The following is a 46,930-nucleotide window of genomic DNA, read 5'->3' as shown; positions in this document are numbered from 1 at the left end:
CCCCTCCTTTCTTTTTTTTTCCCCACACCCGCCGGGCCCCTCACCGCTCGAGCGGTCCGGGCCCTTCCGTATGAACCGGATCAGTCTGCGGCCTTCTTGGCGGCGGAGAACGCGGCGAACGCGGCGATCGCGATGAAGACGTAGGTGAGCGGTCCGGCGTCGGCCTTCCACGCCTCGTTCAGGAAGCCGAAGTGGTCGAAGAACAGCTCGGAGACGGTGACCGGAAGCTCCTTCGCGGCGATCATCGCCTCACCGAGCAGCTGCCCGAAGTAGACGGAGACCAGCGCGAGCACCGCGCTGAGGACCGGGAGCGCGGGGTTGCGGCCGCCGACCTTGCCCGCTGCGAAGCCGATGAGGAAGCCGACGCCCACGGCCGCGTAGCCGATCTGGTGCTTGGTGGTGCCGATGATCGCGCCGTAGACGCCCGCGGCGACGACCATCGCGACGACGGCGGCGAGCAGGCCGAGACCGATGTTGTTACGGACAGGGCCGGCCGGTGCGAACGGCGCGCCGCCGAACTGGCCGGGCTGACCCGGCTGCTGACCGGCGTACGGGTTGCCGCTCGGAACGCCGGGCTGACCCGGCTGCCCGCCCGCGTACGGGTTGCCGCCGGGCTGGGCGTCGTACGGCTGCTGCGACTGGTTCGGCGGCGGCACGGGCTGACTCATGGTGGTATCCCCCCTGGGACGGAAGCGCACGACTGTGCGAGAAGTGACGCCGCAGGCTAGCAGCCGCCTGCGACATCGCCCACCGAAATCCTTGGGGGAACTGGGCTCACAACCGGTGTGCGGCTCCGGCCGGGGTGGCGCCGCGGGTGTCCAGAAGGAGCTGGGCCTTCACGGCGAGGCCCTGGAGGTCGTACGTACGGTGGTGCTGCAGCAGCAGCGTCAGGTCCGCGCTCGCCGCCGCCTCGTACAGCGAGTCCGCGCGCGGGACGGGCCGTTCGCGTACGCGCCAGTCCAGGACGTGCGGGTCGTGGTAGCCGATCTGCGCGCCCATGTCCATCAGCCGCGTCGCGATCTCCCGGGCGGGGGACGCCTCCTGGTCGGCGAGGTCCGGCTTGTAGGTGACGCCGAGGAGCAGGACGCGCGCGCCGCGGACCGACTTGCCGTGTTCGTTGAGCAGGGTGGCGCAGCGCTGGATCACGTAACTCGGCATCCGGTCGTTGATCTCCTGGGCGAGCGAGACCATCCGCAGCGGGTGGCCGGGGGTGCGGCTGTTGTACGGGAGGTATCCCGGGTCGACCGGGGCGCAGTGGCCTCCGACGCCGGGGCCCGGACGGAACGGCTCGAAGCCGAACGGCTTGGTCTCGGCGCACCGGATGACGTCCCAGAGGTCGACCCCGAGGTCGTGGCAGAGCACTGCCATCTCGTTCACCAGGGCGATGTTGACGTGCCGGAAGTTGGTCTCCAGAACCTTGGTCATCTCGGCCTCGCGCGGCCCGCGGGCGCGTACGACCTTGTCGGTGAGCCGGCCGTAGAACGCGGCGGCCGATTCGGTGCAGGCGGGGGTGAGGCCGCCGATGACCTTGGGGGTGTTGGCGTAGACGTGGGCGCGGTTGCCCGGGTCGAGACGGCTGGGGGAGCAGGCGAGGTGGAAGTCGCGTCCGGCGCGCAGTCCTGAGCCCTCTTCGAGGAGGGGGCGCACGAAACTCTCGGTGGTGCCGGGGGGCACGGCCGATTCCAGCAGGACCGTGGTGTGCGGGCGGAGTTTGGCGGCGAGGGCGCGGGTGGCGTCGGCGACGGCGGTGAGGTCGATGGTGCGGTCGGCGCCGAGAGGGGTGGGCGCGCAGATCACGGCGGTACGGACCCGGCCCAGCTCGGCCGGGTCGGTGGTGGGCCGGAAGCCCCCCGAGAGCATCCGTCGGATCTCCGAGGCGGTGAGGGCGCCTTCGACGGGGGTGCGGCCGGCGGAGAGCTCGGCGAACGGGTGTGGGTCGGTGTCGTAGCCGACGGTGCGGATACCGGCGGCGACGGCGGCTTGGGCGAGAGGCAGGCCGAGGTGACCGAGTCCGATGACGGCGAGGTCTGCGGGCATAGAAGTGGCCGTCCTTCCCTAAGACCATGAGAGCAGAAAGCGCAACCGCTGAGGACAGCGCAATGTCAGACTAGGCGTAAATATGACCTATATGTCGCATTGTGCGAGGCTCGTCGCCCGGGTGTTGTCCACAGGCGGTGGCTGAAGTCGCGGACCGCGGACAGAATCGAGAGGTGGCTACGGGCGCCCGACCCCCCGGTCGGACCTCAGCCCCGTGCCGGACCCACCCCGATCTACCGGGAGGCAGCGGTGAGGACAGCGACACTGGGACCCGCGGAGCGCGCCGAGGCGCTCGCCGCGATGGCCGAGCGCGAACTGGACGTGCTGGTCGTGGGGGCGGGCGTGGTCGGCGCCGGAACGGCGCTGGACGCGGCGACACGAGGGCTCTCGACCGGACTGGTCGAGGCGCGCGACTGGGCGTCCGGCACGTCGAGCAGATCGAGCAAGCTGATCCATGGGGGGCTGCGCTATCTGGAGATGTTCGACTTCGCGCTCGTGCGGGAGGCGCTGAAGGAGCGCGGGCTGCTGCTGGAGCGGCTGGCCCCGCATCTGGTGAAGCCGGTGCCGTTCCTCTATCCGTTGCAGCACAAGGGCTGGGAGCGGTTCTACGCCGGTTCGGGCGTCGCGCTGTACGACGCGATGTCGGTGTCGTCGGGGCACGGCCGAGGGCTGCCTGTGCACCGGCACCTCTCCCGCCGCCGGGCTCTGCGGGTCGCGCCCGCGCTGAGGAAGGACGCGCTGGTCGGGGCGTTGCAGTACTACGACGCCCAGATGGACGACGCCCGCTACGTGGCGGCGCTGGTGCGGACGGCCGCCGGATACGGCGCGAAGGTGGCGAACCGGGCCCGGGTGATCGGTTTCCTGCGCGAGGGTGAACGGGTCGTCGGCGCGCGGGTGGAGGACGTCGAGGCGGGCGGGGAGTACGAGGTCAGGGCCAAGCAGGTGGTCAACGCGACCGGGGTGTGGACGGACGACACCCAGGCGCTGATCGGTGAGCGCGGACAGTTCCACGTCCGGGCGTCCAAGGGCATCCATCTGGTCGTCCCGAAGGACCGCATCCACTCCTCGACCGGACTCATCCTGCGGACCGAGAAGTCCGTGCTGTTCGTGATCCCGTGGGGCCGCCACTGGATCATCGGGACGACGGACACCGACTGGGACCTGGACAAGGCGCACCCGGCCGCGTCCAGCGCCGATATCGACTACCTCCTCGAGCACGTCAACTCGGTCCTGGCCACCCCGCTGACCAGGGATGACGTCGAGGGTGTCTATGCCGGGCTGCGGCCGCTGCTGGCCGGCGAGTCGGACGCGACCAGCAAGCTGTCGCGCGAGCACACGGTGGCGCACCCGGCCCCGGGGCTCGTCGTCGTCGCGGGCGGCAAGTACACGACGTACCGGGTGATGGCGAAGGACGCCGTGGACGAGGCGGTGCACGGCCTCGATCAGCGGGTGGCCGACTGTGTCACGGAGGACATCCCGCTGCTGGGCGCGGAGGGGTACCGGGCGCTGTGGAACTCACGGGCGAGGATCGCGGCCCGCACGGGGCTGCATGTTGCCCGGGTGGAGCATCTGCTGAACCGGTTCGGGTCGATGACCGAGGAGATCCTGGAGCTGATCGCCGCCGATCCTTCGCTGGGCGAGCCGCTGCCGGCGGCGGACGACTATCTGAAGGCCGAGATCGTCTACGCCGCCTCGCACGAGGGGGCCCGTCACCTCGACGACGTCCTGACGAGGCGGACCCGGATCTCGATCGAGACCTTCGACCGGGGCACTCGCTCCGCGCGGATATGCGCGGAGCTGATGGCTCCGGTGCTGGGCTGGGACGAGGGGCAGATCGAGCGGGAAGTGGAGCACTACGAGAAGCGGGTGCAGGCGGAGCGGGAGTCGCAGCGTCAGCCGGACGACCTGACGGCGGACGCGGCGCGGCTCGGGGCGCCGGACATCGTGCCGATCTGACGGTCCGATCGTCGGTCCGAGCCGATCGGTGGCCCTTCAGGAGGCAGGGTGACGGTTCTGCCCCGCAGGGCAGAACTCGGCTTCGAGGAGCGCCGGTTCGAGGGTCGCTTCGGTCAGGGTGTCCGTGTTGATGCGGAACGTCAGGGTGTGTCGGCCGTCTCGGGTGGCTGCGGTACGGACGTAGCTGCCCGCGATGTGGCCGTTGTGACCCCAGACGGTCGTCCCGCACGAGAGTTTCTGCGGATAGATGCCCATGCCGTAGGTCCCGTGCGCCGTAACGGTGTTCAGCAGGGTGCTCAGCTGGGCGGGCGGCAGCAGGCGGCCGCCCAGCAGGGCCGCGTAGAAGCGGTTCAGATCGGCGAGTGTGGAGATCAGCTCTCCGGCGGCGCCCGCGGTGCGCGGATCGAGGATGGTGACATCGCGGAGGGTGCCGTCGGCCGGGTCGCGGGAGTAGCCGCGCCCGTGCGGGGCCGGCAGGCCGGTGTGGGCGCCGGGGAGCGAGGTGCCGGTGAGACGGAGGGGTTTGATGATGCGGTGTCTGATCTCGGCGGCGTAGCTGTGTCCGGTGACGCGTTGAACAACCATGCCGAGCAGGACGTAGTTGGTGTTGGAGTAGGAGTAAGCGCCGGTGGCGTTCGTGGGGCGATGGGCCACGGCCGTATGGATCGCGGCGGTGGCGGAGACGGGGCGCGCGCCCGGGGCCGCGGTGTAGTCGTAGAGGCCGCTGGTGTGGGTGAGCAGGGCGCGCAGGGTGATGCGGCGGCCGTCGTTGCCGTGGCCGCGTATCAGCCCGGGCAGATGGCTGTCGACGGTGTCGGACAGCTGCAGCCTGTGCTCCCGGGCGAGTTGGAGGACGACCGTCGCGATGAACGTCTTGGTGATGCTGCCTGCCCGGAAATGGTCCGCCGAGCGGATGCCGGGACCCGTCGAGCGGTAGGTGGCGCGGCGGACGGAGGAGGTGTCCCGGGTGAGAAGTGCCGCGGCCGGGGCGCCGCCCTCGGCGACGAGCCGGGGGAGGTACGCGGCTGCGGGCGTGAGGTGTGGTTCGCTGGGCAGGCTTGTGGTTCCGAGGCCGAACAGCGTGAGCACCACCAGGGTGGCGGGCAGCGCTCTGAGCGACGGCATGGCAGGGAGTCCCTTCCTCCGGCCACATCATGACGGACCCCGGACCCGGGACCATGACCGGTCCCGGGGTGAGGGACAATGAAGGCTCTGCCAGGGCGGGTTGATCGCAGAGGGGACGCATGTCGGAGGCGGAGCAGGCACGGGAGCCCCAACGGGACACGGATGGACGTCTCCTTGCGGGTAGGTACCGGCTCGGGGTGGTGCTCGGCCGGGGCGGTATGGGCACGGTCTGGCGTGCTGTCGACGAGACGCTGGGCCGCACGGTCGCGGTCAAGGAGCTGCGGTTCCCGTCGGCCATCGACGAGGACGAGAAGCGTCGGCTCATCACACGCACACTGCGCGAGGCGAAGGCGATCGCCAGGATCCGCAACAACGGTGCGGTGACGGTCTACGACGTGGTCGACGAGGACGACCGGCCGTGGATCGTGATGGAACTCATCGAGGGCAAGTCGCTCGCCGAGGCGGTGCGCGAGGACGGTGTGCTGACGCCGAAGCGCGCGGCCGAGGTCGGTCTTGCCATCCTCGACGTGCTGCGTTCGGCGCACCGCGAGGGCATTCTGCACCGCGATGTGAAGCCGTCCAACGTGCTGATCGCCGACGACGGCCGGGTCGTGCTGACCGACTTCGGCATCGCCCAGGTCGAGGGTGACCCGTCCGTCACCTCGACGGGCATGCTCGTCGGCGCTCCGTCGTACATCTCGCCGGAGCGCGCCCGCGGACACAAGCCGGGACCGCCCGCGGACCTGTGGTCGCTCGGCGGACTGCTGTACGCGAGCGTCGAGGGCTCCCCGCCGTACGACAAGGGTTCGGCGATCGCCACCCTGACCGCGGTGATGACCGAGCCGCTCGACCCGCCGAAGAACGCGGGCCCGCTGGAGGAGGTCATCTACGGCCTGCTCGCCAGGGACCCGGAGCAGCGGCTCGACGACGCGGGTGCGCGGGCCCTGCTCAACGAGGTGATCCACGCCGCCGACAAGCCGGCCCCCGTGGTGCCCCCGCCGGCCGACTCCACCCAGGTCATGGCGCTTCCCGGAAGTGTCGTCGCTCCCCGCACCAAGGGGGCGTCGAAGTCCGGTGAGGCGGCGGAGGGCGCCCGGGACCGGCTGCGCGGTGCGCTGCGTTCCACGCGGAACGCGAAGGCGGCGCCCGGAGCGGGTGCGGCTGTCGCTGCTCCTGTCTCCGCCGCCGCACCCTCTGCCTCTGCCGATTCCACGGCTCCGGCCCGGCCCAAGGCGTCGGCGGCCTCCGCCTCCGGGGGTGTACCGCCGCAGCGTCCGGGCGGCCCGTCGAGCACGCCGGTCCGCGCGTCCCTCACAGACGTGGTGCCCCGTCGCACCCTGGCGATCATCGCGGCCGTCGTCGCGCTCGTCGTGCTCGGCACCGTCCTCGCGCTCTCGCTCGGCGGGGACGACACGGGCAACCGGAGCAGCGGCTCCGGCAAGGGCGGCACGTCGGCCTCGGCGGGGGCTGCCACGAGCGCCGGCTCCGGCAAGGACCAGGGCCAGGGTCAGGAGCAGCGCGGCGATCAGGGCGAGGACCAGGGCAAGGGCAAGGGCAAGAACGACGACTCGGGCAAGGGGTCGGACGAGTCCAAGGGGTCGGACGCGGGCAAGGCGGGCGCGCTGCCCGACGGCTACAAGATGGTCACCGACAAGCGGTTCCACTTCACGATGGCGATGCCCAAGAACTTCACGCCCTACAAGATCGCAGGCGCCAACTCCGGCCGGATCTACGCCGTGAACGGCGGCTACCCGCGCGTCCAGGTCGACTACAACAACTCTCCCAAGGACGATGCCGCCGCGGCCTGGAACGCGGCCAAGGGCTACATCGCGTCCACCAGCAGCGGTTACCAGCATCTCGGGATCAATACCGTCGAGTTCAACGGCTATCCGACCGTTGCCGACTGGCAGTTCGAGCGCAATGAGAACGGGCAGCGGAGCCACGTGCTCAACCGGGGCTTCAAGGTCGATGCCACGCACGGCTACTCGATCATGATCAGCTGCAAGGCGAGCGAGTGGAACGGCGAGGAGTGCCGGACCGCGCGTGAGACGGCGTTCGCCACGTTCCGGCCCAAGGACTGAGCGGCGGGTTGCGTCGACCCTGCCGCACGGCCGGCACTTGCCACGTATTGTGAGAGCCCGAGGACCGTACGCAGCCATAACCGTAGGCGAATTGCACAGTATGTGACCGCAATTGACGGTTGATGCGGTCTCCGCGACCGGGGGACAGTGCGCACTGGGGAGGCGTCGTGGACGACTATGCGGGTCGGGTGCTTGCCGACCGCTACCGCCTGCCGCTGCCGCCTTCCGATGAGTACGAACTGGTCGAGACCCGGGCGTTCGACACGTACAGCGGACAGGAAGTCCTGGTGCGGCAGGTGCCGTTGCCGGAGGTCGTGGACGCCGAGGTGCTCGACGGGGACGGGCCGCCGCCTGCGGTGCGTCGGGCCGGTGGGCGTACGGTGCGGCGGTCCGCCGACCCCGCGGTCCGGCGCGCGATCGAGGCCGCGCAGGCCGCGGCCCAGGTGCCCGATCACCCGAGGCTCGATCAGGTCTTCGATGTGTTCGCCGAGGACGGATCGCTCTGGATCGTGAGCGAACTGGTCGCGGCCCGTCCGCTGGCCGCGCTGCTCGCCGAGCGGCCGCTGAATCCGTACCGGGCCGCCGAGATCGGCTCCGATGTGCTGACGGCCCTGCGGGTGCTGCATGCACACGGCTGGACCCACCGGAACATCACCGTCCGTACGGTGCTGATCTGCGACGACGGACGCGTCATGCTGACCGGCCTGGCGGCCGGGGCGGCGGAGGAGGCGTTGTGCGGGTATGTGCCGACGCCGCAGCCCGAGGACGGGAACGGGTACGGGCGGCCCGCGCTCGAGTCGGGCCCGACCGGTCCGTTCGCACCGCCCGCGGAGCACGCCGAACGAGCCGGGCCGCCCGAAGCCGTCGAGCTGCCGTCCTCGCGCGGTCCGGCCGGTGAGCTGGAGACCGTACGGTCGCCGCTGCATCCCGACACGGCTGCCCCCGGCGCGGGCGACTCCGCGCAGCTGCGGGCTGCGCGCGCCGGAGCCATCGCCGCCTACCGCGCGGGCGCCCGCGCCGCCGCACGCGTCAGCGAGGACCAGCGACGTGCCGGGACCGGCGAGCCGGAAGAGACGGACCGGACCGGCAGCCTCCCCGTTCAGCGTCCCGGCCCCCCGGACATCGGCCGCCCGCAGCTCACGGGTGGGTGGGGCCCCACCGCGACGGACCCGTACGACGACGAGGGCGACGAGGACGACGACGAGTACGACGCCCCGTACGGCCGTGACGGCGGCGACGCGGGCCACGGTAGTCAGGGGCCGGCCGACCGGCGGATGCACCTGATCGGCTCATGGGGCGACGGCGCCGACTTCGGGCGCCCCGTTCCCGCGGGCGGCTCCAACGAGGACGCCCTGCGCACCGACGCCCGTCGCCACGGCAACTCCGCACCGCAGCAGCAGGAGCGACAGCAGCCCACCTCCGGCCGCTGGGACGACATCGTCGCCGGTGACCACGGAACCCCCGCCTACCGCGGCCCCGCCACCACCCTCGCCGCCGAGCGCGCCCGGCAGGCACGGATCGCGGTCGTCGGCGCCGTCACCGAGCGCTGGGCACCGGAGCAGGCCGGACCGGTGCACGAGAACTGGCAGTTGGCACCGCCCATCGGGCCCGTCACCGACCTCTGGGCGCTCGGCGCCCTGCTCTACCGCGCTGTTCAGGGCCACGCCCCCTACCCCGAGGAGAACGCGGCCGAGCTCGTCCAGATGGTCTGCGGCGAGCCGCCCGCCTTCGCCGAGGAGTGCGGTCCGCTGCGTCCGGTCGTCGAGTCGCTGCTGCGCCAGGACCCCACCGAACGCCCGGACTTCGAGGAGCTGCGCGGCTGGCTGCGTTCCCTCGTGCGGTCGGCGCCCGAGCCCGAGGCCGGTCTCGACGTCGTGCCGCTGCCGTCCGTCGACGGCACCCGGCTGCCCGTCGTACGCCGCCGGGGCGAGCTGGTCCGCAAGCGCCGCGGCCGCATGGGCAGCGCCTTTGCGCACGGCCGCCACCGCCAGACGAGGGAACGGCCCGAGCGGTACGAGAAGCCCCGCGAGCCCAAGGGCCCCAAGGCGCTGCGCACTCCGCCCCGCCCCCGGCAGGGCGAAGGACGTGCGCCGCAGCGGCTCGGACGGCTGCTGCTCGTGCTGATCCTGCTGGGCCTGGCCGCCGCCATCGCGTACGCCGTGATGTTCATGCCCAAGGCGGACAGCGGTGCCGGGCAGGGCTCCCCCTCCGGTTCCAAGGGCTCGACCGCGGCGGCCTCGGACACCGGCTCACCCGACTCCTCCGACGGGAAGCCACCGGCACAGTCCGAGCCGCCGTCATCGTCCCGGTCGCCCGGTGCGGAGCAGCCGCAGACCAGCCGCTCGGCCGTCGCGCTCGCACCCGGTTACACCCTGCGCAAGGACGTCGAGGGCTTCGAGGTCGGCGTACTCAAGGGCTGGCAGCGCAGTGCCGGCGGCGCCGACCGGCGGGTCAGGTACGGCAGCGACGGGTTCAGCCTGCTGGTCGTGCCGGGCCGCGACACCGTAAAGGCGAATGGCGGCGACCCGCTTGTCTACCAGAGCGACAAGGAACGGGAGTTGCAGCCCTTCCGGGACTCCAGCTGGTCATCGGCGACCGGGCTGCGCCGTATCGACGTCGGCCGACAGGCCATGGCGGAAGGCCAGTTCACCTGGCAGGACGAGACCGGGCGCGAGGTGTACGTCCGCAACCTCGCGATGATCGTCGACGGCCGCTACCACGTCATCCAGGTGACTGGGCCGGAGAACGAGCGGGACAAGGTGACCGCCGTCTATGAACAGGCCATCGCCTCCTACCGCGTGAATTCCTGAGGCACCGGCAGCGGAAGAGCGCCCGCGCGACAAGCATCACAGTGCGGTTTCTTGAGTGGTGCGAGGTTCCGTGGTTGTACTCCCCTCCGTAACCTGGCATCCGAAGAAACGGGGCGGGGAATCGTGGAACGATCACAAGGAACGGACGCGGGACCGATACTGGCCGGAAGATACCGGCTCGGTGAAGTCCTGGGGCGCGGCGGTATGGGCAAGGTGTGGCGCGCCCATGACGAAGTGCTGCATCGCACGGTCGCTGTCAAGGAGTTGACCGCCGGGCTGTACGTCGCCGAGGCCGACCGGGTCGTGCTCCATGCCCGGACCCAGAAGGAGGCCCGCGCCGCGGCGCGCATCACCCATCCCGGTGTGGTCACCGTCCACGACGTGATCGAGTACGACAACAGGCCCTGGATCGTCATGCAGTACGTCGACGGACCGTCACTTGCCGATGCCGCCAAGGAGAGTGGCGAGATCGCGCCGTGCGAAGCGGCCAGGATCGGCCTCCATGTCCTGAGCGCGCTGCGCGCCGCGCACAGCGCCGGTGTGCTGCACCGGGACGTGAAGCCCGGCAACGTACTCCTCGCCCGTGACGGCTCGGTGCTGCTCACCGACTTCGGTATCGCTGCGATAGAGGGTGACTCGACCATCACCAGGACCGGTGAACTCGTCGGGTCCATCGACTATCTGGCGCCCGAGCGGGTACGCGGCGGCGATCCCGGTCCCGCATCCGACCTCTGGTCGCTCGGCGCCACCCTCTACTCCGCGGTCGAGGGACGCTCGCCGTTCCGCCGTACGTCCCCGATCTCCACCATGCAGGCCGTCGTCGCCGAGGAACCGCCGCCGCCCGCCCGGGCCGGCGCGCTCGGCCCGGTGATCACCGCGCTGCTCCGCAAGGATCCGGCGGACCGGCCCTCGGCGGCCGAGACGGAACGGATGCTGCTGGACGCGATGGAGGGGCGGGAGCCCCGGGCGGCGCAGGCGTACGTACCGACGCAACGGGTGCCTGAGGAAGCCCTGCGGGCGGCGGACCCAGGTGCCACGGGGCGCACGGCCGGTACCGGGACGGAGGTCCTCGACCCCGAACCGCAGTTCGGGGCCGCCCGGGTGACCCGCCGCAGCCGCGGCCGGTGGCGTACGACAATCCTGGTCATCGCGCTCGCCGCGCTGGTCGGCGGTGGCGCCGGTCTTGCCGCGATGAAGTTCGGCGAGAGTTCCGGGACGGGCGGCACGGAGGGCCGAACGGTCCATGCGACCGACACTCCGCCGAGCACCCCGCCCCACGACCCGGGGCCCCGCCCCTCCGCCAAGGCGGTGCCCGACGGCTGGCACCTGGTCACCGATCCCGAAGGGTTCGGCCTGGTCGTCCCCGACGGCTGGAAACGCCGGGTGGACGGCCAGAACGTCGACTACACCCCGGACGACGGCGAGCACTACATCCGGATCAGCGTCGACCCGGAGCCCGACTTCGACAACCCGTACATGCACATGGTGGACCTGGAGAAGACGCTCACCAAGCGGCTGCCGGGCTATGAGCGCAAGACCCTCCACTCCAACCTCTACCGCGATCGTCCCGGCTCCCTCTGGGAGTTCACCTGGACCGAGTCCAAGGATCACCCCGGGCCGCGCCACGCGATCGACCAGATGTACTTCGGCGAGGACGGCGGCCCGGAGTACGCGCTGTACATGTCGGGTCCGGCGGAGGACTGGGAGACGACGCGGGACCAGTTCGACACGATGCTGCGAGGCTGGCGTGCCCCGGGTGACGCCGGCTGACGGCGCCTGCGCGCGCGGCGTGACGAGCGCACGTAAAACCAGGGGAAGCAGGGCGAGTGCCTGCCCAAACCATACATGCGTAGGGACGGGGCACAGCGGGGGCACTTCTCCATGGGACCTACCTCAGGCGCTCAGGTCGAACCCTCCGGCCTTGATGGCATCGGCCAGCGTGGTCCACTGGGCGGGCGTCACGGTGACGATGATGTCGGGCCGCTCGCGCCATGACTGCGATCAGCGCTGCGGCGAAGCGATCAGCGAGGACTCGAACTGTGGAACCGGCGTCGCCGCCACCGGAAAAGCGGGGTGCACAGCACAGACCACGCAAATGTCACGGTCAGGAACTTGAAGGCGTTGCGCGGAACCATGTCAGTCCAACCGGTGATCACCGCGAAGAAGGCAGTGGAAGCCACCATCCAGACGCTGAACAGCAGCCAGTTGATCAGCAGCTCTTGCCACCACGGGCGGGTACTCAGCCATTCCCTCATGGCGGCCATCATGCACGATCAGCCGCAAGGCGACTCCAGTGAATGGGAGCCACTCGGGCAGCGGGAATGGGAGCCATTCGCGCGATTGTGAACTACTGCCGGGGGTGGGCGGATCGGGCGGTCGGTAGTGAGGGTGGGCTGTCGCTCGATCGAGTGTCGTTGGCGGATCGACGCCGAGACGGGGACCCTACCGGGATACTTGAAGCGATGACCACGGCAGCAGAGTGATGAGCGCATGTGGGTCTCGGCGTGGGCTTAACCGGCGCGGCTGTCGCCATCGCGGTGCTGTACTGGCTGTGGGTTCGCATCGGCTGCCGCTGCCGGGCACGGGATGATTCCGCCGAGGCGGAACACCTGGGCTGGGCTACCGATCAGCTCTCAGGTCCTCGAAGTGAGCGCTGCGATCGGGCGCAGGGTTGAAACCGTGCCAGATAGGCGAGGGTCGAGCCGCTCCTGGTGCTCAGATGCAGGCCGGACGCGTCGGCGAGACGGTGCAGAGGGCCGAAGGGGATCCAGTGCCGGTCGAAGAACTCGCCCACGACCAGCCGTCCTGCGGGGGTGAGCACCCGTACTGCCTCATCGAGCACCCGTTGTGGTTCCGGGATCTCGCCCAGTGCGGTCACCAGATACATGGCGTCGAATGTGTCGTCGTCGAAGGGCAGCTCGCGGGCATCCGCATGGGTGGGCACGATGTTGGGTACTGCGCGCTGCCCCGCGCGGTGCATCACGTGGCGGAGCATCTCGGGTTGGATGTCGAGGATGTCGAGCTGCCCGTGGGGCCCGAGTTGCGGTGCGATGTGCAGCGACTGCAGTCCGGTGCCGGGCCCCACTTCGAGGATCCGCTCGCCCGGGCTCGGGGTGAGCACCGCGTCGAGCCGGGCGGATGTGAGGAACGGCAACGGCAGGTCCAGCAGGCTGCGTTGGGCGTAGGGGTACGGCGCCTTGTCGCCGAACCACCAGGCGCCTGCGGCGGCAGCGGCACTGAGGGCGCAGGCCCAGCGCAGGCGCGGTGCGGTCAGGACAGCAGAGCCCATGGTGTTCTCCAGTTCTGTGGTATCCGTGGTTGCAGCCCGGGTCGGTGTGGCGGGTTTCATGGGGTGCGGGGCAGCGCTCGAACCGCCAGGCGGACGCATACCGCTGCGAGCGGAAGTTCTGCGAACAACGCCATGACCAGCGCCGCGCGCAGTTCGCTCCCGCTGGCCGCGGTCATCGTGTCGAACCAGGCGTCGACGGTGAGCAGGGCGGCCGTCGCGGCGGCGGCCGGTGCCAGTCGCCGATCCCCGCGGGTGGCCAGCAGCCCTGTGGTGATCAGGCCGACCGCCTCCACCGCGTCCAGACCCACCCAGGCGGCGGACCAGTGCGAGGCACGGAAGGTGGTCGGCAGGCTGGTGGCCAACACGACGAGCCACGGCAGCAGCGCCACCCCGCAGCCGGCCAGGACAAGACCCCGCCGGCGGCCTGGAAGGCGGTCCGGACGACGGCGCTGCGGGCTGGGGAGCGATCCTGTGCGCGGGCCGTGCGGCCTGCGTATGCCGCGCTCGGCGTCCGGCTCCGGGAACAGTTCGATGATTTCCTGCATGCCCTTCAGCCTGAGCCGCACAGCGATCACAGTCAGTAATGCCGGGTGCCGTTCTCAGGGTGGTGCCAGCTTCACCATCGATCCGGATACACGGTGCATGGCATAGCCCTCACCTGGCGTTTTACCGTCGAGCCATGACGATTCCCCGGGCGCTGCGGCGCAGAGTTGTTCGGGTCCGGCGGGACACCGGTTTCTTGGCGGCCGGGATTCCGCTGCACCTTGCGCTGGTGCCGTTGTGGAGCTGGATGGCGAGTGTCGCGAATTCGAGGGCGTGGCCGGTGCTCCCGCTCCCGTTTGTGCTGATCTTGCTCGGTGTGCTTGCGCTCACCGCTGTGCAGCGACGCCGTTACCGGGTGCTGCTGGGAGTGGAGATCCTCCGGCTGCCGGCCGCGCGCGAGCAAGGGTGGCTGAGGCGCGCTCTGCGGTGGCTATTCGTGGCCCAGACCTGGCGGCAGGCCGGATACCACCTGCTTGTCGGTCCGCTCCTGGCTGTGGTGGAGCTGGGGGTGCTCGCTGCGTGGGTCGCGGGCCTTGCTGGCGTCACCGTCAACGGGTGGGCCTGGATGTTGCCGGTCCAGGTTCGCCTGGACTATGTCGACTACGCGACCCAAGCGGTGTACTACACCGCGGCCGGCGTGCTGCTGCTGTGCGCCGCACCCTGGCTGACCGGGCCGGTGACCCGCGCCGAGACCCGGATCGCGCTCGCGCTGCTCGGGGCCAGCCGCTCCCAGCAGCTTCAGCAGCGTGTCGAGCACCTATCCGAGAGCCGCACCGACCTGATCGACGCCGTCGATACCGAACGCCGCCGCATCGAACGCGACCTGCACGACGGCACCCAGCAGCGCCTAGTCTCCCTCGCGGTCAACCTGGGCCTGGCCATGGCCACCCTCACCAACCTGCCGGACGAGGCACGCACCGTGATCGACGAGGCGCACCGCGAGGCGAAGGAGGCCATCGCCGAACTCAACGACCTGGTGCGCGGCCTGCACCCGGCCGTCCTCGAAGACCGCGGGGTGGACGCGGCGCTGTCCGGGCTGGCCGCCCGGGTACCGATCCCGGTACGGCTGCGAGTCGACCTCGAGGAGCGAGCGGCGCCCGTTGTGGAGTCGGTCGCCTACTTCGTGGTCTCCGAGGCGCTCACCAACGTCACCAAGCACGCCCGCGCCACCCGCGTGGACGTCACTGTCAAACAGATCGGGAGAATGCTGCGCGTGAACATCACCGACGACGGGATCGGCGGCGCCGACACCTCCACCGGCAGCGGACTGAGCGGGCTGGCCAAACGGGTCGGTTCCATCGACGGCACCTTCCACATCAGCAGCCCGGTCGGGGGCCCGACCACCATCGCCGTGGAGCTGCCATGCGAGCCGTGATCGCCGAGGACTCACTGCTGCTGCGCGTCGGGCTCGTCAAGGTCCTGGAAATGGCCGGCTTCGAGATCGCCGCCGAAGTCGGCGACGCCGAAGCCCTGCTTGCGGCCGTCGAGGAACACCGGCCCGAGCTGGCCCTGGTCGATGTCCGCATGCCACCCGGCTTCACCGACGAAGGCGTGCGCGCCGCGCTGGTGATCCGTAAGCAATGGCCGCAGACCGCGGTGGTACTGCTCTCGCAGTACGTCGAGGAGCGGTATGCGGCAGACCTGCTGACGGCCAACACCAGCGGCGTCGGCTACCTGCTCAAGCAACGCGTCGCCGACGTGGAGGAGTTCGTGGCTTCCGTTCGGCGGGTTGCAGCCGGGGGCACGGCACTGGATCCACAGGTGGTCGCCCAGCTGCTCGTGCGCCGCCGCAGTGACCCGCTCGATCGGCTGACGCCACGCGAACGGGAGGTACTCGCCCTGATGGCCGAGGGACGCTCCAACACCGGGATCGCCGAGGCCCTGGTCGTCAGCGACAGCGCAGTGGCCAAGCACATCAACAACATCCTCGCCAAACTCGACCTGCCCGCAGCTGACGCCGACCACCGGCGCGTTCTCGCCGTCCTGAGATTCCTCGGCGCTTCCCCGACCTAACCGACCCGCCGCCCGCATTCCTACCGCCGTTCGGCCCAACAGACCGGCAAGCCAACAAACGACGTCTCGCGGACACCGAGCCACGTGGAAAGCGGTCCCGCGGGTGGCTCTCATTCTCATTGCCCCGGTGGCTCCGAAACACCCTGTCGAAAACACCGGCGGACACCCAAGTATCAACAGCGGACAGGGATTCGGTCGTGAGGGCACCGGCCACATTGGCGGCCACGGCGACGGCCACGCTCAGCGCAACATCACGGCCCGACCGGACAGCCCAAATCATGAATTGGTCAATGGCCACGGGAACGGCTGGAGCAACGGCCATGGGCACGCCATGAGACAGCGCTAGAGCGTGTCTGACGGGTCGTGTCATGCAGACCGTTTTCACCCCCAGAGCTGCTATCGCTCCGCCGTCCGTCCCGCCCTCCCAGTCGGCCGCGAAGGCCTTGGGCGGGCCGGGTCAGTGGCCGCGCTCCCGACAGCCATGTCACCCGAATGGCGCAACATGACGTGCCGCCCACATGGGTGAGGATCAAGCTGGCTAGTGCCCCAATCGAGGAAATCCGTGAAAGGGGAACCGAATGCGCATTCGACGAATCCTCGCCGCCGTCATCGCCACGGCAGCCCTCGCCGGACTCGGCCTCGCAGGCGCCGCCACCGCCACTGCCGCCACCGCACAGGGCGCCCCATCCTACGTCACCCCTTCTCAGTGCGCGGAGGGCGGCGGAACGCCCCGGATCGACTTGCCGGGCAACCCCTGCGTAGGCGGTACGTACGACGGGCAGTCGGTCGACTAAACCCCACAAGGCGTCCCGCAGCCACGCGCTGCGGGGCGCTCCCGCGCGAGCGTAGCCGGGAGATCGCAGGGACTGTGCCGACCCGTCGGACACGCCCTAGCTCACGCTCGACCGCGAAGCTAATGACCATGGCCGCAGCAAGGGCGAGATAGCGGACAGCGTTGGTAATCACGGGTTCGTCTCTCCAGCGGGTATCACCTAGGAACGTTCCTAGGTGGTTGGTTCGATAGCGCGCGACGCACATAGGCACGGGCCACGCGAGGAACGGCGAAATGCGCCAGCGGGAGCGACAGTGCGAGGAATAGCAGGATCATCGGTCACGCTCGCGCAACATATCGCCGAAGAAATCTAGAAACCGACGGTTGAGGCATCAGGCACACTGCGCCGTATGAACTTGGTGACCGCGCACGACTACGCCTGGATCCGCACCTCGCCGCTCTTCGGCCACGCGATGGAGAGCGGATACACCCTGACACTGATTCGGGGGCGGAGTCCGCGCGAGGTGCTGCGCGCGATGGAGGCGGAACCGCGCGGCACTGGGGAGGGAACGGCCGGGCTGATCGAGGCGGACGACGCCCACCGCGCCGAGGCGGACTACGACTACTGGGACGAGTCCTACGTTGCGGGCGCCTTCAGCACTCCGGGCGAGAACGGCGACTGGACACTCGTCCTCGGCTTCGACGGTGGCCTGGGGATCGAGGGCGTGTGCGTGGAGACGCTGTCGAAGGGCGGCCGGGTCGTGGCGCACTCGAGCAACGGCGGCAAGCCCATCCACCTCTTCCACTGGTTCGAGGACGGTGAGCTCCGTACGACGTTCGAGGGCCCCTCGGCGCGCGACGGCAACAGCCCCGATGAACTGGTTCCCCTGTTGCGGGAAGTCGGCTTCCCTCTGACTCCCGAGGGAGAGCACGACGCGAGCGCCCCGGACGTCGACGGGAAGGCGGCGGTCCTCGCTCTGGCCGAGAGGCTCACCGGCATACGCATCACCGAATCCCTCCTCCAGGACGCTACGTACGAACTGGGACTCGTTCCCGAACAGCCTGCCGAGGAGTGGACCGGCCTAGTCATCGACATCACCGATGCCCACGGGGAGCGTCTGTACAAGGAATGGACCTACGAGGAGATCGCGGCGGCTTCAGACCGCGCACGGGCGGAGGCGAACGCGCCGGTCGTGATCACCCACAACGAGCCTCTGGCCATGGATCGTTCGGAGCACGAGACAGGTGAGTAGCGAACGGGCGCGTGGAGGGTGCCCCCGGGGCGGTGCGCCGGCCTCGTTCAACTTTGCGAGCAGGACCCGGTGCAGCCGATCGAAGACACCTGCCTTCTGCCATCGGTCCAGACGTCGCCAGCAGGTCTGTCCCGAACTGAACCCCAGCTCCAGGGGCAGGAGTTGCCAGGCTATGTCGTTGTAGAGGACGAACAGGATGCCCTGGAGGCAGAGCCGGTCCGACACCGGCTGCGGCCCCGGCGACCGCTCCGGCCACGGCGGCAGCAACGGCTCGATCAACGCCCACAACTCATCGTCCACGATCCACGGTCGAGTACCCACACCCTCGCGAACGGCCGAATCATCACACCAGTCACGGCCAACCAGGACGTTTCAGCAAGATCGTGTTACGAGCTCTAAGGCCGGTCAGCGAAGCGCCGTGCTTGGTCAGTTTCTCGGCGCAGTCCCGGACGATGGCCGCCGCTTCCGGGCCGATTTCGAGATACGTCCCGCCGTTGCGCTTGGTCAGCTTGTAGCCGTACGGCGCGGCCCCACCAAGCCAGCGGCCCACACTGCGCAGGTGGATTTTCGACGCGGTAATACGCGCCTTGATCATGTCCCGCTCGTATTCGGCGAACGCCGAGAGGACGTGGACAACGAGATTGCTCGTCTCCGGGCTCAGCGTGCCGTCTGCGGTGACCAGGGTTGCGCCGGATTCCTCAGCGGCGCGGAGCAGTCGGGAGAACTCCAGGACGCTGCGCGCGTACCGGTCCAGCTTGGCGGCCAGCACGTAGTCAGCGGACGACAGCGCGGCCAGCACGCGAGCCATGCCGGGGCGGTCCTCCAGCTTGCTCGCGCCGGAAACGTCTACGTCGGCGTCGGTAACGAACAGCACACGCCACCCGCGCTGAGCTGCGTATGCCTCGCAGGCTTCCGTCTGGGAAGCGACCAAGGTTGAAGCGTCGGAATCGCGCGAGAGTCGCACGTAGATGATCACCGTTTTGGGCCGCATGTCTTACTCCAGCGAGTGCGTTAAGTGCTAGTCGCGGCACTCGGGGGGATGCGGTGGCCGAGAACCCATCCGCGGAAGACCGGCCGGAGGATCGTGCGGACGCTCGGGCACACGAGGATCCCGCGTCCGCTGAGGACTGCGTGCCGCTGCCGCGCAGGTGTTTTGCGAACGGCCGGCCGGTCCGGCTCGGTAGATAGCCCCTGATCAGCAAATATGCCGCCAGTGAACACTGGCTCGTTTTGTGGGGACTGTGAAAACCTGTTACCGGTGGGTATCCAAAGTGTGCGGCTGGACATACTCTCGCCCCATGACGGACTCGCAGGCCTCTGTTGCCCACCCTGGTTCGAACCCTGTGGCCGCCGCCCCCGCGGGCGCGCGCACAGCCGCCGATGTGGTGACGCCCGAGGTGGTCGCCCAGCTGACCCGTGGCGTCGTCGGCTCCGGCCGGACCGCGAACCACACCCCCTTCACGGGGGAGAAGCTCGCCGACCTGCCGGAGTCCACCCCCGAGGACGTCGCCGAAGCATTTTCCCGGGCCCGCGCCGCCCAGCCCGCCTGGGCCGCCACCCCCGTCCGGGCCAGGGCCTCAGTCCTGCTCCGCTTCCACGACCTCGTACTCCAGCGCCAGGCCGAGGTCCTCGACCTCATCCAGCTGGAGACCGGCAAGGCCCGCCTGCACGCCCACGAGGAGGTACAGGCGGTCGCCATCGTCGCCCGGCACTACGGGCGCAAGGCGTCCTCGTATCTGAAGCCGAAGCGGCACACCGGTGCCGTACCGACGCTGACCAAGGCCACCGAGCTGCGCCAGCCGCGCGGCGTCGTCGGCCAGATCGCGCCGTGGAACTACCCGCTCGAACTGTCCGTCGGCGACGCGCTGCCCGCGTTCGTCGCCGGCAACGCCCTGGTGATGAAGCCCGACACGGAGACCGCCCTCACCGCGCTCTGGGCCCGTGACCTGCTGATCGAGGCCGGGCTGCCCGCCGAGGTGTTCCAGGTCGTTCTCGGTGACGGACCGGTCGTCGGTCCCGAGGTCGTCAAGCACGCCGACTACGTCTCGTTCACCGGATCCACCCGTACCGGCCGCGAGGTCGCCCAGGGAGCCGCCGCCCGCCTGGTCGGCGTCTCGCTGGAGCTCGGCGGCAAGAACGCCATGCTGGTCCTGAAGGACGCCGACGTGGAGAAGGCCGCCGCGGGCGCCGTCCGCGCCTGCTTCTCCTCCGCCGGACAGCTCTGCATCTCCATCGAGCGGCTGTACGTCCACGAGTCGGTCGCCGACGACTTCGTGGCGAGGTTCGCCGCGCGTACCAAGGCCATGCGGCTCGGCGGCTCCCTCGCGTACGGCGCCGACATGGGTTCGCTCGTCAGTGAACGCCAGCTGGAGACCGTCACGCAGCATGTCGCGGAGGCCGTCGAGAAGGGCGCCACACTCGTCGCGGGCGGGGTCGCCCGCCCCGACATCGGCCCGCTGTTCTACGAGCCGACCATCCTCGACGGCGTCGAGGCGCCCATGGCCGTCTGCACCCAGGAGACCTTCGGCCCGGTCGTCTCCATCTACCGCTTCTCCGACGAGGACGAGGCCATCGCCCTCGCCAACGCCACCCCGTACGGCCTGAACTCCAGCGTCTGGACCAAGGACTCCAGGCGCGGCCACCGGGTCGCCGCCCGGCTGCGGACCGGCACGGTCAACATCAACGAGGGGTACGCCTCCGCCTACGGCAGTGTGCAGTCCCCGATGGGCGGCATGAAGGATTCCGGTCTCGGCCGGCGGCACGGCTCCGAGGGCATCCTCAAGTACACCGAGGCCCAGACCGTCGCCCAGCAGAGGCTGATCCCGCTCGCCCCGTCCTTCGGGATGGACGACGAGAAGTACGCGGCGTTCATGAGCCGCAGCCTGAAGGTGATGAAGGCGTTCCGCCTGCGCTGAGCCCGTAACACCGCAGCACGTTCTGTCCGTTTCGCACCGAGGAGAGCCATGTCCCAGGACAGCCCTGCCCAGAATCAGGCCGGACCGGCGGGTGAGACCGAGGACGACGCGGCGTACGACTACGACGTCCTCGTCGTCGGTTCGGGCTTCGGCGGCGCGGTGTCCGCCCTGCGGCTGAGCGAGAAGGGGTACCGGGTCGGGGTCCTGGAGGCGGGCCGTCGCTTCACCCCCGGCACCCTCCCCAAGAACTCCTGGGACATCAAGAACTACCTGTGGGCCCCCGCCCTCGGGCTCTTCGGCATCCAGCGCGTGCATCTGCTCGGCAAGGTGATGGTGCTCGCCGGGGCGGGCGTCGGCGGCGGCTCCCTCAACTACGCCAACACGCTGTACGTCCCGCCGGCCCCGTTCTTCGAGGACCGCCAGTGGGCTTCCATCACCGACTGGCAGGACGAGCTGACGCCGTACTACGACCAGGCCAAGCGGATGCTCGGGGTGCGGCTCAACCCCACGACGACCCCGTCCGACGTCCATCTGAAGGCGGCCGCGCAGGCCATGGGCGTCGGCGACACCTTCCATCTCGCCCCGGTCGGTGTATTCTTCGGCGACGGCAACGACGCCGACGGCACGGCGAAGGCGAAGCCCGGCGGAACGGTCGCCGACCCGTACTTCGGCGGCGCGGGCCCCGCCCGCAAGGCCTGCACCGAGTGCGGCGAATGCATGACGGGCTGCCGCCACGGCGCGAAGAACACCCTCAACGAGAACTACCTCCACCTCGCCGAGAAGGCCGGCGCGGTCATCCACCCGATGACCTCCGTCGTCGCGATCACGGACGACGCGGAGGGCGGATACCACGTCACGACCGTCCCGACGGACCGCCGGAAGAAGGACGGGCCGACGCGGCTGCGCGCCCGCAAGGTGGTGGTCGCGGCGGGCACGTACGGCACCCAGACCCTGCTCCACACCATGAAGGACGAGGGGCTGCTGCCCCGGCTCTCCGCCAGGCTCGGCGAGCTGACCCGTACCAACTCCGAGGCGCTCGTCGGCTCCCAGACCAGCGACCGCCGCTACCGCAGGAAGCACGGCACCGCGAAGGCCGACTTCACCCAGGGCGTCGCCATCACATCCTCGATCCACCCCGACGAGAACACCCACATCGAGCCGGTCCGCTACGGCAAGGGTTCCAACGCCATGGGCTCCCTGTCGATCCTCCAGGTTCCGTACGGCAGCCGCCGGGTGCTGGGCTGGCTCGGCAACATGGCCAAGCACCCGACCCTCGCTGTCCGGTCGCTCTCCAACCGTCGCTGGTCGGAGCGGACCATCATCGGTCTCGTCATGCAGTCGCTGGACAACTCCCTGACGACATACCGCAAGCCCAGCGGTATCGGAAAGGGACTGCTCACCGCCCGGCAGGGGCACGGGGCGCCCAACCCCACCCAGATAGAGGAGGCGACGCGCAGCGCCTCGTTGCTCGCCGACGAGATCAACGGCTTCGCCGGGTCGAACGTCGGCGAACTGATGGGCACCCCGCTCACCGCGCACTTCCTCGGTGGCTGCCCGATCGGTGCGAGCGCGGAGGACGGGGTCATCGACCCGTACCACCGGCTGTACGGGCACCCGGGCATCTCGGTCGTGGACGGCTCGGCGGTCTCCGCGAACCTCGGCGTCAACCCGTCGCTGACCATCACCGCGCAGGCGGAGCGGGCCATGTCGTTCTGGCCCAACAAGGGGGAGGCGGACCCGCGCCCGGCGCAGGGCGAGGCGTACGAACGGCTGGCGGCGGTCGAGCCGAGGGCACCGGCGGTGCCGAAGGAGGCGTTCGGCGCGCTGAAGCTGCCGTTCCTGGGTCTGCCGACGGTCCCGCCGAAGAAGAAGCAGTAGGGCCTCGCTTTCGGACCGGGCCGGATCCGGACAGCGGAAAGGGGCTGCACCCCCCTCCGAGAGCAGCCCCTCACGCCTACCGGTGACCTCGCCCGTTACGCGGCGGCGTCACCGTTCCTGCGGCGCCGCACGACGAACATCGCACCGGCACCGAGCACTACGGCCGCGCCGCCCGCGAGGGCGAACATCGGCACTGCGGAGGACGAACCGGTCTCGGCGAGCGTGCCGGAGACCTGGCCCGTGGTGTTGGAGGACGGCTTCTCGGCCGGGACCGGGGCGGTGCCGCCGGTCTGCGGCGTCGAACCGCTGCCGCCGGACTTCACGATCTGGAACTTGTACGCGACGTCGCTGACGCCCATGCAGTCCTTGTCGCCGACGTACAGACCGGCGCCGAGGGTGAAGCCGGCGCCGACCGGGGCGGTCGACTTCACGTTGATGCGGAGCGGGATGTCGATCTCGTAGCCCGCGCGGATCTCGTCGGACTGGCCGACGTAACCCACCGCGCGGCCGTCCTCGCTGAGGTCTTCCCACGTGTTGGTGTCCATGTCGAGCGCCTGGAGGCTGACCTGCTTCGACTTGAACAGGTCGTTGCCGTCCTTGTCGGAGGAGGCGCCCGCGAAGTAGTCGATCTCGCGCACGGTCGTCTTCGACGAGTTGTAGACGTTCATCTTGAACTTGTGCCAACCACTGCCGCGGGCGATCTTGCCGGGCAGGCCGTTGATCGAGATGTCCAGGTCGGACTTCTCGCACTCGGTCGGCTCCTGCGAGTCCTCGGACTCGGACGGCGTGCCGGACGGGGTGACGCCGGTGTCCGCGGAGGGCGTGCCGGACGTCTTCGCGGCAGGCTTGTCCGTCTCCTCCGCGGTCTTGCCGGTCTCCTCGGCGGGAGAGGAGGTGTTCTCGGCGGGAGAGGAGGTGTTCTCGGCGGGAGCTGTGGTGGTGACCTCGTCGGACGGCGAACTGCTGGGCGTGGCCTCGGTGCTCTCGGTCGGCTCCGGGGTCGTCGACTCGACGGTGGTGACGGTGTCGTCGGCGAACGCGACCGGGGCGGCCAGGATGGCTGCGGGTGCTATGACTGCGGTGGCGGCGGCCACCGCCATGGCGCGGCGAAGCTTCATGGAGACCTCAGAAGTACGGTGTACCGCTGTGGTCGCGGTACGCGGTTGGGGACGGGCCTTCCGCGGTGGGGTCACGGGTGGGGCCGTTGTTCTGCATGCATGACCAGCCACCCGCCGCAATGGTTGTCCCGGTGTTGACAGAATCTTTATGTGACATGTGCCACATGGCGCTCCGTCGTCACCCGTGACCTGCGGAAATTCGCCGCCGTTCCATGACCAAGGGCCCCGCGGTCCGGTGTGAACCGGCCTGCGGGGCCCTTGTCGATCAGCACCGACGTCAGGGCAGCGCCGGTGCCGAGGGGCGGCGCCGGGGGGTGGCGCCGCGGGAAGGTGGTGCGTCGGGTCGGCGCCCCCGGCGCACGGGGGCGCGGACGAGGTGTCGACCCACGTCGCGGGTGGTGCGATATGGGAGGACTTGCCCCTTGCATCGTGCTGGATCGGCTGCGTCCCGCGCAACCGTTTCGACCGGATACGGTCGGCTCCGGGCGTCCCCGGAGCCGACCGCTCTTGGGGTGACCGGGCCGCTGTCCCCTGCGGACCGGTCACGCACGCTGGGGCGCGGTCCCACGGCGTACCTGCAGTACGCCACACGCTCCAGCGGAGCCACGCGTGGTTTCTTCCTGAGCCGCCCCTGGCTGGCACGGACACCGGGACCAACGAAGCCGGCGAGGCGCCGGTCACGCGCCGTACGGGTGAGAGTCGGTCCGAACTCAGATACGCCTGCGGAGCCACCGGAGCCCCCGTCGGCCGCCGCGCACCCGGCCCGCGGGTGGGTTGCGCGCGGCCGGCCCGCGGGGAGTCACACGCGGCCGCGGCACAGCTCCAGCAGCGTCATCGCGAGCGAGGTGCCGGGCTTGCCGAGCGCCTTCCGGTACTGGCCGAGGATCTCCATCTCGCGGGAGAGGTTGACCCGGCGGCCGCCGGAGGTGATCCGCGCCTCTTGAATGACTGCCGAGACGGCCATCCGTTCCTGGACGAGCCCGATGATCCGGTCGTCGAGGGCGTCGATGCGCTCGCGGGCGTCACCGATCAGCCGGGCGGCCTCATCGGTGTTCGCACCGGTCTTCTCGATGAGGGTCTTCGCGGCGGCGGTGCTGTTGCTCATGGTGTGACTCCTGGGGGATGTGGTCCCCGGAGCGGTCGGGCCCCGAACGCAGAACGCCCCGGGCCTGTCGGCCCGGGGCGCCTGGAACGTTGCTTGTCAGTTGCTCAAGCAGCACGACCATGGCAGCCGGCGGGCCGGATGCCATAGGTAAAGACGAAGGTCGTGTGCTGACGCATGGCGCCAGTATGGACCCGCGCCGGGCGATGGGCCAACGCGCGGCCCGGATGCTGAGACGCCGCCGACGGCACGGCCGTGTGCACCGCTCCGGCCGACGCCCGGAGGGTCTTGGCTCGTATCCCGGAAGACGCAGAAATCCGTCTCCCTCGCAACCCCGGTAGAATCGGCAGAACCGACCCCCCTCTCAACGCCGGAAGGCCGCCCCCGTGCCAGCAGCACCCCCCGCCGCCCCCGACACCACACCCGACGTGGTCCTTGTCGTCGACTTCGGCGCGCAGTACGCACAGCTCATCGCCCGCCGCGTCCGTGAGGCCCGGGTCTACAGCGAGATCGTCCCGTCCACGATGCCGGTGGCCGAGATGCTGGCCAAGAACCCCCGGGCGATCATCCTGTCCGGCGGCCCGTCCTCGGTGTACGCGGATGGCGCGCCCAGTCTCGACCGCTCGCTGTTCGAGGCCGGGGTCCCGATCTTCGGTATGTGCTACGGCTTCCAACTGATGGCCACCACGCTCGGCGGCACCGTCGACGACAACGGTGCCCGTGAGTACGGCCGCACCCCGCTGACGGTCTCCAAGACCGGCTCCACGCTCTTCGAGGGCACGCCCGCCGAGCAGTCCGTCTGGATGTCGCACGGCGACGCCTGCTCCGCCGCCCCCGAGGGCTTCACCGTCACCGCGTCCACGGACGTCGTACCGGTCGCCGCCTTCGAGAACGACGAGAAGAAGCTCTACGGCGTCCAGTACCACCCCGAGGTCCTGCACTCCACGTACGGCCAGCAGGTCCTGGAGCACTTCCTCTACCGCGGCGCGGGCATCGAGCCGACCTGGACCACGACGAACGTCGTCGAGGAGCAGATCGCGCTGATCCGTGAGCAGGTCGGCACCAAGCGCGCCATCTGCGGACTCTCCGGCGGTGTGGACTCCGCGGTCGCCGCAGCCCTCGTTCAGAAGGCCATCGGCTCCCAGCTGACCTGCGTATACGTGGACCACGGTCTGATGCGCAAGGGCGAGACCGAGCAGGTCGAGAAAGACTTCGTGGCCGCCACCGGTGTCCAGCTGAAGGTCGTCGACGCCGAGGAGCGGTTCCTGAAGGCGCTGGCCGGGGTCTCCGATCCCGAGCAGAAGCGGAAGATCATCGGCCGCGAGTTCATCCGCGTCTTCGAGCAGGCCCAGGCCGAGCTCGTCGCCGAGGCGGGCGCGGCCGGCGAGGACGTCGCGTTCCTCGTGCAGGGCACGCTCTACCCGGACGTCGTCGAGTCCGGCGGCGGCACCGGCACCGCCAACATCAAGTCCCACCACAACGTGGGCGGCCTCCCCGACGACATCGAGTTCCAGCTCGTCGAGCCGCTGCGGCAGCTGTTCAAGGACGAGGTCCGGATGGTCGGCCAGGAGCTCGGCCTGCCGGAGGAGATCGTCCAGCGCCAGCCGTTCCCCGGCCCCGGTCTCGGTATCCGGATCGTCGGCGAGGTCACCAAGGACCGGCTCGACCTGCTGCGCGAGGCCGACGCCATCGCCCGCGAGGAGCTGACCGCGGCCGGACTCGACCGCGACATCTGGCAGTGCCCGGTGGTCCTCCTGGCCGACGTCCGCTCGGTCGGCGTCCAGGGCGACGGCCGCACCTACGGTCACCCGATCGTGCTGCGCCCCGTCTCCTCCGAGGACGCGATGACGGCCGACTGGTCGCGTCTGCCGTACGAGGTCCTGGCGAAGATCTCCACCCGCATCACCAACGAGGTCGCCGACGTCAACCGCGTCGTCCTCGACGTGACGAGCAAGCCGCCGGGCACCATCGAGTGGGAGTGACCCCCACCGCGGGGCCGATGCCGATGCCGTCGCTCGTTCATCCGGGCGGCGGCATCGCCGTGTCCGGGGCCGCCGCTCCGGCGAATAGATGCGTGATCGCTCTGGCCACCTGCGGTGACCGGCGGTAGCTTCCGTCCGAATGCCCTGGGAGCCCCGAGGAGTCGTCATGCCCGAGCCCACGCCGATCCCCGTCGAACAACTGCAGTTCGCGATGCCGCCCGTCCACGAGTCGGTCGGCGAGGAACGCGCGCACCGCAAGGAGCGGCTGGCCGGGGCGTTGCGGCTGTTCGGTGAGTACGGGTACGAGGACGGGGTTTCCGGTCACCTCACCGCGCGGGACCCGGAGTTCGCCGACTGCTTCTGGGTCAACCCGTTCGGCGCCCCCTTCGACGGGATGAGCCGGGAGGATCTGATCCTGGTCAACGGCGACGGGCAGGTCGTCGAGGGGCGCCACCACGTCAATCAGGCGGCGTTCGCCGTCCACGCCCAGGTGCACCGGGCGCGCCCGGACGTCGTCGCCGTCGCGCACACCCACTCCCTGCACGGCCGGGCGCTGTCCACGCTCGGCGAATTCATCGAGCCGATCACCCAGGAATCCTGCGCGTTCTACGAGGATCACGCGGTCTACCAGGCCTACACGGGGGTCGTGGTCGACGAGGACGAGGGGCACCGGATCGCGGCCGCGCTCGGAACCCGCAAGGCGATCATTCTGCGCAACCACGGGCTGCTGACGGTCGGTGACTCGGTGGACGCGGCCGCCTGGTGGTTCCTCACCATGGAGCGCTCCTGCCAGGTGCAGCTGACCGCGCGAGCGGCCGGCAAGCCGGTGCTGATCGAGCACCGGGACGCCGTCGCCACCCGCGAACAGCTCGGCAGCGACCTGGTGGCCTGGATCAATTACCAGCCGCTGTGGAAGCGGATCGCTCGAACGTTCTGACGATCTGCGCGTCCGGACCTCCCCGATGCGGCACCTGACCGTCCCGTACGGCACAATTCGCAGCAATAGGTGGTCAGTTGGCAGTACTGGGGCGGGAAAGGGCGGCGTTCTCCGTGGCGTTGGACGAGGCACGACAAGGCGCGCACGGCGGTGGCTGTACGTGCGGCGACTGCCCGCACGGAGCGCGCGAGGGGCACCGGCGCGCGGTGGCCGCCTTCCTGGCCAAACGGGACGGACTCGCCGCGGGCCAGGGCCTGCCGACCGGCGTCGCCCAGTCCGCGTCCGCGACCCGTCAGTGGGTCTCCGACGAGCTGACCGAGTCGGCCCGCACGGTCGCCGAACGCAGCCGGGAGGAGGGCGACGCCTGGCTCCACCGGGTCTGGCAGCGCACCCTGGCCGTCGTCTGGGGGAGCGTCGCCGTGCTCGTCATCGGCGAGTCGGTCACCGCGATCGGCGCGGGCTGGTCGACCGCCCGTACCGCCGGTCTGCTCGCCGGGGTCGTCACCGCGGCACTGCTGACCGGCGCCGCCCGCTTCCACCGGGCCCGCGGCGGCGTTCTCGCCCCGCTGATCGGCGAGGACAACCGGCTCTCCACCTCCCGTGCGGTCGCCGTCGCCTGGGTGCTGCTCGCCGTCTTCTCCGTACTCGTCCTCGCGCTGCAGCTGGCAGGGGCCTCCGGCCACGCGGAGCGCGACGCGCTGATCGACGGTCTGGAACTGGCGCGTGGCGCCGGGGTGCTGACCGTGCTGGCGCTGGTGTGCGCCGTCGCCGTGCTCGTGCGCCGGGTGGTGACCGTACGCGTCCTCGCGCAGCGCCTGCAGAAGCTGCGGGGGGACCGGCCGCGCGCCGCCGATCTGCTCACCGACGACTCCGGGCGCGGCAGTTTCACGGATGTGCAGTACGTGCTGGTGAGCGCTGTAGCCGTCCTCTTCTCCGCGGTCCGGCTGGCCCGCCGGCCCGAGCAGCTTCCCGATCTGCCCTGGGGGCTGGCCCTGCTGGTGGCGGTCTCCGCGGCGACGTACTTCGCGGGGAAGCACGCGGAGGGCGGGCGCCCGGTCGTGCTGTCCGTCGTACGGGCCCGGGAGGCCGGTGACCTGGACGCGCCGATCCGTACCGGCGACGACATCGAGATCCGCGGCGCGGGCTTCGTGCCGCCCGGCGCCGGGGCCCCGGACCGGCTGGCCCGCATGGTGGTCCGGATCGGCCGGGTCCATGTCCATGTCCCGCTGATCCCGGTCACCGGAGGCTTCGCCAACCCGACCGACACCGTGCTCACCGTGCCGGTCCCGGTGGAGGTGGAACCTGGGCGGGTGGACGTCCAGGTCGTGACAGCCGCCGGGGTGGAGACGAACCGGGTCGAGATCGACGTCACGGACTAGATGCGACAGACCGTCCTCCCCCGGCCGCCGCTCGGGTTTGATCGAACCGCGGGGCAGCTGAGCAGCCCGTTCGCCGCGTACGTATGGTCTGGTGACGGGTCGACGGAAGGGCGGGGTCTTATGCGTGGGTATGGCGCGAATTCGCGAGGTCTGGGCGAGGTGGTAAGCATCCGGGAGCTGGCGCGGGAGCATGCCCTGCTGCCGCTGCGGATCTTTCTCGGTGTCACCTTTCTCTATGCCGGGCTCGACAAACTGACGGACAGTGCCTTCTTCCGCGCCACCGGCCCCGGCTCCATCGGCGAGACGATGCACGCGGCGCGCGACTCCGCCGCGATCCCGGCCCTCGTCGATCTCGCACTGAAGAGCCCGGGAGCCTTCGGGTACGCCATCGCCCTCGGTGAGATCGCCGTGGGCATCGGCACGCTGATCGGGCTCCGGGCCCGGCTCGCCGCACTCGGCGGGGCGCTGATCTCACTGAGCCTGTGGCTGACCGTGAGCTGGCAGGTCAAGCCGTACTACTTCGGCAACGACCTGGCCTACCTCATGGCCTGGCTGCCGCTGGTGCTCTGCGGCGCCGCGTCGTTCTCCGTGGACGCTTTCCTTGCGTCGCGACGGCGACGGATACGGTAGCCGATCCACGTCGTGGTCGCGGCGAGCCAGAGGCCGCCGAAGAACACCGGGAAGAAGAAGACCCAGGGGGCGTCCCAGGTGCCCGCCGCGTCCGCCGCGTAACCGGCGGCGAGGGCGAGCATCGCGATCCCCGCGACCGCCCGGCCCGGCCGGATCTCATGACGCAGCACGAATGACCTCCACCTGTCCGATACCGACTTCCAGATCCAGCTCGACCGTGCCCGCCGGGGTGACGCCCGCGGGCGGGGCGATCGTGCGGTGTTCCTTCCGCGACGGGCTGATGTCCACATTGCCCGGCGGATCGCCCGGCAGCCGGATGTCGCCGATCCCGGCGTCCGCCCGCACCTGGAGCGTCGCCGCCTTCGGTACGACGACGACCGCCCGGCCCGCGCCCACCCCCAGCCGCGTCCGGACCGTGTCCCCCTCCGGGACCGGCACCTTCGACAGGTCGAGTCTGCCGACACCGCTGCCCAGCTCGTACCGCGGCTGGACCGCGGCGACCGACGCCGGGCGCCATTCCTCCCGTACCCAATGGGTGCTGATGTCCTTCGGCAGCGCGGCCGCGCCCGCCAGCAGCGCCGCCGTGATCATTGCCAGCAGGACGGTGCCGAACCCGGTCCTGCCGAGAAAGGTGCTGACCAGCATCCCCGCACCGAACACGGCGAGCGCCGCGGCCAGGCCGAACTGCAGGCTCGTACCGAGCGGATGCGTGTGCCAGCTGAGCCCCGCGCCCAGACCGCCCGCGATCAGGGCGAGCAGAAAGACCAGGCCGCCGATCGAGCGTGGCCCCCGGTTGGCCCGGGTCGGCTCGGGTGCGCGGTACGGGGAGTCCGCCGCCCTGCGGGGTACCGGCGGACCGTCGGCCACCGCACCCGCCGGGCCCCACAGATACCCCGGTCCCACCGGCCCGGACGTGCCGTCCTTGACGATCGGATCCCGCCACCAGGACGGGCTGCCCGGCGACGGCGGCGCTTTCACCTCCGGCGGGGCGTCCGCCACCGCCTGCGCGGCGGCCGTCGGGTGCAGCGGGTCGTCGGGCGCGGCGGTCCTGCGGTGCTGCGTCCACACGCTGAAACCGACGATCGCGAGCGTCAGCTCTATCGCGGACAACGCCAGCGTGCCCCCGTTGCCCAGCATGGACAGGAAGAGCCCGCAGCCGATCAGCGCGAACAGCGCCGCGATCAGCGACGCCCCCTCGACCCGGCCGGACAGCAGCCTGCGTACCTCGTTCTCCTCCTCGCCCTCCAGCGGGAGCAGCAGCCACGCGAAGCCGTAGAAGATCAGGCCGACTCCACCGGCCACCGACAGCACACCGATCACGATCCGGAAGATCACTGGGTCCACGTCGCAGTACCGGCCGAGTCCGCCGCACACCCCGGCCACCACTTTCTGCCGCGAGCTGCGCTGCAGCTGCGGTCTCGGTGCGGGCGGGGGTGCGACGCCGGGCGCGGCGTCCTGGGGAACGGTCATGGCTCCATGGTGACGGGCGGCCGACGCCGACGGGACCCGGGCCGACCCTGGCCGATCCCTGATATTGGTTCCCCCGGACCCTGAAGGGCGCCGTCGCGGCATGCGGCGGGTGCGACCTGCCCGTCTCAGGGTCGAAGTGGGGGCAGACCCTGATACCGCCGCGCACACCCGCCATGTGACGATCGGGGCATGCCGACCGCCACACCCCGAGCCGCAAGCTCCCTCAGCGCCGACCCGGAGGAGCCGCCGCTGCGCAAGCTGTACCGCAGCGCCGACGGACGGCTGCTCGGCGGCGTCGCGCGCGGTCTCGCCGGACATGCCGGGCTGCCCGTCGTCTGGGTGCGGTTCGTCTTCCTCGGACTGTTCTTCGCGGACGGCCTCGGGGCTCTGCTCTATGCCGTGTTCTGGATCGTCGTCCCGCTCGGCGTCGGCGGTGTCGAGGCTCCGCGCTCCGTCTTCGAGACGGCTCCCGACGGCCGGCGCAGGATCCGCAAGCCCGACAAGGGGCAGGTGTTCGCTCTCCTCGCGCTCCTCATCGGTGCCGTCATCTTCGTCGGCAACGTCGACATGGGCAGCGAGGCCGACCGTTACATCTGGCCGACGCTGCTGATCGGCGCTGGCTCCGTCCTGGTGTGGCGGCAGGCCGACAACGCCCGCCGGGCCCGCTGGATGGAGGTCGGAGGTCGCCGCCGGGTCCTGCATCTGGCCCGGGCGCTGGCCGGGGTCGCCCTGGTCGGCCTGGGACTCGCCGTGTTCATCGTGGTACGCGGCTCCGCGGCCCAGCTCGGCAATGTCCTGACCGCGGCGATCGCCGTCCTCACAGGCATCGCGCTACTGGCCGGTCCCTACCTCGTACGCATGACCCAGGACCTCTCCGAGGAACGCACGATGCGCATCAGGGCCCAGGAGCGCGCCGAGGTCGCCGCCCATGTCCATGACTCGGTGCTGCACACCCTCACCCTGATCCAGCGCAACGCGGAGGACGCGGGCGAGGTCCGCAGACTGGCCCGCGCGCAGGAGCGCGAACTGCGCAACTGGCTGTACAACCCCGAGGGCACCGGCAAGGACGAGGACGACGAACCCGAGACCCTCGCCGAGGCGGTCAAGCGCGCCGCCGCCGAGGTCGAGGACAAGCACGGGGTTCCGCTGGAGGTCGTCGTCGTCGGCGACTGCCCGCTGGACGAGAAGCTGGCCGCGCAGATGCAGGCCGCACGCGAGGCGATGGTCAATGCCGCCAAGTACGGTGGCGAGGGCGGCGCCGTGCAGGTCTACGCCGAGGTCGAGGGCCGCACGGTCTTCGTCTCGGTGCGCGACCGGGGCCCGGGATTCGATCTGGACTCCGTACCGGGGGACAGAATGGGCGTACGAGAATCAATCATCGGCCGGATGCAGCGCAACGGCGGTACGGCGCGGCTGCGTTCGGTGCCCGGCGGGGGCACGGAAGTCGAGCTGGAGATGGAGAGGGCGAGCGAATGACGGAGACCACCGAAACGGCCGGGGGCCCGGAGCGCCGGGTACGGGTCGTGCTCGTCGACGACCACCGGATGTTCCGCACCGGAGTCCAGGCCGAGATCGGCCGCACCGAGGAGACCGGTGTCGAGGTCGTCGGCGAGGCCGCCGACGTCGACCAGGCGGTCACCGTCATCACGGCGACCCGCCCCGAGGTCGTCCTCCTCGACGTGCACCTGCCGGGCGGCGGCGGCGTCGAGGTGCTGCGCCGCTGCGCCCCGCTGATGGGCACGGTCGAGAACTCGGTGCGGTTCCTTGCGCTGTCCGTCTCCGACGCCGCCGAGGATGTCATCGGTGTCATCCGCGGCGGCGCCCGCGGCTACGTCACCAAGACGATCACTGGCACCGACCTGGTCGATTCGGTCTTCCGGGTGCAGGAAGGCGACGCGGTGTTCTCGCCCCGGCTGGCCGGCTTCGTCCTCGACGCGTTCGCCTCGACGGACGCACCCCCGGTCGACGAGGACCTGGACCGGCTGACACAGCGCGAGCGCGAGGTGCTGAGGCTGATCGCGCGCGGCTATGCGTACAAGGAGATCGCCAAGCAGCTCTTCATTTCGGTGAAGACGGTCGAGTCGCATGTCTCGGCGGTGCTGCGGAAGCTCCAGCTGTCGAACCGGCACGAGCTGACGCGGTGGGCGACGGCCCGACGGCTGGTCTGACGGCCTCCCCCACTCCCTGCCGTGGGGGAGGCCGTGAGTCAGCTGTTCTCCCGTTCGGGGTCGACGGAGATGTTGAGTTTCTCGCCGACCCTTCGGTAGCCGATGCCCGCGTAGATCCGTTCCACAGCGGCGTCGGCCGGCTCCAGCCACACCACCCGGCAGCCCCGCGCGAACGCGGCCGCGGTCAGATGGGCGGATAGTGCGGCACCGATGCCGCGGCGGCGGAAGGCGTCGGCGACGGCGAGACCGGTCAGTTCGGTGAGGCCGTCGACCGGGACCGAGCAGCCGCCCGCGCCCGCCGGGGTGCCGTCGAGGGTGGCGAGCGCCGCCACTCCGCCGCCCGTCACCGCGTCGCGCAGCCACGCGGCTTGGCCGCCCTCGGGCTCCCCGGTCCCGCCGTACCCGTGGTGCTGTACGCGGGCGGCGGCGTCGAACTCGGCGTCGGTGGCCGGTTCGGCCAGCACGAGGGTGTCGACGGGCTTCGGCGGCAGGAGGCCGCCGGGTGTGCACGCCAGGATCGGCGGGCGGTCCTCGACGGTGAACCCGGCGGCGAGAAGGGCGGGTTCGACCGCGGATGCCCAGCCAGGCAGATACTCCAGGCGCGGCATCCGGTCCCGTTCGCGAAATGCGGCGATCAGCTCCTGCACGTCGGTCGCGGTCGGTTCGGCGTCCCGGTCCGGGATCTGGTAATTGGCGTACTTCAGCGACCAGTTCGGGTTGTGGCGGACGGTGAACGGGCCGACCCGGAGGTGGCCGGGGGAGCGGAGGGCGAGTGTCTGGGCGTAGGTCTGGACGTCGGTGTCCATGGGCATACGGGGTTCCCCTTCGACCGGTCCGGCGGGACTTTGGACTCAGAGGGGCTCACCAAATGGGCGCCCGGCTCGCGGCGTCTGGCACGCACGCTCGCCGCGTTGCCGAAAGGCCCTAGTAGCTCTTTCCTCAAGCTCTCGGCTCCGTTCGAGCAGGGGAGACCCCATCCGAGGACCTTCCGACGCCTTGCGAGCGCACGCACCAGACGCCGCGAGCTGATCGGACTCCCATTTGGTGAGCCCCTCTCAGGACTGCGAACTGTGCAGCAAGGGAGCCTATGCGACCCGGGTCGCTCCCGCGAAGGGCATGTTGTCGATCGGCGCGATGCGGACCGGCGCTCCGGGGTGCGGCGCGTGGATCATCTGTCCATCGCCGATGTAGAGACCGACATGGCTGATCCCGGAGTAGAAGAACACCAGGTCGCCGGGGGCGAGTTCAGAGCGGGAGATGTTCCGGCCGGCGTTGATCTGGGTGTATGTGGTGCGGGGGAGCGAGACGCCGGCGGAGCGCCAGGCGGCCTGGGTGAGCCCGGAGCAGTCGAACGAGGACGGTCCGGTCGCGCCCCAGACGTACGGCTTGCCGAGCGCCCCGTAGGCGAACGCGATGGCCTCCGCGGCGCGGGCGTTGGGGGCCTGGGCGGTGCCTAAGCGCGGGGCGCTGCGATTCGCGCGGGCGGCGGCGCGGGCGGTGTCCGAGCGTTCGAACTCGGCGCGCTCCGCGGGTGAGAGGGTGTCGAGGAGCTTCTGGGCCTCCGCCAGTCTGGCCCTGACCGTCGCCCGGTGCTTCTTCAGGTCGGCCCGGCGGGCGGTGAGGTCCGCCAGCTCGTCCTTCGCCTCCGCGCGCAGCTGGGCGATCTCGGTGACCTGCCGTTGCACATGGGAGACCTCGGCTGCCTGGCGGTCGACGGCCCGGTCCACGTACGAGGCCCGTTGCAGATACTGGTCGGGGTCCGAGGACAGCGCCAGCTGCACGGCGGGGTCGAGGCCGCCGGTGCGGTACTCCGCGGCGGCGAGCGAACCGAGTGCGTCGCGGGAGGCGTTGAGGCGTTCGGTCCTGCGTGCGGCCTCGTCGCGCAGTGCGTTCAGGGACTTGGCGGCGGCGGTCGCCTTCTCCTTCGCGCCGTTGTACTGCTCGGTGGCGACCTCGGCGTCGTGGTACAGCCGGTCCACCGCGGCCTTGATCCGGGCGGGGGTGGGCTGTGGTTCGGCGTGCGCGGAGCCCGGCAGGGCGGCGGCGGTCGCCGCCGCGGCGAAGGCGAGGGTGGCTGCGGTGCGGGCGGCGGAGCCGGGGTGCGGACGCTGCCTGGGTTTCCGATGCGCTGCCACGGGGGCGGGGCTCCTTGCGTCGACTGCCCGTCGGGGCCTACCGGCGGGCCGCTGAGGTCCGGCGGCGGGACGCCAACAGGGGGAGCGGCCCGCCGCCGGATTTCTCGGCGGGGTGACCGGGCTGCCGTCCGGGTGCGGAGCGGTGGTGAAGCCGGCCACCTGGACAGGGACGCTAAGCCCGGGGCGCTGGGAAGAGTCGCAATGACGGTTATTGCCTGAATTTGGCGATGAGGTGTCGTTGAGTGACTGGAAAATTACACCAGAGTCGGGCACTCGGTGCAGATGCAAGCGAAATACCAAGGAGCCCCCACCTCGCCGAAGAGGGGTGATATGGCCCCGGCTAGGCTGCTGCCTCATGGACGTACTCATCAATGTCTTCGTCGCGCTGCACATCATCGGTATCGCCTCCCTCCTGGGCGGCTTCCTGACCCAGATGAAGGCGATGGGCGCGGGCACGGCACGCTTCGTCCCGGCGATGCTGCACGGCGCGCTGACCATGCTGGTCACCGGCGTCGCGCTGGTCGGGCTCAACCAGGCCGACGGCCACTCGGTCAACAACATCAAGATCGGCGTGAAGCTGGCGGTCCTGGTGGTGATCCTCGCGCTGGTCTACATCAAGCGGGACGAGGAGAAGGCCGAGAAGGGCGTGTTCGCGGCGGTCGGCGGACTGACGGTCGCCAATATCTTCATCGCGATGCTCTGGACCTGAGCCGGACCACGCACATGCGCGAGTGAGCCCCTGCCGGGTCCGGCAGGGGCTCACTCGCGCATGAGGGCCCGCCGCTACGCCGGGCGCACGCTGCCGTAGATCGGCATGTAGTAGATCGACTCCTCGCGGACGTTCGCCCCCGGCTTCGGGGCGTGGATCATCATGCCGTCGCCCTTGTAGATACCGACGTGGCTGATGTCGTCGTAGAAGAAGACGAGGTCGCCCGGCTGAAGGTCGGCCGTGGCTATCCGGGTGCCGACCTCCACCTGGTCCCAGGTGGTGCGGGGGATGTCGACGCCCGCCGCCTTCCAGGCGGCCTGGGTCAGCCCCGAGCAGTCGTAGGAGGAGGGGCCCGTGGCTCCCCAGACATACGGCTTGCCGATCTGGGCGCGGGCGAAGGCGAGAACCTTCTCGGCCTTCGAGGTGGCGCTGGTGTCCGAGCCGGTCCCGGTTCCCGCGCCCGTCCCCGTGCCCGTGCCGCCGGTGGAGCCGGCCTCCTTCGCCGCCGCCTCGGCCTTGCGGTCCGCCTCGGCCTTGGCGGCGGCCTGCCGGCGGGCGAGTTCCTCCGCCTTGCGCTTGGCCTCCGCCTCCTTCTCGCGCTCCAGCGCCGCCAGCCGCGCTTTCTCCTCGGCCGTCAGCTTCGACAGCATCGCGCGCGCCTCGCCCAGCTTCTTCTGGACGGATTGTTTGCTGGTCCGGAGCGTGGCCTGGGACTCGGTGAGCGTCTCCAGGCTCTGCACCGCCTCGGTGCGCTTCTTCGCCGCCGCTGCCTGCTGCGTACGGAAGTCCGTGACCGCCTTCTGCTGCTGGGCGGTCATCCGGTTCATCAGCTGGTTCTGGTCGAAGTACGACTGCGGGTCGTCGGCCAGGAAGAAGGTGGCGGTCGGGGCGATGGAGCCGGTGCGGTACTGCGCGGCCGCGTAGTTGCCGAGGGTCCTGCGCGCCTCGTTCAGCTTGTCGGCGCGCTCGGCCACGTCCTCCAGCAGGGCGTCCACCTTGCCGCGCTGCGTGGCGGAGGCCTCCTTCGCCCTGTTGTACTGCTGGGTCGCGGTGCCCGCCTGCCGGTAGAGGTCGTCGACCTTCTTCTGTACGTCCTCGATGCTGGGCTTGGGTGCGCCCGGAGCGGCCATGGCGCTCTGGGTCGACAGCAGGGTCACCCCTGCCAGTGCGGCCGTCGTGAGCCCGACGGCGGGGGTGGTGGTGCGTGCCCGGCTGCGCGGTTTGCGGTGCGATGCCAAAGCCGGCGTCTCCTTCCGTGGACCGCCTACCGGGTTAGCTGTCGGGTTCGGGCGGAACGGAAGGCTGCCCTACGGTCCGAGTGGGGATTTGGACCGATTCACCCCGGTTTTTCCTATGGGTCCCCGGTTCCGAACTCCCCTGTGGGCAGCGCGGATTCGGCGTGGGAGCCCGCTCGGCGTGGTTCGCCTCAAGGGGGTACGGGCCGCCCGAGGGAGCACGCTAGCCAACCGTGTTGCCGCTGTGAAGGTTGATGTTCGATATGCCCGATACGTTTTCGTGACCTTGGTGTAGAGGGGCCGGAAGGCGTGGTCCGGGCCCTGATTTCCTTACGGGGCGTGGGTGGCTGCTCCCCGTACGTAGGCGCCTTCCGGTCGCGCTTCTCCATGCGGCCGCAGAGTGTCGGTGCGTCGCCCTAGACTCGTGAGGCGATGAGCAGCCTCTTTGACGACAGTTTCCTGGCCGGCCTCCAGCACCCGGAGGAAGAACCCCCGCCGCCCCCCGAGGACTCCGCACCCGAAGCGGTGCCGGAGGACCTCTTCGCGGGCGTGTTCGACGCGCCCCCGCCGCCTCGGGACGCGTACTACCGGGACGGCGCCCACCGCCCCGCCATCGACTCCGCTGCCCTGCTCGACGGGCTGAACACCGAGCAGCGCGCCGCGGTCGTGCACGCCGGATCGCCGCTGCTCATCGTCGCCGGCGCGGGCTCCGGCAAGACCCGGGTGCTCACCCACCGCATCGCCCACCTGCTGGCCGAGCGCGGCGTGCACCCCGGCCAGATCCTGGCGATCACCTTCACCAACAAGGCCGCGGGCGAGATGAAGGAGCGCGTCGAGCAGCTCGTCGGACCGCGCGCCAACGCCATGTGGGTCATGACGTTCCACAGCGCGTGCGTCCGGATTTTGCGCCGCGAGTCGAAGCGGCTCGGCTTCACCTCGTCGTTCTCGATCTACGACGCGGCCGACTCCAAGCGGCTGATGGCCCTGGTCTGCCGCGATCTGGACCTCGACCCGAAGCGCTTCCCACCGAAGTCGTTCACGGCCAAGGTCTCGAACCTGAAGAACGAGCTGATCGACGAGGAGACCTTCGCCGGCCAGGCTGCGGACGGCTTCGAGAAGACGCTCGCCCAGGCGTACGCGATGTACCAGTCCCGGCTGCGCGAGGCCAACGCACTGGACTTCGACGACATCATCATGACGACGGTCCATCTGCTCCAGGCGTTCCCCGACGTCGCCGAGCACTACCGCCGCCGCTTCCGGCACGTCCTCGTCGACGAGTACCAGGACACCAACCACGCGCAGTACACGCTCGTACGCGAACTGGTCGGCCCGGCCGGAGAGGCCGACGCCCCCGCCGAGCTCTGCGTCGTGGGTGACGCCGACCAGTCGATCTACGCCTTCCGCGGCGCGACGATCCGCAACATCCTCCAGTTCGAGGAGGACTACCCGAACGCGACGACGATCCTGCTGGAGCAGAACTACCGCTCCACGCAGACGATCCTCTCCGCCGCCAACGCGGTCATCGAGCGCAACGAGAGCCGCCGCCCCAAGAACCTCTGGACGAAGGCGGGCGAGGGCGCCCGGATCACCGGCTACGTCGCGGACACCGAGCACGACGAGGCGCAGTTCGTCGCCGACGAGATCGACCGGCTGACCGACGCGGGCGACGCGAAGGCCGGCGACGTCGCGATCTTCTACCGGACGAACGCGCAGTCCCGTGTCTTCGAAGAGATCTTCATCCGCGTCGGCCTGCCCTACAAGGTCGTCGGCGGCGTGCGCTTCTACGAGCGCAAGGAGGTCCGGGACATCCTGGCCTACCTCCGGGTCCTCGCCAACCCCGAGGACACCGTTCCGCTGCGCCGCATCCTCAACGTGCCCAAGCGCGGTATCGGCGACCGCGCCGAGGCGATGATCGACGCCCTGTCGCTGCGTGAGAAGATCACGTTCCCGCAGGCACTGCGCCGCGTCGACGAGGCGTACGGCATGGCGGCCCGCTCGGCCAACGCCGTCAAGCGGTTCAACACGCTGATGGAGGAACTGCGTACGATCGTCGAGTCCGGCGCGGGCCCCGCCGTGGTGCTGGAGGCGGTGCTGGAGCGGACCGGCTATCTCGCCGAGCTCCAGGCGTCCACCGACCCGCAGGACGAGACCCGCATCGAGAACCTTCAGGAACTCGCCGCCGTCGCGCTCGAATTCGAGCAGGAGCGGGGGGAGTCCGCCGGAGAAGAAGGTGCGGGCACGGGCACACTCGCCGAGTTCCTGGAGAAGGTCGCGCTCGTCGCCGACTCCGACCAGATCCCCGACGAGGACGAGGACGGCTCCGGCGTCATCACGCTGATGACGCTGCACACGGCCAAGGGGCTCGAATTCCCGGTGGTCTTCCTGACCGGCATGGAGGACGGCGTCTTCCCGCACATGCGCGCCCTGGGACAGGTCAAGGAGCTGGAGGAGGAGCGGCGCCTCGCGTACGTCGGCATCACCCGTGCCCGTGAGCGGCTCTACCTGACGCGGGCGGCGATGCGCAGTGCGTGGGGTCAGCCCTCGTACAACCCGCCGTCGCGGTTCCTGGAGGAGATCCCGGACCAGCACCTGGAGTGGAAGCGGACCGGGCCGATGGCGGCCCCGGCCGGACCGACGTCGGGGAGCACGTCGTCGCTGTCCTCGTCGCGCGCCCGCTCGGGCCCCTCGGGCTTCGCGACCCGGCGCACCTCGGACAAGCCGACGGTCACGCTGGTGGTCGGGGACCGGGTCACGCACGACCAGTTCGGGCTCGGCACGGTGACGGCGGTCGAGGGGATCGGCGACCAGGCGAAGGCGACGGTCGACTTCGGGGACGAGCGGCCGAAGAAGCTGCTGCTGCGGTACGCGCCGGTGCAGAAGCTCTAGGGCCTCTCGTCCGGCTTGATCCAAACGGAAGACCCCAGGAGTCCGCCCCGGAGCCGGCGGGGCGGGCGCGAGTGCCCGCCCCCTGCCGACGGATAGGGCCTGCGCCGTGGCGGGCTCTGCTGCTCAGGTTGGGTCGAGGCCGTGGCTCCGGAGCCAGGGCAGCGGGTCTATGGCCGCTCCGCCACCGGGTCGGACCTCGAAGTGCAGGTGCGGGCCGGTGGAGTTGCCGGAGTCGCCGGAGTACGCGATGACGTCACCCGCCTTGACCGGGCCCGAGCGGATCCTGGTGCTGCTGAGGTGGCAGTACCAGGTCTCGGTGCCGTCGGCCGTGGTGACGATGGCCATGTTCCCGTAGGCGCTGTTCCACTGGGTGCGTACGGTGCCGTCGGTCGCGGCCATCACCGGAGTGCCGTACGAGACGGGGAAGTCGATGCCCGTGTGCACGGACATCCAGTTGACGCCCGCCTGGCCGAAGTAGGCGCTGAGGCCGTGCTCCTTGACCGGCAGGAGGAACTTGGGCCGCAGCGCCTCTTTCCGGGCGGCCTCCTCCTCGCGCTTCTTCTTCTCGGCGGCCTGCCGTTCCCTCAGGTCGATGCGCTCCTGGGTGCGGCTGGCGCGGTCGGCGAAGTTCTCGGCGTTGGCTCTGACGTTGGCGATCTGGGTGTCCAGCTTGTTGTTGGCGGCGGCCGGCTTGACGCTGCCGGGGTCGGCGGCCGCCATCGACATGGTGTCGTCCTTGGTGTCCCCGCCGCTGCCGAGTCCGCCGACGGAGGCGGCGGCGATACCGGCGACGCTCATCACGCAGGCGGAGGGCACGGCGACGGTGAGAAGAGCGGAACGCTTGGCGGGGGTACGACGCCGGCCGCGGCTGCCACCGCCGCCGCGGGTGACGGAACGGCTCGCAGGGCGGGGGATGCCGACGGGGTGGTCCACCGCCCGGTCTGCCCGGTCTGCCTGGTCTGCCGCGTCGTCCGAAACGGCGCCGAGGTCCGGGTCCACGTCGACGACGCCGAACTCGGAGGTCGCGGTGATGTCCGCGGGCTCCGTGGTCGCGGCCGGCGGGTAGGGCTCGTACGGAGCGTAGGAACCCTGGTCCTCGTACACCTCGTACGCGGCCTGTTCGGGTTCGTACGACTCGTGCGCGGTGTGCGCGGTTTGCTGTTCGTGCTCGGGCGCGGCGCCGGTGTTCCAGGCAGTGGCGTCGTACGCGCCGGTGTCGTAGGCGGCCGTCCCGGCCGTCGCCCATTGGCCGTTCTGGTGCCAGCCGTTGGTGTCCCACTCGCCCGAGGTGTCCGGAGCGCCGCCCTGCACGGGGATGTCCGGGGCTTCCGGCATCCAGGTCGCGGTGGTGTCGTACTGCTGCGGGTGCTGGGTCCCGTACGCGGCATAGGGGGCGTACGCGGCGGTCTGATGTGCGCCGGTGTCCCACTGGGCGGAGTCGTACTGGCCGCTGTACCCGGCCTGTCCGATGTCGTAGCCGCTGCGGTAGCCGGTGGTGTCGTACGTGCCGTCGTAGCTGCCCGGGAGGGAGCCGAAGAGCGGGTCGCTGTCGTAGCTGCCCGTGGAGTGGCTGCCGTAACCGACATGCCCGGCGTGGGGGTGCTGGTCGTTCACCAACTTCTCTCTCGCCTCGGCAGCAGGACCTGGGTCTGGGGACCCGGTGGGGGAATCCCAGGGGAAAGCAGTGGCCGCGACTGTACCCGGCAGTACGCGACGGCGACAATCTTCGTCAGGTCCTGGGCTCGCAGGAAACGGGCAATCGGCCGTCTTTCGGGGGCTGTGCACAGACCCTTGGCTCTATGTTCGAAACATGTTCTATTCGATGGGCCTCGGGCGGCGGAGAGTTGCTGTCCGCTGTCGCCGAACCTTGAGCACATGCCATCGAACCGTGACGGATGCTCGTTCGTGACATCGAAGGCTGAGACCGACCGGCACATGGGGGGTGGGAGAAGAAGCGGGGCCGGGTGCGTGCAGCTGCAAGGCGGGGGAGGCCGTTAGGGCTCACCGCAGCCTCAGGGCAGGTGCGGCCGGACCGGTCACGCCACCGACGTGGCTCCTGGGTTTCCTGCTGGTCCGGTGGCTCCTTTTTCGGCGGTCCCCGGGGGTCCTGCGACTTGGGCGGCCCCTGAGGCTTCCGTGGTCCTTGGGCCTTCCGCGTCTACGGCCATTGATGCGCGGGATTCCAGCGCCTGGCGGACCGCGGCGGCGACGGCCGGGTGCACGGGGAGCGCGAGATGGCCGATACCGCAGACGCGTACATTCAGCGCGTCGAGATCCGGATGGTCGATGCGGGCTGCCTCGGCCGGGACGATCACCCGGTCCAGTTCACTCCAGAAGCTCACGAACCGGGTGCGGCAGCCGGGTGCCGGCCTGCGCAGTTCCTCGATCGGTGCGGAGCCCGTACGGATCTGGCGCACGATGGGGTGAGCACTCGCCAGCGGGGCGACAGCCGTGCCCCCGTGCGGTGTGCCGAGGGTGACCAGGGTGCGGACCCGCTGGTCACCGCCCAGCCGCTGTACGTAATACCGGGCGATCAGGCCACCGAGGCTGTGGCCGACGATGTCGACCTCTTGGTGACCGGTGCGGGCGCAGATCTCCTCGACGTGCCGGCCGAGAAGTTCGGCGGCCGTGCGGATGTCACAGGTCAGCGGTGAGTAGTTGAGGGACTCCAGATGGTGCCAGCCGTGCCGGGCGAGGGAACGGCGCAGCAGGACGAAGACGGAGCGGTTGTCGATGAACCCGTGCAGGAGCACGACGGGCGGCCGCTCGACGCTCTCGGTGGGCAGGGCCCGGGCTCCGGCCGGTGCGGTGGGCGGCTGTTCGGCCGGGGGCGTCGCGTCACGCCGCTCCCCGGTCATGCCCGAGGGGTAGACGAGTACGTGCCCGACGAGCACGACCAGCTCCAGCGCGGTGGCTCTCAGCAGTGCCGATGACAGCCAGGTGCGGCGCAGACACGGCTGGCGCAGCAGTAGCGGATGAAAAGGCAGGACCTTCATGGCCGACCTCCTGCTTCGGCGCACGGGAGGCGGCTCAAGTCCCCGTATGCCCTCATGGGGCGCCGTGGCAGAGGCGCGGGTGGCTGGTCGGACCACCATGTCGACGGGCCGTACCACCGTGCCGTGCGGCTGACGGCGCGGTGGTACGGCGACCTCGTTGCGGCTCCCCTTGCCTCCGTGGCCCGCGCGGCAGGTGTGCCGCGTGATGCGGGAACGGGGCCTGGCGAACATGTCCCAGGTGTGATTTCCCCCTCCCGGCCCACCGCGAAACGGCGGGTTGCGGGATGCTGTCGATAACGTTCGTTCACATCCCCGGCCCTTTCCGGCACGGGAGACGCATGTGGAGGCAGTGATGGGTGTGACCGGTCCGATCCGTGTGGTGGTGGCCAAGCCGGGCCTGGACGGCCATGATCGCGGGGCCAAGGTGATCGCGCGGGCGCTGCGCGACGCAGGTATGGAGGTCATCTACACCGGCCTCCACCAGACGCCCGAGCAGATCGTGGACACCGCGATCCAGGAGGACGCCGACGCGATCGGCCTCTCGATCCTCTCCGGTGCGCACAACACGCTCTTCGCCAAGGTGATCGAGCTCCTGAAGGAGCGCGAGGCGGAGGACATCAAGGTCTTCGGCGGCGGCATCATCCCCGAGGCGGACATTGCGCCGCTGAAGGAGCAGGGCGTCGCGGCGATCTTCACCCCGGGTGCGACGACGGGCTCGATCGTCGACTGGGTGAACGCCAACGTCCGTCAGTCCGCAGACGCCTGACCCGGGCGGGCCGGGGGCCCGTCCGCCCGGTGCCCTGTGTCCTCAATCGCCTGCCCGGTGCGAGACCGAGTCCGTCGAAGGGGTCCCCCATGCCCTGGAGACCATGGGGAGATTGAGGACACGGCACGGCGCGGGCCGCGCAACCCGCCGCCGGCACCACCGCACCCCCTACATCGCCTCCGGCATCAGCTCCACCTCCATCGCCGCGCGCAGCCGCAGGGTGGAGACCAGACGCCGGAACGCCTCCGACCAGTAGCCGGCGGCTCCCGGCGACGCGCCCTCCGGCTCGTCCGGTGTCGCCGTGAGGACCTCCAGGCGGTCCGCCTCCGCCGGGTTCAGACAACGCTCGGCGAGGCCCATCACGCCGCTGAAGCTCCACGGATAACTCCCCGCGTCGCGGGCGATGTCGAGTGCGTCGACGACGGATCTGCCCAGCGGCTCCGCCCAGGGAATCGTGCAGACCCCCAGGAGTTGGAACGCGTCGGACAGCCCGTGCGCGGCAATGAAGTCGGCCACCCACGCGGCCCGTTCCGCATCGGGCAGTGTGGCGAGGAGTTTGGAGCGCTCGGCGAGGGACGCCGTGCCGGGGCCGTTCGACGGGGGTACAGAGGGGGTGCCCAGCAGCGCGCGGGCCCACTCCGGGGCCCGCTGCCGCACCGCCGCCCGGCACCACGCCGCGTGCAGTTCCTCACCCCAGCCGTCGGCGACGGGCAGTGCGACGATCTCCCGCGCCGTACGCCCGCCGAACCGCGCCGGCCAGGTGGACAGCGGGGCCGACTCCACCAACTGGCCCAGCCACCACGACCGTTCGCCCCGGCCGGACGGCGGCGCCGCGACCACGCCGTCGCGCTGCATGTCCGCATCGCATTCATGCGGTGCCTCCACGGCGATGGACGCGGAACTGGCCGTCAGGTCCGGGTTCACGCACGACGCCGCACGGGCCGCCATCCGCCCGGCCAGCGCCGACTCCGGCAGCGCGGACAGCAGCTCGGCGGCCGTCGCGCGGACATTGCGGCTGCGGTCGGAGAGCGCCTGCTCCAGGAACGGTTCGTCCGCACCGGACAGCCCGGTACGCAGCGAGTCCACGAACATCAGCCGGTCCTCGGCACGCTCCGTCGGCCACGTGCTGGTCAGCAGTGCGAGAGCGCTCCCCGGATCATGCGCGCGAACGGCCCCGAGCAGGGCGACGCGCTCGGCGAACAAGCCCTCCTCCCACAGCCTGCGCACCGCCTTTGGGTCCGTCACCTCGGGCCGCTGCGCGCCGCCGGCCGAGCCGCGCAGCGCGAACTTCCACTCGGGGTTCAGCCGGGCCAGCCACAGCCCGCGTGGCCCGGCGAACGCCAGGGCCGGCGGCCGCAGGTCGGTACGGGCGCGGGCTGCGTCCAACAGCGCCGGGAGCAGCGCCGCCGGAGCCCGGTAGCCGTGCAGACCGGCTGTGGCCAGCCACTGCGGGATCAGCTCGGTGAGATCCGGCGCGGCACCGCGGCGGCCGCCCGGACCGCCCGGCGCCGACCGGTCGGCGAGCAGCTGGGCGAGTCTGCGCCGCGCGGCCGGCGGCAGGGGCGGCCGGGGATCGGCGGGCGCCGTCCCCGGCGGCGCGGCCGCGGGCGCGGGCAGCAGTCCGGCTCTGTGCTGCACGGTCTGGAGCGCCGCCGCGTCCAGGAGCGCGACCGGCCCCCCATCGCCGCCCGCCGTTGACGGTCGGCGATCGGTGCCGAGCAATGCCGAGGTGACGAGCTCTTCCCACGGGGTGGTTGTACTGGGCATCGGTCCTCCTTCAGGGGCACTAGATGAGCGGTACGGTCTCGGCCGCACCGCTGTCGGAGCCATCGGCCCAGGCGGCGAGCGGGTCGAAGCCGCGGTGGCCGCATTCGCCGAACACCGTGACGGGCGCGCCGCCGGACAGCGCGACGAGTTTCCACAGGCCCGGCCGGGACAGCGCCGACGGGACGACGGGCAGGGCCGTACCGCCTGTGGCGTCCGCCAGTTGCCAGCCGTCGCCCGACGGCACCGGTATGACCTCGCGCAGCGTCGTCGGCCAGGACTCCAGCCAGGGGTCGTCCCGCAGGGCGCGCCCGTACGCGGCGGCCGCGGCCGCGGTCGTGGAGCCCCGAGGGGGAGTGCCGGACGGTACCGGCGCACCGAACTGCGCGCCCAGCTCCGCCCGTAGCTGCCCGGCCCCCTGATACGGCGTGAGTTCGGCGTCGAGCGTGACGCCCACCGGCAGGGCCTGCCCGGGGGAGCGCCCGACCGCTCCGAAGGACAGCAGCAGCGCGGTGCGGCCCGAGTCCTTTCCGTACAGCCAGATCCGACGCGTGACGATCCTGCCGTCCGGGGTGTCGTACTGGGCGAGGACCAGCCACCGGTCACGGACCGGGAGGCCGTCGGCGGGGGTTGTCAGCCCCACCCGCGTACGGACCGTCGCGGCCAGCGGCTCCGGCAGCCGGTCGATGCCCAGCCAGGCGGTGTCCAGCAGATGCAGCAGCGCGCACTCCTGCAGCAACCGCGCCGGCCAGCCGGGGCCGGACGCCGGGATCGCCCCCAACTCACGGACCCGGCCGGCAAGTCCCGGCGCCTGTGCGTCGACCATGCGGGCCGCAGTCTCCTCCCACAGCCCGTACCCCGACTGGTCGGCCGCCGCCAGACCGCCGCGCACCAGGTCCATCAGCCGCTGCTCCAGCTCCTGTGCACCGCCGGTGATCCGCCCGGCCCGCCGCTCGGCGCGCCGCCGGGCGGCCTCCGGGT

General features: G+C 70.6%; 36 protein-coding genes, 1 pseudogene and 1 riboswitch. Of the genes and pseudogenes, 19 read left to right on the top strand and 18 right to left on the bottom strand.

Annotation, left to right across the window (positions count from 1 at the left end):
• Window positions 1-80: 80 nt before the first annotated feature.
• On the bottom strand, window positions 81-668 hold the full coding sequence (locus AB0915_RS21065) for a hypothetical protein (RefSeq protein WP_366692531.1): 588 nt from the start codon (window positions 666-668) through the stop codon (window positions 81-83).
• 106 nt (window positions 669-774) lie between these two features.
• Window positions 775-2,037 carry a nucleotide sugar dehydrogenase gene (locus AB0915_RS21060; RefSeq protein WP_366692530.1) on the bottom strand — a complete coding sequence of 421 codons (1,263 nt, stop codon included), beginning with the start codon at window positions 2,035-2,037 and terminating at the stop codon, window positions 775-777.
• 249 nt (window positions 2,038-2,286) lie between these two features.
• Here AB0915_RS21060 and AB0915_RS21055 point away from each other — a divergent pair, with 249 nt between their 5' ends.
• Window positions 2,287-3,993: a glycerol-3-phosphate dehydrogenase/oxidase gene (locus AB0915_RS21055; protein WP_366692529.1), complete on the top strand. Its 1,707-nt coding sequence runs from the start codon at window positions 2,287-2,289 to the stop codon at window positions 3,991-3,993.
• A gap of 36 nt (window positions 3,994-4,029) precedes the next feature.
• Here the strand turns inward: AB0915_RS21055 and AB0915_RS21050 are convergent, their stop codons facing one another.
• Window positions 4,030-5,118: a serine hydrolase domain-containing protein gene (locus AB0915_RS21050; protein WP_366692528.1), complete on the bottom strand. Its 1,089-nt coding sequence runs from the start codon at window positions 5,116-5,118 to the stop codon at window positions 4,030-4,032.
• A gap of 119 nt (window positions 5,119-5,237) precedes the next feature.
• Here AB0915_RS21050 and AB0915_RS21045 point away from each other — a divergent pair, with 119 nt between their 5' ends.
• The 3 genes from AB0915_RS21045 to AB0915_RS21035 all read left to right on the top strand — a co-directional run bounded on the left by AB0915_RS21045 (window position 5,238) and on the right by AB0915_RS21035 (window position 11,779).
• The gene (locus AB0915_RS21045) at window positions 5,238-7,199 is read left to right on the top strand and encodes a serine/threonine-protein kinase (RefSeq protein WP_366692527.1); all 1,962 of its coding nucleotides are present in this window, start codon (window positions 5,238-5,240) and stop codon (window positions 7,197-7,199) included.
• 167 nt (window positions 7,200-7,366) lie between these two features.
• Complete coding sequence (locus AB0915_RS21040) at window positions 7,367-10,009, top strand: protein kinase (RefSeq protein WP_366692526.1); 2,643 nt, start codon at window positions 7,367-7,369, stop codon at window positions 10,007-10,009.
• Window positions 10,010-10,132: 123 nt separating this feature from the next.
• Entirely contained in the window at window positions 10,133-11,779 is a 1,647-nt protein-coding gene (locus tag AB0915_RS21035) for a protein kinase (protein ID WP_366692525.1), read from the top strand.
• Window positions 11,780-12,030: 251 nt separating this feature from the next.
• Here AB0915_RS21035 and AB0915_RS21030 read toward each other — a convergent pair whose 3' ends face one another.
• From AB0915_RS21030 to AB0915_RS21020, 3 genes are all read right to left on the bottom strand, one after another.
• Entirely contained in the window at window positions 12,031-12,264 is a 234-nt protein-coding gene (locus tag AB0915_RS21030; RefSeq protein WP_366692524.1) for a hypothetical protein, read from the bottom strand.
• Window positions 12,265-12,635: 371 nt separating this feature from the next.
• Window positions 12,636-13,298: a methyltransferase domain-containing protein gene (locus AB0915_RS21025; RefSeq protein WP_359410436.1), complete on the bottom strand. Its 663-nt coding sequence runs from the start codon at window positions 13,296-13,298 to the stop codon at window positions 12,636-12,638.
• Between the two features lie 56 nt (window positions 13,299-13,354).
• A complete protein-coding gene (locus tag AB0915_RS21020; RefSeq protein ID WP_366692523.1) occupies window positions 13,355-13,843 on the bottom strand; it encodes a hypothetical protein in 489 nt (162 codons plus the stop codon).
• Window positions 13,844-13,977: 134 nt separating this feature from the next.
• Between AB0915_RS21020 and AB0915_RS21015 the strand changes: the two genes are divergently transcribed.
• From AB0915_RS21015 to AB0915_RS21000, 4 genes are all read left to right on the top strand, one after another.
• Window positions 13,978-15,216 carry a sensor histidine kinase gene (locus AB0915_RS21015; RefSeq protein WP_366692522.1) on the top strand — a complete coding sequence of 413 codons (1,239 nt, stop codon included), beginning with the start codon at window positions 13,978-13,980 and terminating at the stop codon, window positions 15,214-15,216.
• Entirely contained in the window at window positions 15,204-15,854 is a 651-nt protein-coding gene (locus AB0915_RS21010) for a response regulator transcription factor (protein WP_366692521.1), read from the top strand. The genes AB0915_RS21015 and AB0915_RS21010 overlap by 13 nt, the downstream gene beginning before the upstream one ends.
• 578 nt (window positions 15,855-16,432) lie before the next feature.
• Window positions 16,433-16,648: a hypothetical protein gene (locus AB0915_RS21005; RefSeq protein ID WP_366692520.1), complete on the top strand. Its 216-nt coding sequence runs from the start codon at window positions 16,433-16,435 to the stop codon at window positions 16,646-16,648.
• 388 nt (window positions 16,649-17,036) lie between these two features.
• Complete coding sequence (locus AB0915_RS21000) at window positions 17,037-17,879, top strand: DUF6461 domain-containing protein (protein WP_366692519.1); 843 nt, start codon at window positions 17,037-17,039, stop codon at window positions 17,877-17,879.
• Between the two features lie 39 nt (window positions 17,880-17,918).
• Here AB0915_RS21000 and AB0915_RS20995 read toward each other — a convergent pair.
• Both AB0915_RS20995 and AB0915_RS20990 read right to left on the bottom strand, forming a co-directional pair.
• Window positions 17,919-18,200: pseudogene (locus AB0915_RS20995) on the bottom strand (transposase); the annotation flags it as partial.
• 31 nt (window positions 18,201-18,231) lie between these two features.
• Window positions 18,232-18,870 carry a recombinase family protein gene (locus AB0915_RS20990; RefSeq protein ID WP_366692518.1) on the bottom strand — a complete coding sequence of 213 codons (639 nt, stop codon included), beginning with the start codon at window positions 18,868-18,870 and terminating at the stop codon, window positions 18,232-18,234.
• Window positions 18,871-19,177: 307 nt separating this feature from the next.
• Here AB0915_RS20990 and AB0915_RS20985 point away from each other — a divergent pair, with 307 nt between their 5' ends.
• Both AB0915_RS20985 and AB0915_RS20980 read left to right on the top strand, forming a co-directional pair.
• Window positions 19,178-20,794: a succinic semialdehyde dehydrogenase gene (locus AB0915_RS20985; protein WP_366692517.1), complete on the top strand. Its 1,617-nt coding sequence runs from the start codon at window positions 19,178-19,180 to the stop codon at window positions 20,792-20,794.
• A 48-nt stretch (window positions 20,795-20,842) separates the two neighbouring features.
• Window positions 20,843-22,672: a GMC family oxidoreductase gene (locus AB0915_RS20980; protein WP_366692516.1), complete on the top strand. Its 1,830-nt coding sequence runs from the start codon at window positions 20,843-20,845 to the stop codon at window positions 22,670-22,672.
• A gap of 95 nt (window positions 22,673-22,767) precedes the next feature.
• On the opposite strand, the gene AB0915_RS20975 is transcribed toward AB0915_RS20980, so the two are convergent.
• Together AB0915_RS20975 and AB0915_RS20970 are read right to left on the bottom strand one after the other, a co-directional pair.
• Window positions 22,768-23,790, bottom strand: coding sequence for an LAETG motif-containing sortase-dependent surface protein (locus tag AB0915_RS20975; RefSeq protein WP_366692515.1), 1,023 nt, complete (start codon window positions 23,788-23,790; stop codon window positions 22,768-22,770).
• Window positions 23,791-24,589: 799 nt separating this feature from the next.
• Complete coding sequence (locus tag AB0915_RS20970) at window positions 24,590-24,895, bottom strand: chorismate mutase (RefSeq protein ID WP_358860534.1); 306 nt, start codon at window positions 24,893-24,895, stop codon at window positions 24,590-24,592.
• Window positions 24,896-25,278: 383 nt separating this feature from the next.
• Here AB0915_RS20970 and guaA point away from each other — a divergent pair, with 383 nt between their 5' ends.
• The 4 genes from guaA to AB0915_RS20950 all read left to right on the top strand — a co-directional run bounded on the left by guaA (window position 25,279) and on the right by AB0915_RS20950 (window position 29,820).
• Window positions 25,279-26,874, top strand: coding sequence for a glutamine-hydrolyzing GMP synthase (gene guaA / locus AB0915_RS20965; protein ID WP_366692514.1), 1,596 nt, complete (start codon window positions 25,279-25,281; stop codon window positions 26,872-26,874).
• Window positions 26,875-27,040: 166 nt separating this feature from the next.
• Window positions 27,041-27,811 carry a class II aldolase/adducin family protein gene (locus tag AB0915_RS20960; protein ID WP_366692513.1) on the top strand — a complete coding sequence of 257 codons (771 nt, stop codon included), beginning with the start codon at window positions 27,041-27,043 and terminating at the stop codon, window positions 27,809-27,811.
• Between the two features lie 113 nt (window positions 27,812-27,924).
• Window positions 27,925-29,190 (top strand): hypothetical protein, encoded by a 1,266-nt coding sequence (locus AB0915_RS20955; protein ID WP_366692532.1) that lies wholly within the window; start codon window positions 27,925-27,927, stop codon window positions 29,188-29,190.
• A 120-nt stretch (window positions 29,191-29,310) separates the two neighbouring features.
• The gene (locus AB0915_RS20950) at window positions 29,311-29,820 is read left to right on the top strand and encodes a DoxX family protein (protein ID WP_366692512.1); all 510 of its coding nucleotides are present in this window, start codon (window positions 29,311-29,313) and stop codon (window positions 29,818-29,820) included.
• 156 nt (window positions 29,821-29,976) lie between these two features.
• Here AB0915_RS20950 and AB0915_RS20945 read toward each other — a convergent pair whose 3' ends face one another.
• On the bottom strand, window positions 29,977-31,290 hold the full coding sequence (locus AB0915_RS20945; RefSeq protein ID WP_366692511.1) for a PspC domain-containing protein: 1,314 nt from the start codon (window positions 31,288-31,290) through the stop codon (window positions 29,977-29,979).
• Window positions 31,291-31,479: 189 nt separating this feature from the next.
• On the opposite strand from AB0915_RS20945, the gene AB0915_RS20940 reads away from it, so the two are divergent.
• Together AB0915_RS20940 and AB0915_RS20935 are read left to right on the top strand one after the other, a co-directional pair.
• The gene (locus tag AB0915_RS20940; RefSeq protein WP_366692510.1) at window positions 31,480-32,766 is read left to right on the top strand and encodes a PspC domain-containing protein; all 1,287 of its coding nucleotides are present in this window, start codon (window positions 31,480-31,482) and stop codon (window positions 32,764-32,766) included.
• The gene (locus AB0915_RS20935; protein WP_366692509.1) at window positions 32,763-33,458 is read left to right on the top strand and encodes a response regulator transcription factor; all 696 of its coding nucleotides are present in this window, start codon (window positions 32,763-32,765) and stop codon (window positions 33,456-33,458) included. The genes AB0915_RS20940 and AB0915_RS20935 overlap by 4 nt, the downstream gene beginning before the upstream one ends.
• A 38-nt stretch (window positions 33,459-33,496) precedes the next feature.
• Here the strand turns inward: AB0915_RS20935 and AB0915_RS20930 are convergent, their stop codons facing one another.
• The gene (locus AB0915_RS20930; RefSeq protein ID WP_366692508.1) at window positions 33,497-34,270 is read right to left on the bottom strand and encodes a GNAT family N-acetyltransferase; all 774 of its coding nucleotides are present in this window, start codon (window positions 34,268-34,270) and stop codon (window positions 33,497-33,499) included.
• A gap of 273 nt (window positions 34,271-34,543) precedes the next feature.
• A complete protein-coding gene (locus AB0915_RS20925) occupies window positions 34,544-35,593 on the bottom strand; it encodes a C40 family peptidase (protein WP_366692507.1) in 1,050 nt (349 codons plus the stop codon).
• A 355-nt stretch (window positions 35,594-35,948) separates the two neighbouring features.
• Here AB0915_RS20925 and AB0915_RS20920 point away from each other — a divergent pair, with 355 nt between their 5' ends.
• Complete coding sequence (locus tag AB0915_RS20920) at window positions 35,949-36,302, top strand: hypothetical protein (protein WP_366133314.1); 354 nt, start codon at window positions 35,949-35,951, stop codon at window positions 36,300-36,302.
• Between the two features lie 74 nt (window positions 36,303-36,376).
• Here the strand turns inward: AB0915_RS20920 and AB0915_RS20915 are convergent, their stop codons facing one another.
• The gene (locus AB0915_RS20915) at window positions 36,377-37,540 is read right to left on the bottom strand and encodes an NlpC/P60 family protein (RefSeq protein ID WP_366692506.1); all 1,164 of its coding nucleotides are present in this window, start codon (window positions 37,538-37,540) and stop codon (window positions 36,377-36,379) included.
• A 7-nt stretch (window positions 37,541-37,547) separates the two neighbouring features.
• Window positions 37,548-37,712, bottom strand: a riboswitch (cyclic di-AMP (ydaO/yuaA leader).
• Window positions 37,713-37,969: 257 nt separating this feature from the next.
• Here AB0915_RS20915 and pcrA point away from each other — a divergent pair.
• On the top strand, window positions 37,970-40,423 hold the full coding sequence (pcrA, locus tag AB0915_RS20910) for a DNA helicase PcrA (RefSeq protein WP_366692505.1): 2,454 nt from the start codon (window positions 37,970-37,972) through the stop codon (window positions 40,421-40,423).
• Window positions 40,424-40,546: 123 nt separating this feature from the next.
• Here pcrA and AB0915_RS20905 read toward each other — a convergent pair whose 3' ends face one another.
• The gene (locus AB0915_RS20905) at window positions 40,547-42,037 is read right to left on the bottom strand and encodes a peptidoglycan DD-metalloendopeptidase family protein (RefSeq protein ID WP_366692504.1); all 1,491 of its coding nucleotides are present in this window, start codon (window positions 42,035-42,037) and stop codon (window positions 40,547-40,549) included.
• Between the two features lie 422 nt (window positions 42,038-42,459).
• Window positions 42,460-43,419: an alpha/beta fold hydrolase gene (locus tag AB0915_RS20900; protein WP_366692503.1), complete on the bottom strand. Its 960-nt coding sequence runs from the start codon at window positions 43,417-43,419 to the stop codon at window positions 42,460-42,462.
• A 352-nt stretch (window positions 43,420-43,771) separates the two neighbouring features.
• On the opposite strand from AB0915_RS20900, the gene AB0915_RS20895 reads away from it, so the two are divergent.
• Window positions 43,772-44,185, top strand: a complete 414-nt coding sequence (locus AB0915_RS20895; RefSeq protein ID WP_358863017.1) for a cobalamin B12-binding domain-containing protein — start codon at window positions 43,772-43,774, stop codon at window positions 44,183-44,185.
• Window positions 44,186-44,353: 168 nt separating this feature from the next.
• Here AB0915_RS20895 and AB0915_RS20890 read toward each other — a convergent pair whose 3' ends face one another.
• Together AB0915_RS20890 and AB0915_RS20885 are read right to left on the bottom strand one after the other, a co-directional pair.
• Complete coding sequence (locus AB0915_RS20890) at window positions 44,354-45,952, bottom strand: DUF5691 domain-containing protein (protein ID WP_366692502.1); 1,599 nt, start codon at window positions 45,950-45,952, stop codon at window positions 44,354-44,356.
• Window positions 45,953-45,971: 19 nt separating this feature from the next.
• Window positions 45,972-46,930, bottom strand: a 959-nt coding sequence (locus AB0915_RS20885; protein WP_366692501.1) for an SWIM zinc finger family protein, incomplete at its 5' end; no start/stop codon positions are given.

This window comes from Streptomyces sp. NPDC048411 (assembly GCF_040704695.1).
Taxonomy (GTDB): Bacteria; Actinomycetota; Actinomycetes; order Streptomycetales; family Streptomycetaceae; genus Streptomyces.
This window is presented reverse-complemented; position numbering and strand designations above follow the sequence as displayed.

What these genes read in the sequence shown, in the direction of transcription:
- AB0915_RS20900 (WP_366692503.1), bottom strand. Translation starts at nt 43,419, where the DNA reads ATGAAGGTCCTGCCTTTTCATCCGCTACTGCTGCGCCAGCCGTGTCTG.
- AB0915_RS20980 (WP_366692516.1), top strand. Translation starts at nt 20,843, where the DNA reads ATGTCCCAGGACAGCCCTGCCCAGAATCAGGCCGGACCGGCGGGTGAG.
- AB0915_RS21045 (WP_366692527.1), top strand. Translation starts at nt 5,238, where the DNA reads ATGTCGGAGGCGGAGCAGGCACGGGAGCCCCAACGGGACACGGATGGA.
- AB0915_RS20930 (WP_366692508.1), bottom strand. Translation starts at nt 34,270, where the DNA reads ATGCCCATGGACACCGACGTCCAGACCTACGCCCAGACACTCGCCCTC.
- AB0915_RS20935 (WP_366692509.1), top strand. Translation starts at nt 32,763, where the DNA reads ATGACGGAGACCACCGAAACGGCCGGGGGCCCGGAGCGCCGGGTACGG.
- AB0915_RS21010 (WP_366692521.1), top strand. Translation starts at nt 15,204, where the DNA reads ATGCGAGCCGTGATCGCCGAGGACTCACTGCTGCTGCGCGTCGGGCTC.
- AB0915_RS21020 (WP_366692523.1), bottom strand. Translation starts at nt 13,843, where the DNA reads ATGCAGGAAATCATCGAACTGTTCCCGGAGCCGGACGCCGAGCGCGGC.
- AB0915_RS20920 (WP_366133314.1), top strand. Translation starts at nt 35,949, where the DNA reads ATGGACGTACTCATCAATGTCTTCGTCGCGCTGCACATCATCGGTATC.
- pcrA (WP_366692505.1), top strand. Translation starts at nt 37,970, where the DNA reads ATGAGCAGCCTCTTTGACGACAGTTTCCTGGCCGGCCTCCAGCACCCG.
- AB0915_RS21065 (WP_366692531.1), bottom strand. Translation starts at nt 668, where the DNA reads ATGAGTCAGCCCGTGCCGCCGCCGAACCAGTCGCAGCAGCCGTACGAC.
- AB0915_RS20970 (WP_358860534.1), bottom strand. Translation starts at nt 24,895, where the DNA reads ATGAGCAACAGCACCGCCGCCGCGAAGACCCTCATCGAGAAGACCGGT.
- AB0915_RS20895 (WP_358863017.1), top strand. Translation starts at nt 43,772, where the DNA reads ATGGGTGTGACCGGTCCGATCCGTGTGGTGGTGGCCAAGCCGGGCCTG.
- AB0915_RS20990 (WP_366692518.1), bottom strand. Translation starts at nt 18,870, where the DNA reads ATGCGGCCCAAAACGGTGATCATCTACGTGCGACTCTCGCGCGATTCC.
- AB0915_RS21030 (WP_366692524.1), bottom strand. Translation starts at nt 12,264, where the DNA reads ATGAGGGAATGGCTGAGTACCCGCCCGTGGTGGCAAGAGCTGCTGATC.
- AB0915_RS20940 (WP_366692510.1), top strand. Translation starts at nt 31,480, where the DNA reads ATGCCGACCGCCACACCCCGAGCCGCAAGCTCCCTCAGCGCCGACCCG.
- AB0915_RS21000 (WP_366692519.1), top strand. Translation starts at nt 17,037, where the DNA reads ATGAACTTGGTGACCGCGCACGACTACGCCTGGATCCGCACCTCGCCG.
- AB0915_RS21025 (WP_359410436.1), bottom strand. Translation starts at nt 13,298, where the DNA reads ATGGGCTCTGCTGTCCTGACCGCACCGCGCCTGCGCTGGGCCTGCGCC.
- AB0915_RS21015 (WP_366692522.1), top strand. Translation starts at nt 13,978, where the DNA reads ATGACGATTCCCCGGGCGCTGCGGCGCAGAGTTGTTCGGGTCCGGCGG.
- AB0915_RS20960 (WP_366692513.1), top strand. Translation starts at nt 27,041, where the DNA reads ATGCCCGAGCCCACGCCGATCCCCGTCGAACAACTGCAGTTCGCGATG.
- AB0915_RS21050 (WP_366692528.1), bottom strand. Translation starts at nt 5,118, where the DNA reads ATGCCGTCGCTCAGAGCGCTGCCCGCCACCCTGGTGGTGCTCACGCTG.
- AB0915_RS21060 (WP_366692530.1), bottom strand. Translation starts at nt 2,037, where the DNA reads ATGCCCGCAGACCTCGCCGTCATCGGACTCGGTCACCTCGGCCTGCCT.
- AB0915_RS21005 (WP_366692520.1), top strand. Translation starts at nt 16,433, where the DNA reads ATGCGCATTCGACGAATCCTCGCCGCCGTCATCGCCACGGCAGCCCTC.
- AB0915_RS20950 (WP_366692512.1), top strand. Translation starts at nt 29,311, where the DNA reads ATGCGTGGGTATGGCGCGAATTCGCGAGGTCTGGGCGAGGTGGTAAGC.
- AB0915_RS20890 (WP_366692502.1), bottom strand. Translation starts at nt 45,952, where the DNA reads ATGCCCAGTACAACCACCCCGTGGGAAGAGCTCGTCACCTCGGCATTG.
- AB0915_RS20985 (WP_366692517.1), top strand. Translation starts at nt 19,178, where the DNA reads ATGACGGACTCGCAGGCCTCTGTTGCCCACCCTGGTTCGAACCCTGTG.
- AB0915_RS20945 (WP_366692511.1), bottom strand. Translation starts at nt 31,290, where the DNA reads ATGACCGTTCCCCAGGACGCCGCGCCCGGCGTCGCACCCCCGCCCGCA.
- AB0915_RS20975 (WP_366692515.1), bottom strand. Translation starts at nt 23,790, where the DNA reads ATGAAGCTTCGCCGCGCCATGGCGGTGGCCGCCGCCACCGCAGTCATA.